The sequence below is a fragment of the Carboxylicivirga marina genome (assembly GCF_016612505.1).
Taxonomy (GTDB): Bacteria; Bacteroidota; Bacteroidia; order Bacteroidales; family Marinilabiliaceae; genus Carboxylicivirga; species Carboxylicivirga marina.
This window is the reverse complement of the sequence record NZ_JAENRR010000003.1, coordinates 115,344-173,014: the sequence shown is the minus strand read 5'-3', so window position 1 is coordinate 173,014 and position 57,671 is coordinate 115,344. Positions and strand designations below refer to the sequence as shown.

Sequence of the window (57,671 nt, the reverse complement as noted above, 5' to 3'; positions counted from 1 at the left end):
GGCATTGTTGCTCCAGCTACTTCGGCGAATGTTGACATTAAATCTTGTGAACTTCCAATGTGCTGCGACTGACTGGCAGCCTCAATCTGTCCCTTCCAAAAGGCAATCATTGGCACACGGATTCCACCTTCGTACATATCACGTTTAATGCCTTTCAATTGGCCATTGCTTTTAAAGAAATTCGGACTGTGTCCTTTACCTTCTTTATGCGCACCATTATCACTGGTAAACACAATTAAGGTATTATCCAGCTCACCCATCTCTTCCAGTTTGGCCAACATGCGCCCTATCTGCTTATCCAACAAAGTAATTTTTGAAGCGTGTAAGCGTTCTGCCTCCGGCCAGTTTTTGTCCTGATACAGTGTATTATTTCCAATTGTGTATTCGTGACCATGCGGTGCACGATACGACATAAATAAAAAGAAAGGCTTTTCAGTTTTGAGTTCGTCAAGCCAGTTAAACGCTAAGTTTGTCCTGAAATCGTCGAGACATTCCCATTCATTAACATCATAGAAGATTGAGTCCTGCATGCCATTAATTCTATGCATGCGCTCATCAAACTCAAGCCCTCCAAAGCGTGAACCCCATTGCTCCTGCACCGCATAATCAAAACCACGATTGTGAGCCCAGGTAGACACGTCATTAGGGTCGCCCAAATGCCATTTACCAACAAATCCTGTTTGATAACCTGCTTCACGAAGCATCTCTGCCACGGTTGTGTCGTCTTTTTTAAGTGCCACACGCATCCATCTATCATCACCAAAATATCCACTGTTACCCCGAATGGTATTGAATGATGATGATTTACCTGTCATCAATACGGCACGTGAAGGCGAACATACTGCATTACCGGCATAAAAGTCGGTAAAAAGCATGCCTTGCGTGGCCAAATCGTCAAGTACAGGGGTTTGAATCTTCTCCTGACCATAGCAGCCCAATTCGCCATAGCCCATATCATCAGCTAATAAAAGAAGAATATTAGGTTGTTTGGGTTTTGAATCGCTCGTTTCTTTCGTGTTACATGCCAGTAATAAGCATGTAATTATTATTAAATATATAAAATGCAGATTTTTCATTGATATGAGGTTTTAATATTGCTAATTGTCAAGAATGATATAAACTTAAAATGTATCATTCCCCCATCGCCTGACGGCATTTGTTAATAAGTGCTTATTTTTCAGATGGCATTAGCGAAACTTCGTTTTCCCAGGGGGAAGATTATTTACAATTATATTAGTGTTTGTAATTAACGTGTTACTTCGTTGTTTTGAATGCGTTCTATTTCTTTCTGCAGCTTCTTAACCAGCTTTTTATTCTTAGAAGCAATATTCTCCTGTTCACCAACATCATTTGACAAATCGAATAACTGTGCTTCAGTTGACACACCTGCTTCAATATTTTTCTCAAGCTTAATCCAGCTTGGATTTTTCTTGGTTGGATGGATGTATTTGTATTGACCATGGCGCAATGCAAGTGTCACTGATTCTTCCAGTAGATACTCACGTCCCTCAAATGACTCTCCTGCAAAGGTCGACCACATGGCTTCACTATCGGGAGCTTCGCTTGCTTCCAATTCATGCCCTACTAACTCAGCAAAGGATGCATATAAGTCCGTTTGGGTCACCAAAGCATCACTCTCTCTGGCTACGATAGTGCCAGGCCAGTATACAATTGTTGGCACACGTGTTCCGGCTTCGTAAGCACTGTATTTATTACCGCGGTAGGGTCCTGCAGGTTGATGTTTACCCAAGCGCTCCACCGATTCGTCAGTATAACCATCGTCTAATACAGGTCCATTATCACTTGAGAAAACAATGATGGTATTTTCACTCAAACCTCTCTTCTCCAGATGCTTTACCAACTCACCAGTGATGTAGTCCATTTGTACAATGGCATCACCTCGAACGCCCATATCTGTTGCTCCCTGAAAACGAGCATCTGGCAATCGTGGGACATGAATATCGTGGAAAGCAAAATATAAGAAGAATGGTTCTTCCTGATGCTCATCAATGAAAGTACGTGCTTTATGCAACATCTGGTATGGCACTGTCTCATCACGAAAGCGGGCCGAATTACCACCTGACATATAACCAATGCGACTTACACCATTGACAATGGTTTTTCCATGGAATTTATCTGAGGGATAACGTAATAATTCAGGATTTTCAATGCCAGTAGGGTCGGTCCCTACTTTCTTCTTGTAAGAGATTTCTATAGGATCTTCCTGATCGAGACCAACCACATGGTGATTCTCCAACATCACCGAAGGCACACGGTCGCCTGTTGATGGAATCAGGTAACTGTAGTCAAAACCAATTTCCAGTGGCCCGGGTGCTACTTTGCCGTTCCAATCCACGTCACCATTACCTAAACCCAAATGCCATTTTCCAATAACAGCGGTGTTATAACCATTCTGCTTTAGCATGCCGGGCAGCGTCGCTCTGTCGGTGCTAATCAGCAATGGAGCATCACCTGGTAGTACAGCTGCATCTTTACGAAAAGCATAGCGCCCGGTTAGTAAAGAATAACGTGAAGGTGTGCAGGTAGCTGCTGAGCAATGGCCATCGGTGAACTTGACCCCACCATTGGCTAATTTGTCCACATTGGGCGTATTTACCTCTGTGGCTCCATAGCTACTTAAATCGCCATACCCCAAATCATCAACATAAATGATGACGATGTTTGGTTTTTTGTTTTGAGCCGTGGCCATGATGCTTAACAGCATAATACTCAAAATACATATTGTTAGTTGTTTCATATCCGGTTCTAAAATTCGACATTATACCTAATTTTAAAACTACTTAGAATACAAGCAACAGATAGCCACAGATTCATCAATGGCTATCTTATATAAAGCAATGGTGGTTTTGTGTTATTTTTATGCGTGATTTGTGTACATTATTCGGAGCAAATTAGAGTCATTCATATGAATGATAATGGCAAAATATAATTGTACAAAATTATTAATGAGGAATGTTCATTAATCATGATGGGGTTTCAACCCCAAACCCCGACTTCTTACTGAAACAATTAATAATATTCAATTCTTAATTGTTCCGATGTTTTATTGCTAAGCAGCCAAGGCCGCTGCGAACTATTAAACTATCTGCAAAAATCACCCTACTTAACCACATTTAAAATCCAATATTCTAAGCATAGACTCTACAGCTTTATGATTCGTTTTGATTGTTGTTTGCCTTCGGCGATTATGTGTACAATATACATACCGCTTCGCTGCTTAGCTAGGTTCAACTCCAGTTTATCATTGGGTAATAATTTGTATGAATATGAGTTAAGCAGTTTTCCATTCAAAGAACATAATCGAATTTCTGCATTTCTTAGAGGCTCCTTTATATCGATATAAAAGCTGTCTCTTGTGATATTGGGATACGAGGTAAATAATTCATCTTGTGCAGGCGTATCCAGTATACCAACCCATTCATTGGTATTATCAGCTCCAATATTAGGCACTTCTGTATCAGATACCGGATTGCCAAAGAAATCTCGCCCTCCATTGTCAGGAATCACTCTTCCGGCTTTTATGGCAGGACTGCCTTCTGTTAATTGATAATCATCAACTGTATACCCTAGCATATTAACAAACATGGGATTGGCTTTAACTGCATTGATATCGGTAATCGGGCCGTTCTCATCCTCAACAGTTGGCGTATTGTAATACAAATTATTGTCGATGCTGGTGTTTTTGTTTTTACGCATGTCAATTTTAGCTCCAGGTAACTGTGAAGCAAAGATGTTGTTATAGATAGACGTTGACCAAGGCTCTCCCCAAATCTCCTTAATCATATGTGGCGAAGTACCATTCAGTTCGCTCATTTTATTGCCATAATAGAAGGTATTATTATAAATCATAGTTCCTTCCGGGTGACCATGAAAATAGATCAAAGGAAAATCGTGTGCATGATTCCCCCATGTGCGTCCGCCATCGTTGATGCTGATGTTGTAACGCACAATAGTACCAGTATTGGGACTTGATTCCCCATCGGGACTGCGGTCCTTACTGCCACAAATTAATAAAAATCCACCGGCGTTATCATGACTGTAGTTGTATTGAATGGTGGTATTCTCACACCAGAAATCGCTGTCAAAGCCTTGTCCGTCCAGATAAGCCTGATGGCCGCTCACCTCGTTAAACTGGATGATGGTGTTTTTAGAATTAAAGGGCCAGATACCAGCGGCGGCATTACTCTCTGGTAAAGTACGTGGAAAATCGCGCGCCACATTGTATTCGGCTATAGAATTCTCACAGGTATTCATAATGATGGCATCACCAGGCACCTGCTCAATCAGGTTCTGTCGTACTAATAAACGCAAATGATACACATTTCGATTGATGGCGCCTCCCATACCATTTCGTTCGCACCGATAGATATGATTACCTTGGATAAGAGCATCCACCAGACGTCCACTGGCACTGCCTTTATTGGACCAATAGATACCAAAGCCGGCGCCTGTTGTTTTAGATTGCAGATTTTTATCCACTTCGCCATTCACATCATGAATATCACAGTCTTTCACGACCAAACCTTGTATATCGCCATTCATAGCGGTGATATAAATCCCTAATCGACCCGCATGCGAGGTAGCACCGGTATTGGTAATATCAAAGCCTGAAAACTCGGTATAACTTGCATCAGCCAGTTTAATGGTATAAACCTCCTGCCCTTGCCCATTGATTTGGGGCTTGCCTCCTTCGCCATAGAAGGTGTATACAATTGGCTTGTTTTCGGTTCCCTTATCATCAATTAACAATTGACCATTCCATATTTCGCCTGATTTAAACAGAATACTATCGCCGGGGTTAAAGCTGGTATTGTTTACTTTTGATAATGATGACCAGGCCTTTTCTGGCGATAAGCCACTATTAAAGTCGTTCCCACTATTAGAATCTATGTAATAATTGCTCGCTATTCCATTAATAGTAATGAATTGTATATACAGGATACAAATAATTAATATGGTTCGGGACATATGAGTCGTATTTTATTTTTCAATAAAAATCGGATAAAATACAAGTGATATTAACACGAATTTTATCCGATTATAACTACTGGTTATCATATCTATGAGAAGGCAGTTAATCAACACTCCTCCATTCTAAACTACTCTTTACCTTTATAATTGTTAACACATAGATTTACATTCGTCGGTAGAGTAGAGTACAGCATTTTCATAATTGTGCAGAAAATGCCATAGCCCCCTCGTCAAACCGTACGTGCGGTTTTCCCGCATACGGCTTTCCTGATGATTTCATCGAAAAGCATTCACAGGTCGTAATCCAGAGGTCCGATAGGGCTTTATTAAACCATATTCTTCAACTAAAATATTGAAGGCACGTTTGCCATACATGCTGGATTTCCTCTGACTTTTACGATTATAAAATCGAGTCATGCGTTCTCGTAAGTATTCTTCCAAATTTCGAAAGGCTACTTGCGTATAACTCACTTTCTCTATTTTGTAATAATTCATCCATCCTCTGATTATAGGGTTCAGTTCTGCCACAACTTTTGGTGCTGCGTAATGCCCAATGCTCTTAAGTTTATAACTGATCTTTTGGCGGATCTTTTGTTGTGATTTTGGCTTTGGTTCAATATCCCAATAACGCCCATTGGGCTTAATAACACTACGTTTATAACGAAATCTGAATCCAAGAAAATCAAACGACTCTTCCTTTCCGTTCACCAGTTTACTCTTTTCTACATTTATCAACAACCCCATGCGACTTAAGTATTCATGTATCTTATTTAGAGAGCTTACCTGTATAGTTTTACTCATAAGAATAAAGTCATCAGCATATCTAATCATATGAATACCTTGCTTTTGAAAATATCCTTGCGGGTTATTCACTATTCTATCCAGTATGTTCATATAAACATTAGCCAATAAAGGTGATATGACACCTCCTTGTGGTGTTCCTGAAGTATTGCTTTTTCCTCTTGTGTACTTTCCATCTTCAACAATGGGAACTTTTAGCCATTGGCGTATTAGTTTTAACAAGCGGGAATCGGCAATACGTTCTTTGAGAACAATTTCAAGTTTATCATGTGGTATCTTATCAAAATACTTACTTAAATCTGCATCATAGACAGTACATTTCCCTTTTTTCAGGTTCTGACGTATGGCCCTGACTGCACCTGCCGCTGACCGTTTTGGTCTAAAGCCGTACGATGAATTATTAAAGTCTGCTTCAAATATTGGTTCCATGATAATTTTGCAGGCCTGTTGAGCTACTCGGTCTTTTATAGTTGGAATTCCAAGAGGGCGTTTCCCTCCATTTTCTTTATCTATAAGTACCCGCTTAACTGCTTGCGGTCTATAAGTACGTGTGCGCAACTCTTCTTTCAATTCTTGCAGAAATTTAACGACTCCATACTGCTCAATATCTTCGAACGTTCTTTTATCTACTCCTGGTGCTCCATTCTTTTTCTTGCAATGACGGTAAGCTGTCAATAGGACATGATCTAAAAATAGTTTATCATAGAGTACATAAAACTTATAACTCCTTTCCTGTTTGGCTTTTAAATATAGCTTTAGTTGTAAAAGTCGTACTCGCTCAGGTGGTGACATATCCCTTCGTTTATTACTCGAAAGCTTTGTTATCTCCTGTTGAACTCTCTCTTGAATACTCATTTCTTCAATTCTGTTATACTACTTCTATCTAAAACATTCTCACCAGTAGTGTCCCTTTCCTCCTTGTAGGTTATGTTGTCCTACATATCATCAGTACTATGGACACCTCCGCCACCCTCAGCAATAGTTGGCATATCCTGTTAGGGCTTCCCAAGTTCATGCGCTACCTTTACTATGCACGCCATCCCATACTACTCCGTGTAGCCACATTGTTGCTCTTTGTCGTTGCTTCACAATGTGTATCAGGTTTCACCCCTTGAGGTAGGTTGACCACTACAAATTCGCGTAACGAAGCCTAACTGGGTTCACTGTTATTACGGCTTACATAGTCGCTCTTCACGAACTTAGCACGGTTCGTTTCCTCCCCGCACCTCATGAATGCTTCAGTCTGAACGACAAATTGGACTGTGTAATCTTTTCATATTACTAGGTATTTAATCAAATATAAACGCACGCTTCTTGGCGTACCTCAAGCCGCAAGGCTCCCGTTTTGACACGGGACAAGTCTTTACTTTTCTCCTTGATGAGTAAAGTAAACAAAAGAATCAAGGCTACTTGTAAAATTGCTTTCTCATTTCGTTCATCCTTAAGTTCGGCCGGGTGATTTCCGAATCAAGTTCGGAACTTCCCGGTCTCTCTAATGTCTTCACTTCACCGAAAACAATTTTACAAGAGGCCAGAGAGTCGTGCATACTAAACCAGCACTTATTTCATTATTTAGCTCAAGTCTTTCTGCCTAAATCGAAACAAGGTTTCGAACGATTGAAAGGCAGTGATAAGAGTGGATATTGCGCAATGGCGTCTTTGACGAAGGAAAAGGAAAGCCTGAAGCAATAAATCCATCTCAGGTGCGAAGCCTGCCTACAGCAGGTAGGCAATCACCTCTTTCAATCAAATTTTGCATCCTTTTTAAAAAGGATGTGCCTGCCCGGCACCGAGGGTTAAAAATAACTATGTTAGTATTGTAATTAATAACAATAAAATGCAAAAAAAGTAACTTAAAAAAGGAGGAGAGCCCACAAGGATATATCTCTGCATCAATTACTGCTTCATACCTTCTAGCCTTTGCTTCATCTCCTCATCATCCATAAAAAAGGCTTCAATCATTTTCTCCTTCCAGTTTTCATCATAATCGCTCATATAATCCTTCGCCCATACAGGCATTTCATTACTATCTGCAAAGTCCATCATCTTAGAATCAAATTCGTTATCAATTCCAAAGGTTTGTTGGCTCTCTCCATAGAACATCTTGTAAGGTTCTGAAAAATCAAGTTTATTATTTGCCACTAATGTTTTATTAGCCCACGGACCTCCCCAGTTATCCATTTGAATAAATGTTCGATCAATATCGGCACTTTCCTTCTCTGGGAAAACAAACAGATTGTGGTGGATATAATTATTTTCAACCGGTCCGGAAATGTGCATACAAGGTGAGAACCAGCCACGACGTTCTGTTGGATAAGGACGTATGCCATCGTTAACACTCACATTATAACGCACAATGGTGTTTTTAGTCCCCACATTGGAGGGGGTATTAAGAGTGTTACCCTTATTACAGATTAACAAAAAACCACCGTAGTTATCGTGACTATAGTTGTACTGGATGGTGGTTCCAATGCAATTCCAATCAGAGTCAAATCCCTGTCCATCCCATTTAGCAGTATGGCCAGCGACTTCATTAAACTGAATAAGCGTATTATCGGCACTCCATGGCCAGATTCCGGCGGCGGCTTCGGCATGTGATAGGATATCAGGGCAGGCGCGCATGGTGTTGTATTCGATTAAAGCACCATCAGTACCGATTGGCACAATGCCATCTCCAGGGATGCCTTCTAATAAGTTGTTTCGAACAATCACATTGGTTGATGGATGCCAGTTATCACGACGCGTATAACCGCGTGCATTAATGCCGTTACGGGTACAATCTTTTAAATGGCAATTTTGGATAATGAGGCTATCAAATGTTGTGATGTACTTATCACCATGATTACGCCATAAAATTGCGGAACCACCACCTTTGCTCTTCACTAAACTACCATTCACATCATGGATAAATAGATTATCCAAAATAATGTGCTTAGTAACTCCGCAGTTTTCAGCTTCGACGATTACACCGCGACGCCCATTCTCGCGCTCTTCTCCTGTATTAGTAATTTCAAGGTCACGTACCTCTACATAAGCCATATTGTAGATATATACAGCAGCCGTATGCTGGCCTTCTGCATTTATAATTGGCTTTGTTTCGCCACCGTACTTTGAGATAATTATTGGATTTCCAGCTTCACCCAGTCCTTTAGGTTTTAATTGCCCATTGTAAGTTGTTCCACTTTTAAATAATACTTGTGTGCCGGCTGTTAATGTAAGTGAGTTGATTTTATCTAATGATGTGAATGCTTGATCGGGCGATGTGCCAGTGTTTGAATCGTTTCCGGTATTCGCATCAATATAGTAGGTTATTAATGCTTTCTCTTTTTGATGGCTAACATTACCCTTTGAGCAGCATCCTAGAAAAAACACTGTCACAATTGTCAGACTTGTGGATATAAAGTGAGTGATTCTCATATTACTTTTAATTAACAATGTGAGTAATAAAAAATGGCAGACCTCTCTGAGATCTGCCATTCAAACATTTCCTATTTATAGGTATTCAAGGACATTAATTAGTCAATTAATTCAATCTTAATGTTATCAATGGCATACGTACCATCTTTACTCCACATCTGTAATTGAATAATCGGTCTTTGCTGACCTTCTTGGATAGTTCCAAGAGTCCATCCCATAGTTCCGGCATCAGGATCATTATCCTGTGTTTCTGCTCCAGTTTGAGGGAACTCATATGAAACTGTTTTCCAACTACCAGTTCCTTCAATATTGACACCATAGGCATTACCATTCTTGGTATTCTCTTTTGTTGGCAATAAATAGTCATCAACATACTTACCCATAAATCCATCGCCTGTTTTATCAACCCCCATGTGAAGTGATATAGTTTGTGGAGCTTTCACATCAAATGAGATTCGATAACTTTCACCAACCAATAGTTCAACTTCAGGAAATACAAACTGTATACTTTGTTTACCTGCAGCGGTCTTTAAATCGATGTACTTCGTATTATCATCCTTTATTGTTGCTGATCCATTTGCATTTGGTCCATCTGTAAATTGAAAGCGAGGATTAAAGCCACCATATTGGTCTGCTGAAGTAAGCGCTCCTAATGTAAATCCTTCAAAATTCTCTTGAAATGGAAATCTAAACGCAATTAACGGATCACAATATCCTGTTGTGGTCACTTCTATCGACACACCGCAAACACTAACAGCAATCAAGCTGTATTCAGTTGCTTCAGTTGGTGCATTATCAGAATCAGAGAATGAAGTTCCAATCACTGCATCACTCAACACAACACCGTCTCTTTTAACTATATAATGCTGAGCAAAATCAACGGCATCCCATGTTAAGTCAACTTTTGCTTCATACGCTCCGTCAGTAGCAATAAAGTTAGTTGGTGTTGGTGGTGTTGCGGCCATACGACCAACTGTCATTACCGACGTTTCAGAACCACCATTGGCGTTTAATGAATAAACCATGTACTCGGTATCAACAGTCATTGCGTCTGTATCAACATAAAAGGTATCGGTTAATCCTGCGGCAAGTATCTCACCATTTTTGTACACATCATAAGCCGTTGTGCGAACTGTAGGCATCCAGTTAATTTCAACTTTGTCACAGAAGGCATCATAGGAAGCCACGATAGCAGACGGTGCCACGGGACCATCTGTACGAGCTTCTGGTGCAAGCGTTGCATCGGTTTCAAAATCTCCAATTGTATATTCTTCTTCACAACCTGCAAAACCAATGGTTATTGTCAGCAGGGCTAGAAATATATTTTTGCGTATCATATTCAAAAATTTTAAAAGTTCATATCCTACCAACCAGGGTTTTGTCCCAGGTTAGAATTAATAGTGGTCTCGTTATAAGGAATTGGATACAGATACATCTTCTCATCCCAAAGACGATCATCAACTAACTTTTTACTGTAGCTTAACGTTCCATCAGTATTGGTAATTTCAATACCATAGATATCTTCGGTTACAGCATTGGCATTACTTGTATCAAACAATCTCCAACGACGAACATCCCAAAAACGATGATCTTCGAAAGCCAATTCAACCTGACGCTCACGAATAATTGCAGCACGCAATTGTTCTTGTGATAAACCTGTTACAGCAGGTAAACCCACAGCTCCACGTTCACGTACCATGTTTAACGCCATGGTTGCGTCCATAGTAAAGCCAGCAGGGGCAGTAGTAGGACCGTAAGCCTCATTCAAAGCTTCGGCTAAATTCAAGTAAACTTCTGCTAAGCGAAAAATCACCCAGGCATGTTCCTTTGTATTTGAGTTACTACCTGCAATATTGATATCCTCACGTACATACTTCTTTAGGTAGTATCCTGTAGGTGTAGCATCTGCTAAGGGTAATCCATTTAATCCTCCGGTAAATGTTTCTACCGCTGTACTTTTCCATGTACTACCATTAACGATGATAGTTTGCATCAATCGTGGGTCACGATTATCGTAAGGATTAGCCGGATCAAATACCGAACTACCAGGTGCTGACCAAACGCCATTAGTTAAAACGACATCGAAACCATCCGTTGTTTGATAAGCATCTACCAGGTTCTGGCTTGGACAAGTGGCATTACCATTAGCACCTTCAAATCCCATTGGGAAATTAGCCTTTTCAAATAAGTTTGAATTCGTATTTCTCCTTTCGAAAATAAGCTCAGCACTCGCGCGGTTGTTAAATACACCTTGAGCCATGTCGCTACTATTATAGTATGCACCATCAAATGAATAGCCAAAACTAGCATTCGTTACAAAAGCGTTGGCAGCAGCCGCTGCAGCTTCCCATTTCGTAAGGTCATTCATGCTATTATGTAAGGGACTGGCAGCATATAATAAAGCTCTCGATTTTAAGGCATAAACAGCACCACGTGTTACTCGACCAGTTTCCTGAAAGAAATTGGCTCCAATCCATGTTACCGGAAGCTCATCACCAATGGCATCACATTCACTTACAATGTATGCAATTACATCTTCAAAACTTTCACGAGGTAGTGAATTAACCTCACTCACATCATTAATTACACCTTCCGGCATTGGAACGTTACCATAGCGCTTGGCTAATTCCATATAAAAGAAAGCTCTTAAGAATCGTGCTTCGTAAGGATACATTTCATAGCGCTCCATCTCGATGTCGAAATCCTCATTGTATTGATAATCCTCAAATGTGCGTCCTTCTATTTGATCAAGGAAAAAGTTAGCCGCACGAATACCACCATAGTATTTCGACCAATTGTTATCCAAAGCTTTAAAAGCTGTCCACTGACCATTGGTAAATTTCTGAACATCATGATTTTGTTTCACATATTCAGCTTCATCAGTAGCTGCTGAACGCATGGACTGATTTGGTTCATTATTACCAATACCATCATAGTCATAATCGGTTGGTAACTTGCTATAAATATCTCCTAAAAACTGTCGTGTACGGTTAAATGTACTAAAGATGGTTTCTGGATCATCGTAAAATGAATGTTCGGTGTAATCCAGAAAATCATCGCACCCTGACAAGAGTGTTACCAGAAAAATTGATAATATAAAATTTCTAATCATGTCTACCATTTTTAAAATTAAAATCCTACGCTTAAACCTACGTTATATGAGGTTAATGTTGGATAAACGGCTCCCACCTCTTCAGGATCCATAATCTCAATATTATCAACAGAGAATAAGTTCATGCCTCTGAAGAATACTTTTGCGCGCTTAAGTTTTACTTTTTCTACCAAGCTCTTTGGTAAATGATAATACACCTCTAGTGTACGTAACTTAAGGTAAGATGCGTCTCTCTGCCATACAGTACTGGCACGATAGTTATTGTCGTTTTTCTCAGGCGTTAAACGTGGCAATGTTGCAGTTGAGGCAGTTGCCGGTGTCCAGCGGTCATTTGAAAATTCAGAGATATTGTTGTTGTTAAACAATGGCCAGAAAATACTTGGCGTATTAAGCATCACAGACACATTGCTGGCACCCTGGAAAATGGCATTAAAACCTGCACCTTTATATTCAGCTCCAAGTGTTAATGCATAATTCACTTCAGGTAACCAGTTATTACCAATGGCAACCACATCAAAATCGTCAATTTTATTATCGCCATTTTGGTCAACGTATTTTACATCACCCGGACGTAATACTTGCGTAAAGGTATATTCAACACCATTATAGATATTATCAACGCCATTTACTTCTCCTTCATTAAAGAAACCTGCATCTTGCAGACCAAAAACCTGTCCAACCTGATGACCTGTGCGACGAAGGTAATCCCACTCACGGAATACTTCATTCTGCTCAATGATTTCGTTTTGCGCCATTGAGTACTGTGCACCAATGGTATAACTGAAATCACCAATATTATCATGCCATAAAGCACCTAATTCAAATCCTTTGTTTTCAACAATTCCGTCAGATACCATCGTTGCAGGTACACCAATCACATTGGATGTTGAATTTGCTTCTGATACTAAAATCTGGCTTCTCTCTTCATAGAATACATCTGCATTCAGGTGTAAGCCACCAAAGAAACGTCCGTCTAAACCAAAGTTAACCTGTGTACTCTTTTCTGGTAATACGTTTGGATTGGCACGACGGCTTTCTTTTAAACCACCTAACTGAGCGTTATTATCACCATACCAGTATTTACCACCACCTGCATATTTTTCGCGGTGTAAGTGTTGCTCATTTTGTTCAAGGCCAACTAAACCAGCCGATGCCCTTAACTTTAACAGATTAATAGCATCAACGCCACTCAAAAAGCTTTCCTCAGAAAGAACCCAACCTAAAGATAATGCAGGGTAGAACTGGAAACGATTTTCTTCTGACAAGATGTTATTACCGCTGTATGATGTCGTTAATCCGGCTAAATATTTTTTATTATAAGCATAATTAACCTGAGCAGCATAGTTTACGCGGTGGAAGGTTTTATTCTGACCAAAGGTTGTTTCGGTATCAACATGAAATAAACCTAAGGCATTTACTTTATGCTTACCCCATTGCTTGTCGTAGTTTAACTTAACGATACCGTTGGCATGACGAGCCTGACCTCCCACATCATCATTAAAAATTAAGGCTGTATTTTCACCACCACTTACCGAAGTAAAGTCATATAATTCATTATTTACCTCGTCAATTTTAGCTGTTTTGTATACATAGGCATAATTCTTGGTTTTTGAATCCCAATACGATACATTGTTATCAAAACCAACCGATGCCGAAAGCTTTAAACCTTCAGTTAAGGCACTTAAATCTTGCTCTACTGTTACATCACCATAAAAAGTACGTTCGTGTGAAATAGCATACCCTGTTCCATTCACATCAGCAATCATGTTATACGGGTATGTTGGTGAACCACCGTAAACACCATTACCGTACTGAACGGGATAAGCATTTGCAGGCGTACCATACAAGCGACCAAACAATTTTTCAGATGTGGCTTTACCCGGACGATTCGTTCCAGAAATACGACCTGCTAAGTTAATTTTTAACAAGGTACTTTTCGTCAACTCGATATCCAGGTTTGTTCGTAGGTTGGCACGACGGTAATTTAATTGTGTCGAATAGCTATTCTCATTTCTATCCTGCTCTAATATACCGTTACCATCCATGTAATTTAATGCCACAAAGTAACGTGTACGTCCTGAACCACCCTGGAATGTCGAATTGAAATCATGCACAAAACCAGTATTGGCCAGTACCTCGTCCATCCAGTTTACATTTGGATAATACTCAGGGTAAGTACCATTTTTGTATGCGTCCAATTGCTCCTGTGAGTATAAGTAATCACGACCATCCAAAGCCATCGCTTCATTCATTGCACTGGCATAGCCATAAGCATCGAGCATTTTAGGCATTCTAAAGGCTTTATTAGTGCTATACTCATACGAGAAATCCACCTTCATGCCTTCGTCAGTACCTCGTTTGGTTGTTACTAAAATGACACCATTGGCACCACGCTGACCATATATGGCTGTTGCGCCCGCATCTTTTAATACTGTTACACTCTCAATCTCGGCTACTGTAATGGTTGCCAGGTTACGTTCAAAACCATCAACCAACACTAGAGGTGCAGAGGTATTGTCTAAATTAGACTGACCACGAACAAACATACCAGCGCCCTGATTCCACCAATCGCCGCCATTTTGTTGGATGGTTAATCCTGGAATCTGGCCATATAAAGCATTGGTTGGGTTAATGGCGAAATATTTTGACAGATCTTCAGCTGTTGCCACACCGGTCGCAACAGTGGATTCATTTGCTGCCTGCGTCACACCATATCCTAAATTAACTAGTGTTGAATCCGACTTTTGTGCTGTTACTTGCCCAATAGTCAGTAAACTAGTGCAGGATACGAAAAGTGCTCTTATTATATTTTTTATATTCATATTCTAACTTTTTTCTATTTTACATTCATCCATTGGACTACCATCCAGGGTTTTGAATTAATCCATACCCTTTTTGTATTTCATTCAATGGGAAAGGCAATAAGTACCATTTTGCATCAAAGAAATTCCACCATAGGCGGCTGTTCACCTTAATTTCAGGATAAGTATAAGTAAAGGTACCGTCGGCATTCTTTTCAATCCATACATTATGCAAGTTTTGAGTAAAGGCACTCTCTAATTTATGACGGGTCATATCAAACCACCGTACTTGCTCATAACCAAACTCACAGGCACGTTCTGTCAAAATTTGCTGAACCAACTCATCTGGTCCCCATGCTTTTACATCTTCAATGTTTTTAAGACCAACACGGCTACGTACTTTATTGATATAGGTATAAGCTTCTCCCATATTACCTAATTTAGCCATGGCTTCGGCGTATGACAGATAAATCTCAGGTAAACGAATGTATGGAAAATGGTGATCTTTAACAGGGTAAGCACCAAATTCGAAACTTGGCATAAACTTACGAATCACCGTACTTCCTGAACCGTTTGAACGACGAGGACCTCTCACATGGTAAGCCCATCCGCCCTGGTTGTTTTTCCAGGTTTGCACCTGTGCACCAGCCCAGTCATCACCTAAACACTGCATGGTTTCATACAAGCGTGGGTCACGATTAAATTGACGTGCGGCTCCACTACCTTCACTTCCTAATGGGTCAACTGATTCATTCCAGCCTGACGCAGGGTCAGTAATTGGTGTACCATCGGCCATTGGGAACATACGCATGTACTCATCGGTACATGTAGCACCACCATAGTTTAAGTTAGAGTCATACATGCTACCACCCCAGCGTTTTGCACTTTCGTATCCATCTCTGATACTAATCAGTACTTCGGTGCTACGACGTGAAGGACTAATACTGAAATTGCCCTGGAAATAGTAGCCTCGACGGAATGCATCACGATAGCCCCATACATCATTTGTTTCAGGCATTTCCAGTGCATATCCTCCTTCAATCTCAATTTTATCAATCAATGCTTTAGCGGCATCGGCAGCTCTTTGCCAACGACTATCATCTTCATTTCCATACCACCACAATAACTCTTCTTCACGACTTGTACCTGCCATATACGGCTCCGGGCTATTAAATAACGGACTGGCCGCAAATAAAAGTAAACGTGTTTTTAAAGCCATCGCACCAGCTTGTGAAAAGCGACCTGATAAATTACTCATATCGGCTTCACTGAATTGCCATGGTAAGTTTGGAATGGCTTTATCCAGTATATCCACAATTGAATCAACGGTAGCTTCAACAGTCATACGCGGATTGGTAAAATCATCATCTGGTGAATAAACTTTACCAATCATAGGTACACCACCATAGTTACGGAATAACTCCGTCATATTGTAAGCAATGATAACTCGTGCTTCCGCCTTTAATTGCTCACGGTAACCTTCTGACATATCAGGTACCTTATGTACATGATCCAATAAGATATGACAGTTACGGATTGCTTTAAAGGTGGTAATTCCTTTATTTGGCACATCACCATATGGTAAAATACACATTGGTGCCAACCATGCATCAGGATGACTAGAGGTTACATGCGAGTTAGCAGAGTTTAATCCACCTGCATAATAAGTGGTCATGGCTGTACCCCATGATTTAAACGTATGTGACAAATCAGTAATGTCCTCTTGCAAATCCTGCCCGATAGCATGGCTTCGGCCATTCTTCAAAATACCTGATCGTAATGAACGATAAGAGCTAAATAACACACGCTCTGCGTATTCAGTTGACGAGAAAATCGTATCAATCGTCACATCCTGTCCATCTGGTTTTTCCAGTGCTCCCGGACCTATATCTTCACATGATGTTGCGAAGAATCCGATGACCATCGCCAACAAAGCGAATTTAAAATATTTTATATGTTTCATCGTCTCTGTTCTTTTAGAAGTTAAACTTAACACCCATGTTATACATCTTCACCATTGGGTAAAGTCCATTAGAACCTGGATTTGATTCAGGATCGTAAATATCAAAATCACTAAATGTTAACAAGTTAAACCCATTGGCATAAACTCGAACATTACGTAATCCTATACGCTCTAAAGCACTAGCTTTAATCGTGTAACCTAACTCTACACTCTTTAATCGAATAAAAGAGGCATCCTGGTAGTACAAGTCAGACACCTGATAGTTATTGTCCTTACTAGCCAATGATAAACGAGGATACTCGATGTGTGCTCCAGCATCTGCTTTTTCCTGTGTCCAGCGTCCGTCATACAAATGATCATATAAAGCACGGTTCTGGCCCGAGAATGGCTGACGTAACACATTAGGTAGTAAACGATAGGTATTAGCTACACCTGACCAGGTCATCGAGAAGTCAAAATTCTTCCAGTTGAAACCCGTATTTAAACCAAAATTATATTCTGGCACATTTGGTGAATAACCAATGGCCTTCTGATCCAGGTCATCAATTTTTCCATCATTATTTAAATCTTTGTACTTCACATCACCTGGAAAACGGTAACCTTGATTTGCATAATTTGGATCTAAATCGGTATTCACTTCGTCGGTAAAGAAGCCATCACTGATATAAGCAAAAGGTTGCCCCTCTGGCTTACCTGTTCTTTCTAGATAGGCATGTGGTTGTGGAACCTCATCCATATATACTATTTTATTACGAGCAAATGACAAGTTGGCGTTAATGTAATACTTAAAACCACCTGCATTGTCGTCCCAGCCTAACTCAACTTCGTAACCTTTGTTTTCACGTTCTTTAAGGTTAACTGCAGGTAGTACAGCTGCCACATAGTTTGGTACAGTTTGACGCGTCACTAACATATCCTCTCTGTACTCGTGGAATAAATCAACACTTGCACTCAAACGGGCATCCAAGAATTTAGCATCGATACCAATGTTCTTTTGAGTAATGGTTTCCCAGGTAACGTTCGGGTTACCAATACGTAGTTCCAGTGCTCCTTGTTGAATATTGTCTGATTCGTATCCGAAACTATAACCAGCAGCATCGTAATTCCATGCATCGGGTTGGTACAAGAAACGGCCACCACCAATTCGGTCGTTACCAACTAAACCGTAAGAACCTCTAAGCTTCAGGTAATCAATAAAACCAACGTTATCCATAAATGATTCTTCAGTAATGATGTAACCCAATGAAACGGCTGGGAAATAATCAAAACGCTTGCCTTCAGGGAAGTTTTCGGAACCATTATATCCCAGGTTGAAGTCAACCATGTATTTTGTCATATAGTTGTAAGTCATTCTCGCAACCATACCCAATGTTCTGTTAGGTATATCTGTAAATTGAGATGGATAGTACACCGTACGTTGGTTATAAAGTAATAAACCACTCACATCGTGATAACCAAACTTACGGTTGTAGTTTAAACCACCTTCAACATACCAGTTACGTGCTTTTGTTGGATCTGGCTCGTTATAACCCAAACTTCCTTCGTCATTAATCTTTCTGAATACGATATTGTCCGGATTCATTGGATCTTTGATGGCTTCGTAGCGATCAGGTGATGAACTACGTGTTTTAGCATGTGTATAGGTTGTATTATACGAACCTTTTAATCGCAACTTCAAACCACGCGTTACAAAATCTAGCTTTTGAATCAGATCCAAGTCCATATTCAATACAGCTCTGGTCACGTTTTGATTACCCCGACCATAAAATGCATTTAATGGATCCTTCATTTCAATGGATACGTTATCGGCCGAAGTAGTTACCCACTTTCCATCAACAATACCTGAACCTGACATTGGCTGTGCCCAACTGGCATCTTTCCAGATTCCGGTTTCAGCATCTTTAGCTCTTGGCTGATTACGTACTTCTGTACGACCACCCAGGCTTACCTTAAGCAAGGTTGATTTTGTTACATCAATATCAAGGTTAGTTCTGTAGTTATATCTATCGAAAGTAAAGTTTTCATCAAATCGTGGGTCAAGATTCTTTAACATACCATCTTGCGTTAAATATCCTAAAGCCACAAAGTAGCGGACTTTGTCTGTACCTCCGCGCATTGTGAAGTTTGTTTTACTCTGGAAAGCCTTGTCTCTAAACAGATAATCATTCCAATCCGTATCAGGATATAACAAGTTACCACCATTGGCAAATGCCTCAAGTGCTTCAGGGCCAAACGTAAAGTTTTCTTCAGGTGTTCCGTCATTAGCTGCACGCTCATTGTGTGCCATGGCGTAAGTATAAGAATTCGATTTTTCAGCCAACATAGTAGGCTGTTGAAATCCAATAGAAGATGAAACAGAAATCTTCGCACGACCTTTTTCTCCGCGCTTGGTAGTCACAATCAAAACACCGTTACCACCACGAATACCATAAACTGCAGTTGCAGAAGCATCCTTCAAAACCGAAATACTTTCAATTTCCTCAGGGTCAATTTGTGAGAATGGACGTTCAACACCATCCACAATAGTTAGGATATTTCTGTTACCACGAATAGCTAGAGCTGCCTCATCAGCTCCTGGCTGCCCTGTATTCTGTACGGCAGAAATACCTGAAATCTTACCTGCCAGCGCATTGGTTACGTTAGCAGTTGGCGACTTCAGCAACTCTTCACTATTAATAGTTGACACAGAACCGGTCACTGTTACTTTCTTTTTCTCACCAAAACCGATAACAACCACTTCGTCAAGTCCGATATCTTCACTGACTAATTGGATGTTAATTGTCGTTTCTTCGCCAACCTTAATGGTTTGTGAGGTAAAACCAATGAAACTGATACTTATTGTTCCGCCAGTTTCAACACTCAGATTGTACACACCATTAAAGTCGGTAATCGTACCTGTTGTGGTACCTTCGATTACAACCGTGGCCCCTACAATGGGATCACCCTTATCATCCGTCACAACACCTGTTCTATTTTGTTGTGCGGAGGCGCTTATAGCCACTGACAACAAGGTGCAGACAAAAATGAATGTTCTAAAGAATCTTTTCATACACTTTGAATTAATATTACTATTTACTCTCACTTCTTTATTTTAGTTATCTATATTTTCAAATAACAGCTCAAAACTACCTTTAGTATACTATATCTATTAACACATTTTTACATTTACATTGACAGTATTTTGGTGTTGCTCATTATTTGTTAATAATTGTCATTTTTGCGACAACAATGATACTTCAATGCTAATTTTCAAGCCCTTACAAAGGGCTGCAAATACTATTCACTGTCTGTTTTGTGCATAATTTATGCTTGTTTAATTCTACTGTAGCAATATTCAACATTGAAATATTAACAGTTCTTTACATTTCAAATGTAGATGCATTCCACCTTAAGAAATGACCACCTATTATCCAAAACTGACCAGATATTGATATTCTAGTAATAGCCCACATAAAACAATAAACATAAAGAGCTTTAACCCGGATTATGTATTAGAATGTCGTCATGAACATTGAAAGTGCAATAAAACAAGGTTTTATCGAAACGAGACATAGCACCGTTCTGATGAGTTGAGATGAAACAACGAAGTGACTTGTTTTGAAGCAATTTCAATGTGTAATAGATTTTCTAATGCATATTGCGGGTTTAACCCAGAATTTATTCAAATACACAAATCTGCATCATTACTGCGCTTCACTTATAATGTCTATTTGATAATGTAGTGGTACTAACTCCTGAAATAATCGGTATGGCTTATCCTATTTAATAGAATTACCATAAAGGCAACTTTTAAAACAGGATTGATACCGATTTAATATCGAAATGAGCCTTTGGTTGGCATACTCCCAAAGGCTTTATCGTTTATTATCGGCATCAACAATTGCAACTTTAAAGGCTCAATTAAGGTTCACTTTGAAGTGCAATTTGTATGATATACCTATTGGGAAAGGAATAATACCGATAACGAATCAAAACGATTGATAAAAAATCAATCTGTGATTCTGTTTCGGCATTAACCCATGTAATAAGCAAAATGCTTTATCAATCATTTTGTTATTCATTTGGTATAATTATAACGTGAATGGATATAGTAAATTGTATTAGTAATAAACCCCTATCGTATCATTAAAATCACCAAACTCTCAGATGTAAACATAATAAAGCCACTTAGGATTTATCACACTCAAAATCATACCACGTGTTACACTTCTGACTACTAGAATCAGAAAACAAACCAGTAAATCATTAAAATACTGAACAAAGCATAAAATAACGTTTGTGTGCTTTTAGCTACTAATCAAGGTAATAAGTCAATTTATCAATTAGTAATAACTGTTCATGTAATCCTTTATAGAACTGACATTTATCATTATCCATTACTATTACGCACTGTAATTTAGTTATCGTATTAATTAAAACTTAAAACTAGATTATGAACATTTTAAATTTATGGTTGTATGACAACCAACTAACCGAAGACCCTAACGACTTTTTTGGTATGGTAAAAAGCAATGGTAAAGTTGGAAACCGGGAAGTGGCGAAACTTATTGTTGATGATGGTTCTGAACACAAGGAAGAAACCATCTACAATCTACTGACCATTGGTGATAAAATGAAAGCCAAACTAATGGCTCAGGGCTATTCCATCAACACACCACTTTGTTATGGACGATTAGGTGTGAGTGGCGTATTTGAAGGGAGCTCGGCTAAGTTTGATACCACGAAGCATAAAGTAGCTGCCACGTTTACCCAGGGAAGCGAACTAAGAAATGCTTTAAACGAATTAAATGTTGATGTATTAGGCATAGCTCCTACTGGCCCTGTCATTGGTCAAGTCACCGATAGTTTAAGCGGTCATAAAGACTCCATCATCACAGCCAACAATGTCATTACTTTAAATGGTAACCGAATACGGGTAGAAGGTGATCATGAAGATATAGGCTTGTGGTTTGTGAATGTAACTGATAGCACCAGAACTAAAGTGACTCAACTGGTGAAGAATGATCCAAAACAAGTCATCGCAATGGTACCTGCCTTGACTGCAGGCGAATACGAACTGGAGATTATTACTCAGTTTGCCGGAGGTAGAAAGCTTTTAAAAGAACCCAGGCAATCAACTTTCGAACATGTATTGACAGTTGAATAAAATTTACCTCACGATATTACATCAATAGACCGCCCGGTACATCGATGATGTACCGGGCGGTATGTTATCAGTGTACCGAGGGGTAGAGTCTTACTATTCCTTTATCTCAATCGCCCCCATATCAGGTAAACCATTAATTTTATTGCCTAATATATCGCTCGTTACTTTTAAACCAATGTACAAACCCTTATCATCACCTGGAATATTGGGGATTGGAATACCCTTGTCTTTAATCAGACTGATATTCTGAGGTATATAGTCTTCTACAGTACTTCCGCCAACTTTCGCAAACTGAGCATCTCCTATGACTGGTGCCTCATCCTGAATCAGCACTTCTTTCGGCCAGTTATTGGCATTCAAAAAGAGGTTATTCTTAAACACTATGTTTTTAACAAGTGATTCACCGGCTACTTCGGGTTTATACTGATCGCCCAGCACAAGCTTGCTGCTTCCCTCAATGTAAAAGATATTATTAGCCAATAGTGCTCCCGCAGCTGCTCTATCCACAGCTATCTTTGCTTCAATATCACTTTTTACATAAATCGTATTGTTATAGAAATAACTATTGAAGGGTCCATTTCTTTTTCTTCCTTTTCCGTTAAACCCACTTAACCAAAAGATTTTACCTTCCTGAAAAGCACCATTGACTTTTTTAACCCGGTGACCATCGTTGATACTGATGTTATATCGATAAGCACAATTGTAGTTATTGCCAAGTATCTCACAAAATCCACCGGCATTGCCTTCACTCACATTATATTGCACAATCACATTATCACAATTGAAGTCAATATGACAACCAGCAGAATCGGCCGGTCCGTTGGCAAAACGAAATTCATTATGCTCAATCAATACCGTGGAACAGCCCCAGGTCCATAAGCCACTGCCACGTCCCCATTTTCGGGTATCGGTAGTACTGCCCGAATAGGTAACAGTATTTCCCTTTACATGTCCATTTAGTATACCACTCATTTGCATACCTGGTCCTCCAGTGTGCGTAACTGTATTGTCGTACAGCTTTAAATCCTGTATACTGTGTTTACTTCCGGTAGCTTTTATACCTGTATGGCCAACATTTTCCACATGGCAATTGCTTACCTTCATATTCTTCAGAACAGCTCCCTTGGTGCGATTAATCAAACGAATTCCCCACCCATAGGCTTGTGTTCCATTGGCCGAGTTAGTTTCTTTTTTACTGCGCACCACGTCTTTATCAGCATAGAATACATCTTTTATATGTAAGTCGGACAAACTAATATTTTCATAATCTGCTACTTTATCGCAGGTAATCAGTACACCGCAACGCATATCGTTCTTACTACCTGTCGCACCAGGCATACCACCTGCATCAGCCGTAATTTCCAAATGACTGACTTGAATATGACTGCAGTTCAGTAACAATATTCCATTACGATGCCCTTGTGCATTAATGGCTGGCAAGGTGTTCTTATCTGTTTTAATAAGGGAGAAATTCGAAATGATAATTGGTTTACGTTTAGTTCCAATGACATTCTTTAGTTCAAGCGTACCACTAAAAGATTGCCCATTAGCCAATAATATTTTATCACCCGATTGGAGCCTTAAAGTATTGGCATGTTTCAAGCTTTTAAAGGCTGCTTTTGCAGATAATCCAGTATTGGTATCATTGCCGTTAATGGCATCGATGTAATAGGTCGTTGCCCAAAGTGGCAGGCTTAGAAATAAAGCTGTTATGAGAATTGTTAGTTTTTTAGTCATTTGATATTTTTATAGTTTGAACTACTTTTAAAATCATTACCATTTCTTAAACACCTCATCCCGGCCTTTCCGCTTTGGCGGAATAAATCCTCCTCGAGGAGAAGGAGAACGCATCCACGGCGATACAAAGCCACTTTTTTAATGCTCCAACGTCCCATGTTGAGTACTTCCTCTCCTTACAGGAGAGGAGTGAGGTGAGGTATTATTTTACCAGTACACACATTATTTCTATACATACAATTTCCTATGAGTTTTTAATTCTTTAAAATAGTGTGTTTGAAAATTTTCTCCCCCTCTCCCTTCGGGTTTCTCCCCAGGGGGAGAATTATATACGGGTCAAATTCTTCCCTTGGGGGAAGTGCCGTCAGGCGATGGGGGAATTGCATAATGTTTGTAATAAACCTACACTACTTCCCAATCTATTTCTTTGATTTCCACTTTTCTTTATCCACACCATACACGCTCCAGGGAGAGATATACTCCTGGATGGTTTCAGTATCTTGCTTAGGTAGTCTGGCTGCCAGTTCCTCTTTTTTACTTTGATATTGGCTATCATTGGCCAGGTTATGCCACTCATTGGCATCTGACTGGTGGTTATATAACTCCTCGGTACCATCGAAGTATCGGATGTATCGCCATTCGCCTGTTCTTACCGCATAGTTACCTCTTCCCCATGAAGTAATTGTTGGTTTACTCAATTCCGTATCTGTATTTTCTAAAACAGGTACTAAACTTTCACCATCAACATATGCGGGAACTTCGATACCTGATAGGTCTGCAAGGGTGCGATAGATATTGATTAATGAAACAGCTGGTTTATAGATCTGAGCTCCCTGATGTGTTTTATTTCGGCCATCATAAATAATAAAAGGGACACGAGTGGCTTCTTCCCACAGGGTAAACTTCTTAAAGCTCATTTTCTCACCCAAATGAAAACCATGGTCGGACCACAGGACCACCACGGTGTTATCGGCATACGGACTTGCTTCCAAAGCATCCAGCACACGCCCAACATTGTAATCGGTCCAGGAAATACAGGCTAAGTAAGCACGTCGTACATCTTCCCAGGCTTTATCTTTTTTAAAACGTTTGTCGTCACCTGCTCGTCGGAAGCTATTGCCTTCGGTAGGTATATCCTTCAAATCATCAGCCAATATAGCTGGCGCCTCAATATCATCAGGCAAAGCATTAAAGAAGCGTTCGGGACAATCGAACGGCAGGTGTGGCTTTACCAAACCAACGGCCAGAAAGAATGGTTTCTTGTGTTCTTCTTTTAGTACTTCAATGCCATAGCTGGCCACCTGGTGATCCACATGTTCTTCATCGGCATTCACCGTAGGGCGAAATGAATTCTTTTTGCTATTACCAACCTGATAGCCGGCACCTTCCCTAAATTGTTTTCTGGAGTTCTGCAATTCAAAAAAATCGCTCCACTCACGCTCATCCCCCTTGTTTCCATGGTGTATTTTACCCGCTCCATACGTATTATAGCCATTCTCCTTTAACAAGCGAGGTAAGGTGGTGTAGCGCTCCATCAACTGCTCATGAATGGCATGTTCATAAAAAGGGTACAAGCCAGAATTAAATGGCTCAACACCATATAATAAAGCGTTACGACTAGGTGAACAACCTGGCGCAGAACAATGGGCATTGATAAAGTTCACGCCTTTAGCGGCCAGCTTATCCATATTAGGTGTCATGGCCTGTGGATGGCCTCCCAGAAAGCCGGTCCAGTCATTCATATCATCAATGGCGATGAATAGGATATTAGGAGTCTCTGCCTTGGCTTTTTCTTTATTTGATGCCGTCATACATGCTGATGAGCTTATTAGCAGTATGAGTGATATGGTTTTTAGTAGTTTCATATTATAATTGAATCATTGTTAAAGTTAACACCTCATCCCGACCTTCTCCTCAAGGAGAAGGAGAGCACATCTCGTATGTCGTAACTTTTTACCTTAGTATGGGAATTAAGCCTCCCTTTCAGGGGAGGTTTGGAGGGGTGTTAAAGATGATTATTCTTTAGGTGTAATTTTTATTTCAATATCGTTCCTTTCTCTAATAATGGTTCACCAAAGGCCTCCATTTGTTTGTATAATTCTTTCATCAGGCGTTCACCAATGGTTTTATATTCTGGATTGTTGTAATAGTTTACTATTTCATCCGGATCTTCTTTTAAATCAAATAACCAAGGTTTGTCTGATGGTGATAGCACCAATTTATATCGATTATCAACCGCGGCCACCCAACGGCTTGCAGCATTGGTGATGTAAACGATGCGATCATCTGCATACACTTTGTCTTTACCTGTAAAATCCTTTGATAAATCCTCGCCATGGAATGTCTGTTTGCTATGGTCAACATCCATCAATCCAAGAATAGTTGGCGTAAAATCGGCCATGGTGTAAGCTTTCTGAATGCGTTTACCGGCTTTTACCTTTCCAGGATACTTCAATAAGAAGGCCACTCTTGCCGACATTTCATAAGGCAAACCTTTGTTATGCTTCCCGTGCTCTCCCATCAGATCACCATGGTCGGATGTAAATACCACAATGGTATTCTCTTCCAGCCCTTCGTCTTTCAAAAACTGAAGGATACGCCCCACATTATCGTCTATGCATTTGGTCATGCCAAAGTAGTCGGCCATCTGTGTTTGTTTAAGAGTCAGCGCCCTGTTCTTTTTACCCTTAAGACTTAACCACTTAGGTGAAGTTTCAGGGTTTGGATGCATGGTTCTAGGATCTTCAAAGTTCATATGGTCAAACATGGTATCATAGGGTGCTCTCACATGATTTGGTCCGTGTGGGTCAGGAATAGAAAGCATCAATGCAAATGGCTGTTCTTTATCTCTTTTGATAATTTCCAGGGTACGGTCAACAATAAAATCAGTGGTAAAAGATTCGTCATCAACCTCATTGACATTAAACACCGCCATGCCATTTTTACCAATTTTCTGGTCAACTCTTAAACCTTTCTCGTCTTCGACTAATACTTTCCAGTGACCACGGTTAATCATGTAACGGTTATCACTAAAACCAAACTGCCTTTCAGGTGCAAAACCAGGTTTGGCATCACCATCCAGGTGCCACTTGCCAACATAAGATGTGGCATACCCATTGTCCTTGAGAACCTGTGCGAAAGTTACCAGCTCATCTTTCAGTGGTAAATCATTTTTGTGTGAACCGGTAGCTATTGGGTATAATCCGCTTATCATTGAAGCACGTGATGGCGTACAAACAGGTGATGAAGCGTACCAATTTTCACAAAGAACCCCTTCCTCAGCGATTTTATCTAAATGCGGTGTTTCTACAATGGTATTCTTGCCCCACATAAAGGCTTGCTCATCACTCATGGTCGCCCGATAACACCCTAAGGTACGTAGGTTATGCTCATCGGTATGGATAATGATAAGGTTGGGTTTTTGTTCTTTTTTTGCGTGTACCTGACATGCGCAAGCCATCATAAAGGCCGACAATATAAATAGTTTCTTCATACTCATATCTTAATGAAAGTTCGAAAATAAAGCTATCTAACTTAGCTTGTGAACACATATCTGACTTAAAATAACAGATTTTTATTCTTCTTAATAATTTTAGGATCTTGAAACGATGTTAAGACTAAACAAAAAAAAGGATGTCATCTTATTTTCTCAATGTAAATAAAGATGACATCCTAAAAATACTATTGTCAAGCAATATTGTCCGACATAAATTGACATTACTTGTAAAAAGTTACCTCATGCAAGTATTTTATTTGCTCTTTTATTGACTGCTTGATTGGCAGAACCCAATCGTCACGCCAGAATTCAGGCCTATAATTGACATGTTGAATCAGCAAGCGACGAGACTTTTTACTGTTCAGGCCAGCAGGTTTAAAATCAGCAGGCCGTTTTTCAAAGTACGATTGCATAAACAATTCACGTGAATATTGAATGATATCACTGTTCACATTGAGGGACACATTTTGCACAACAGCCCTTAGCTGAGATTGTCCGTTAATCATATGATAAAAGGCCTCATTGTGTTCTTTCATAACCGAGAAATCACTGATTTCTTTTCCTGGCATTAAATACATCTGAGGCATTTCGTAGATTTTACTCTGTTCACTTAGTTTCCATTTAACATGCATAAGAGCATAACTTGAAGCATCAATCAGCATTGTGCCTTCATGTAGTGCCTTGGTAACACCTAGCTTTGGAGAAAAGTTGATGCGAAAAACCTGTTTCCCAATATAATCAGAGATTCCTTCATTAACGAACTGGTAATACTTGCTGGCATCACTCCCCAGAAAAGATACATTCAAATGTAAAGGATCCATAACAGGCACCGGATCATCAATGATGGTTAATGGTTCATAAAGAACTTGCATCCTGTAATCTTCCGTTCGGTAGTCGCGTCCTTGCAAGGGCATGCTTCTATGAGCATCAACAGAGGTTCGGTAGGGCTCTCTTTTTTGAATAAAAGAGAAGTCTCGTAACTGGTATAAGTGATTGCTCTTTGCAATACTTTCGCGATAAACGCCTCGCGCAAAAATGGCCTTTTTTGATGAATTACTAATCAAGCGTCGTCGCATCTGCTTCAAAATCTTCTCAGCGTTCTCCTGATTGGCTTTTGGCGTTAAGTTAATTAACACGTATGCCTTTTCCTGATTAATTTCATCTGTCATCTGAACTTTACTAGCCAGGCCGGCAACATTCAGTTCAAGTGTATCGCCTGGCATTAACACATCCTTTTGAAATACAAATGAACCATCGGCGTTGGCAATGGTACTCCACTCTTTTCCTCTGATACATATAGTTGCATAGGAAGCTGGTTTGCCATTAGCAAATAAAGCTTGTTTCAGTTGCCATTCAGTGTTTAGGGATATCTCTGGTGATTCGGCATAATCCTGTTCAAATAACCTTTCTTTTTCGGGCGTTTCTTTAGATGATGGGATATCGGTATTTGCCGCCATCACCTTCATCGTTTGCCTATAAGTGCCCGGCAAGCCACTATCAGACATACCTTCAATATGAATTCGCATGTCTTGAGCCACATCTGAATTGTAAAATGATACCTTAGCCTTACCAAGGCTATCAGTTATGATGGATGGATTCCAATATAAAGTTGTTCGTTTATCCTCCAGTATATCCACATCGTTATCAACATCGTATTGAGGCGAATAAAACTCTCGCTTTCGCACATAGCCATACAACTGAAAATTAGCTATGCCTTTATTATTACCACGCGCATATATGCCTGAACCATCCTTGGTGTAAATGGATAATATGGCTTCTGAACCTGTCATTTCCTCCATAGCCATTACTTCGTCACCCATTAAATCGCGCATGGGTGAATCCTTTGGCGACAAAATAAGTTCGAGTGATTTGACCGACTTGGGATCCATATTGATGAAATCATCCACGGTATAGGGTTCGCGCATAAAGTACAATATGCCATAAGCATCCGATACGCCAACAAACTCTCCATCGACATACAGATACATTCGATGTGGCCCTCGGTCTTTCATTCGAAACTCAACCACCTTGCCAGATGTATTCATATCAAAGTCATCTTCCTCATCTATATCAACAGAGTCAGCATATAAGGTTGAATTAAATAAATCTATCTCTCTAAAGGCTGTAAAATTCTGACGGTCCATCACCTGCAGGCCTGGAATAGCATCGAACAATAAACTTGTGAGGCCATAATACCAGGGCGTATTCTTGATTAAATCTTCAATCTGACGCTGACCAACCACCTGATTGGCTGCACCATATTCCTCAGTCATCTCCTGCTGTGAAGTCTTTTTCACTTTTGCTTTCACATCGATATCACCCAGCATCACATCAGTGGTATCCCGAAAAAATCCTTCCTCCATAACACGCTTAATGCTTTCTTTCATGCCCCCTTTTGAAGCGTGAACGTCTCCCTCACTTAAGTCTGCACTCGTAAATTGAATGGCTGAAGCTATCTGTTGTGCCTGCATTCTTTCACGAGCACTAAAATCACTTGGTTCGAAGCGCAGGTTAGAGCTTAACTCAATATTAAAATCAGCCTTCTGATTAAGCCTGTTTTTGGTTTGAACCACTACTTTTGTTGTGTCATAGAAATCACGAATGGGAAAGGTAAAACGTCCCTCATCATCCGTTTCAGCCCAATAGGCATCATTATCATGACCAAACATGAGCATTGAAATATCGATACCTTTAGGTACCGTTTTATTACTTGATCGACGACGTACCACCCCATCAATAAAAATGCCCTGCTCCATTAAGTAAGCTGGTGTAGCCAATGAATCCAGAAGCATTTCCTCCCAGGTAAAACGGCGCCAGCCATTAATCATCATTAACATATCCAAACAGGCATGCGAATAAGCATTATTCATTAATAACATGTCGATATCATCGATTTTACCTTTTAGGTTTGATTGCAAATACAGGAAGTTCACAATATTGGCTGCACCGTAATGCTCTTCTGGCAACTGAGTTCCATCGGTAATGGCCATAGAGAAATGACCTTGCACAGGCTGACCCAGCTTATCCTTTACTTTCAACTTTAGCTTTACTTTTTCGCGCTTGCCAATCAGTGAATCTAAACCATTCACTTCAATGGATAGTTGATCATTCTGATTGATGTAAATTAAACGCTCACACTGTGGTACATAATCGGCATCAAATAAGGTGAATTGCACAATCCCGGTAGCAAACTGTTTTTTAGCAACCTTAAAAACAATAGCACCATCTCTGAACTGAGCATCGTAAACCCCTTTAATAATGCCATCCTGTTGTGAGAGCAAGCTGACCTGTGCATTAGCAGGAAGCGAGCTGTGTACATTCATAAAGACATAAAGTGAATCTCTTCCCCACTCATTGGCTATCCCTAATCGATAGCCCGTTTGTTTTACCTCTGGTAATGAGTAATCATATTGGGCTTCCTCAAATCCATCGATAATAGCTCTGTATTTTTTCCCGTATTCAGGCTTAATAAAGAAAAAACCTTGTCCTTTATATATGGGATTCAACGCAGCAACGGTATCATTATTATTATCCACCACAACACCATAGTATGACATACCTTCACCAGCCTGATTATGCCCTACATAGCCAACCTTAGTATAAAGCCCATCAACTAAATCACCGCCTTCAGGAAAGAAATTCAAGTTTAGTTGTTCTGTTTGCTTTGGGGAAATAATGGCTTTTGAATGTGAATCATTATTAAGTAGAGATTGACTATCTGTTGCTCGCTTTATATCATCATCAACAGGTAAACCCGATTCATCGGATGACACGATTTTTATTTCCTGACTAAAGTAAAAATTAGCCCCTTGATTCCGCATCCAGTTCGTATAAGCCACCACCAGGTAATGGCCTGTCTTTAAAGTGTTTTTCAGCTTCAAATAACCATCACTATGACCTTGGTTGAGTTTGAACATGCTCTTTGTTACAATGGCTCCTGATGGATTAATGAGTTCTACATAAAGTACACGTTCCATTGTTTCCGGCAGGTGATTCTGCGCTGTCATCAGATAGGATTGAAACCACATTTCATCACCGGCAAAGTATAAAGGGCGATCGAAATGTAAAAATAACTTCTCGGAATAGAGTAACTGGCTGTTTGCCCTAAACTTCTTTAGAACATTATCTGGAAATGAATACTTGGTTCCTGTAAAGGAATATAAACCCACAATAAGTAAAAGAGACCAATATATTTTTTTCATTTGATGCGCTGAATTAAATGCCTTTCTAACACAAGTATGCCACAATAATCACCTTGGGTATTAAAAACTTTGCAGTTTTAAAGTATACTTATCTCATTATTAAATCAGGGGTGAACTGTGAGCTCGTTGCTAAATGTAGTTAATCTTTTAGTGACCCTAGAAATTAGATTATAAAAAAAGGATGTCATCATTTACATCATGTAAAAAAAGATGACATCCTTATAAATTATTACAGCTTAACAATCTTACTTCAACTCTAACTTCTGCGTATTGGAATAGTTTTCACCGCGAATGGCTTTAAAAGCTTCCAACATTTCAGCTAGCTTCTCCGGATTACTATCAGCCATATTATTCTGCTGGCCAATATCCTCCTTCAAATTATATAACTGAAAAGCTTTATCGTTACCTAATTCAATGTTCACATGCTTATTCAATCGCGCTCCTTTGTATGGCGGAATCATCAACCAGTCACCTTTACGAAGAGCAGTACGGGTAGTCGCTTCGATAACTAATGACTCACGTCCTTCGGTAGTTTTACCCATCAATGCATCCATTAGCTCTTCACTATCAGTTGTTGCTTCTTGTGTACCCACTAACTTAGCCAATGAAGCCAATAAATCCATTTGACACACCAATGCATCAGAAACACCTGGTTGAATAGTACCTTTCCAGTATGTAATAAATGGAACACGTGTACCTGCTTCAAATAAGCTGTACTTACCACCGCGTAAAGGACCAGCAGGTGTATGCGTTCCTAATTTTTCAACGGCATCGTCGTAATATCCATCGTTTAACACAGGGCCGTTATCACTTGAGAACACGATTAAGGTATTTTCAAGAATACCTTCTTCTTCTAATGTTTTCATGAACTCACCAATACACCAGTCGGCTTCCAAAATCACATCACCACGTGGTCCCATGCCTGATTTTCCTTCAAATCGCGGGTGTGGTGTGCGTGGCACGTGTGGCTGTTGCATGGCATAATACAAGAAGAATGGTGCGTCCTTATGTGCTTTCACATAATCTTGCGCTTTAGCCAGGAAATGATCGGCCATATCAATATCGCTCCACTTGGCCGCTTCGCCACCTTTCATAAAACCAATACGTGGCACACCATTCACGATCGTTGAGTTGTGACCATGATGCCACATCATCTCACATAGTTCCGGATTATCTTTACCCGATGTTTGACCTTCGAAATTGTTTTTGTAATCGATTTCAATCGGGTCATTGGGATCCAAACCTTCCACCATGCCATTTTCAAGGTAAACAGTTGGCACTCGATCCTGCGTTGCCGCCATGTAGTAGGCATAATCAAAACCAACCTCATTTGGCCCTGGTGATACTGCTTCATTCCAGTTGACATGGCCAGAACCTAATCCAAGGTGCCATTTACCCACTAAAGCTGTTTGATAACCTTGTGAACGTAACATTTTTGGCAAAGTCACCTGCGCTGTATCGATAATCAAAGGCGCTGTTCCTGGTAGGATTTTAGCACTCTTATTTTTCCATGGATAAACACCAGTCAATAAAGCATAGCGACTAGGTGTACAAGTAGCTGACGAAGCATATCCATTGGTAAATTTCACACCGCCATTGGCCAAAGCATCCATATTAGGTGTTTGTAATTCAGTGGCTCCATAAGAACTTAAATCGCCATAACCCAAATCATCGAGGTAGATTACTACCACGTTCGGTTTTTGGCCTTCCTGTTTTGTTTCTTTTTTTGCTGTCTGGCAAGATGCTAGTAACATTGCACCGGCCATTAGCAAGCAAGTCATTTTTGTTTTAATCATTTCTGTCAAGTTATAATTATCTCATTAATTAACTCTATTTAAAGTATTGGCGCTTCGCCCAAACCCGACTTTCTTTTTTCCATGATGAAAAAAGAAAGCAAAAAAATCTTTGGCTGTGCCTGCTTTCTCTCATAAAAATACGCTTATTTGACTGGAATCATTTAAACTCGCTTTGCTCAAACAAAAATGATTCTTAACCGTCATTCTAAGCTAGTTTTATGGCTCACCAGCCAAGGCCCTTAGTTCCTATTAAACATGTAACATCAATTTATCAACAAAAACCATAACAAGCTATTTTTTCTTTTTATATGGGTTAGGACGTTTGGTCAGAGGAAATTCAGGATGTTCCGTTCTTGCTTCTTGTAATAAAGCAGTTAGCTGCTCACATTTTTCAGGATGCTGCTTTGCTATGTTATTGGACTCTGAAACATCTGAAGCAACATTATACAATTCAATACGATTTTTTGCTACGAATAGGTATAATTTCCAATCCCCCTGACGAAGCATCTGAACAGGTCCTTTAGTCTCATTAAATTCCCAATACAGATAGTCATGAGCTTGCTGTTGCTCTGCATCACCAAGCAGCGATGGTAAGAAAGAAATGCCATCAATACTTTTATCAGAAGCCTCAACACCAGCTATATCACACACGGTTGGTAAAAAATCCCAGAATGCACTAACATGTTCTGAGCTTGAACCAGGTATAATGTGATTAGGCCATTTGGCAGCAAAAGGCACCTTTATACCACCTTCGTATAAATCGCGCTTTCGACCTCTTCCATCGCCATTAGAATTAAAAAACTCATCATTAAGCTTATCATACTCATGACCATTATCACTAGTGAAGACTACGAGTGTATTATCTGCAATGTTTAATTCGTCCAATAAATCCAACACCTCACCTATTTGCCTGTCAACACCAGTCACCATAGCCGCATAGGTTACATGTCCATTTTTATCATTGAGGTAATGGCCTGCTTTCATCTCACGTAATGGCCAATCTTTATCTTCATAAATAGCCTTGCGCTCAGCAGGTATCGTTAGTTCATAATGAGGTGTGGTGTAGGCCAGGTGTAAATAAAAAGGACTTGAATGATTTGCTTCTCTGCGAATAAAATCTTTGGCTTCTTGTGTGAAAAGGTCCGTAATATATTGTCCTTTTTTCTCTGCAGTAATATTCCCTTCAATCGTTATCAATTCTTCATTACGATATACCTGCTCTGGGTAATAATGGTGAGCTGGTAGATGACGGTTGAAGCCATAAAAATAGTCGAAACCCTGCTCATTAGGGCGTCCCTGCGATAGGTTTTCGGCTAATCCCCATTTACCTACGATGCCAGTACGATAGCCTGCGCGTTTTAGTTCTTCTGCAATGGTCACATCCGATGAGTCAATATCCACAGGCGTGCCCGACAATGTCCAGCGAGGATTACCTCTGACGGTACAATGCCCAAGGTGCTTGCCAGTCATCAAAACGGCTCGCGATGGGCCACATACGGGTGCACCGGCGTAATGATTGGTGAAGATAATGCCTTCTTTCGCCAACTGGTCAATACGGGGCGTTTCTATTTTATCTTGTCCATTAAACCCAACATCACCATAGCCTAAATCATCAAGGATGATGTAAATGATATTTGGCTTTGATTTATGACTGTCTTTTTGTGTTTTAGTAGTTTGACAAGCTACTAAAACAAATAAGCCTGCAATTGCAAGTAATCTGAATAGCGTCATTCTGTCCTTTATTTAAAATTATACAAGTCGATAGTTGATAACTTACATATTAACAATTCTATTTTTCATAATCCTCTAGCCGGATAGGCTCCCGTTTTGACACGGGACAAGTCTTTACTTTTTCTATTGCATTATTGCTCCGCTCAACAAATCTCAAACGAGATTGGCTCTGTTTTCACTTATCGCAATAATTGTCATTGCCACAAAAAGTAAACAAAAAAGTCTAGTCAAAAAGAAGCTTCATCCCACATCCCCTCGCTGGCCCGCCTTTTTGACCGGCCTACACACTAAACTTTGCCATCATAAGCTATAAGCATATTTGTTTAATAACTTAACTCAGTAAAAAAATTACTGACGGTATGATGGATTATTAGGCATCAACCCTAAACTGCCAAGAAAATCAACGGCTGCAGCTTTAGGGTTATAATCTCTTCCTTCCAATTCGCGTGAGGCTTTAACTGTATCGACAAATGGCATCTTATTATCCACATACATTAAATAATGAATGGCCATTAAAGCCAGATTATTATCTGAGTGCATGCAGTAATCTTTTATCAGTGCTTCTGCATTTTCATCAGCAAACTGATTATAAGCAATTGCTGCTGTAGTGATTGCCACTGGTGCATAATCATCACTCATGGCTTGCTTAATTTCCTCTTCATACCTCTTTAAAACATCATCACTTTGTGAACAAAGGCCTACTGCCGCCCAATAACGAACAATCTGATTGGCGTGTGACAAATTATTAATCTGCTTAACAAGTGCATCATCAGTTCTATCACCAGCTAACCAGGCACTTTCCAGTATTTCATCAATGGCGTAATCTGCACCCAAACGGTATTCGTAAGGCGGTATACTGTCAGCCAGTAATTCTAATTCATACTCAGGCATCAATAATATATCACGTGACTCCAACATCTCTTTTTTGAGTAATTGCCTCATATCTGATAATAGTTCCTGATGAGCGGCATCATTTACCAGATTATTCAATTCCCACTCATCATCTTCAATGTTGTAAAGGTATTCATGAGCACGTGCTTCGAATAGCTTCTTTTGTACATCATTGAGCTTATTTTGTTCATAATCGCGGCGCATCTGCTGCTTTATATCACTTATTTCCATGTAACGAATGTATCGTACCTCAGGCAAATACGGCATAAAATTGCGTGAATAGACATACTTTCCGTTGGTGACTGTACGCACCATATCAATGCCATTATCAGCCCTGTCAGATGAAAGCACCAGGTGTTCTGCTTCTTTTGATGGTTTTCTGCCCATCATTGTGCGTCCTGTCATATGCTTAGGAATTTCTCTTCCTGCCAGGCTTATAACTGTTGGAGCTAAATCTTCGAAACTAACCAGCTCGTCAGTTACAACACCTCCTGTACCCCATGGCGAAAGGTGCTTAAACTTCTCAGGAAACCAGGCAATAAAAGGCACGCGGTAACCTAAATTAATGCCATTTGTTTTGCCCCTTGGAATACCTTCACCATGGTCGGCATAGAAAAAGATGATGGTGTTATCTTTTAAACCATCGGCTTCCAAACGTTGCAGCAATGCACCCACTTTATTATCTGTGAGTTTAAGGGAGTTGTATACACGGGCAAATTGCTTACGCATTTTTGGTGTATCATTATAAAAAGGAGGCATATCAAAGTCATTCTCTGCGATACGTTCCTCTTCTGGTAATTTAGTTAATACTTGTTTTTTATACCATGCATAAGTATGTGTCATGGTACGCGACTGGTGTGAATCCATGAAGTTAAAGACAGCAAAAAATGGTTGTCCTTCAGCCTTGTTCCACCAACCAGCTGTATCGGCACACTCATGCCATGCTTCAGCCGTGTAGGCTTTTTCGTCACCAACATTATAATCCGTCTTCTTATTATTTGAAGTGTAATAACCTTGCTGTTGCAAGTAGTAGGGATATCCCTTCATATACTCAGGCACAGCTATCGCACTGCGGTGATTACCGGTTCCGGTTTTGTAGGTTTTTACACCTGTGATAATGGCCGTACGACTCGGTGAACAAACCGTACCCGTTGAAAAGGCATTGGTAAACCTCACGCCTTCGCTGGCTAGTTGATCAATAACCGGCGTTTTGGCATCTTCATTTCCATAACAGCCAATAAAATGAGGCGAAGTATCTTCAATGGTAATCCAAAGAATATTCGGTTTTTCATTACTTGGGGCACATGAACTTACGAAGGCAACCAGTAATGAAAGTGCCCAGAATTTATGTAGTCTTAATTGCATGTTTCTTACGATTGATTAAAGCTTATCTGTAAAACATAGATAACCATGCTCCTTCGAACATGGTTACCTAATCAACAAATCTAACTTTTATGAAAAAAAATGAAAATCATTTAACTATTTTATCGGACTTATACGATAAGTATATTGGTAATCCACACTCTTTAAACGGTATTCCTTACGAGGAAAAGCATTATCCATCCAACTGGTTGTACCACCAATACCCATTTGCTGGTGATCTACATTTAAAAATATCTCAGCACTCTTTGTCATCTCAAAAGAATACTCAGAGCGATGCATATCATCTTTTGAGTAATGACTCGCTCCAAAACCAATTGGCGTATCTCCAGTAAACTTCAGACCTAAGCCACATTTGTTAGTTAAAGTAAACCAGCGCGTATTGGAACGGTAACCATTCTCCTGAGGATTAGAATACTCTATCCACATGTCATCAACTGTTGATGAATACAGACCAAGCAACTCATCGTTACGATCGTTATAAGTAGGACCTTCTGTTCCATACCACTGTACCTGGTCATACCCTGCTGCTATTACTAACTCCGTACCCTGACGAATCATCATTGGTAATTTTGCATCACCAGCCTGGTAATTACACATCACATCAACTTCTCCATTACCATACACCGTGTAGGTTTGTGAATAATCAGCTGAGATAACAGGTAAGTGCCCTTTCACATCAATTACAATTTCATTACCCTCTTCCGTTACGTTAAAATTCTTGATTAACCAGGCTCCTGCATTTTCCCATACATAAAGCTTTGGTACTTTTGGTGATGCCCCTTTTATACCACCTTTATCATTATCTGTTAAAGCTCTCCAGAAATCAGGCTTTGCACCCTCCTTAATGATTTGCTCAGTACCAATAAAATATTTTTCAAGTCGTCCGGTTAATTTGTCAAAAACAATTGAAAATTCTTCTCCCCAAACATATACCTTACGACCATCAACACGCATCTGCGGTTTCTCTGTTGATTGTACCTTAACTAATTTAGCAATCTGGCTTTGTGGTAAAGTAAATTGGTCCCAAGCCAATAGATGACCTGCCGGTGCATATGGACTGGCATTTTTCGCTATAAACTTAAAGCTTAACAAATACTCAGCCTCTGCTTTAGGAGTAAAGTTGATAAAATCAACACTTATTTCCTTACTAGATCGGGCAGGAATATTCAAATCATTCACTTGACCTGTTTTAATCACCTTTCCGTTCTCTAATAACTCCCAGGTTCCATTTACCATATCAGCAGCATTGCTATAGTCGAACCAGTTGGTGATTTTATAGGTGTTTGTTTCGGGATTAATTGCCTCTACATGAATGTTTCGGTAGTGATACTTAATGGCATTTAAGCCCGGGTGTGGTGTCCAGTCAGCAGCCAACAAACCATTCATACAGAAAGTCTCATCGTGATAAATACCACGTGCTGTTTCCCACCAACCGCCATAGGCGTAAAAGTGATCATTTTGTGCAGTTGCCCTGTAATTTTCAGGTACTGTTTGCTTTAAGCCCTGATCCATCCAGTCCCACACAAAAGCACCCTGGAAATTATTATCGGCATAAATCTGGTCCCAGTATTCCTTTAAGTTACCGTTACTATTACCCATGGCATGGGTATATTCACAAAGGATAAACGGCATGTCAGCATGTTTTTTAATCACTTGCTTGCATCGTTCAGGCGTTCCGTACATTAACGAAAAGATATCGGCCGTATTGTAGCCATGAGCAGACGTTCCTTCATAATGGAACGGACGTGACGGATCAATTTCCTGTACCCATTTATATACATGTTCAACATTTGGTCCATCTCCACTTTCGTTACCAAATGACCAAATAACCACTGATGGGTGGTTACGATCGCGATATACCATGCGCTTCACACGATCAAGGTGAGCTTCTCTCCATTCAGGATCGTTTGACAGGCGATTTTTCTTAGTATTAGTGAAACCATGCGTTTCAATGTTACCTTCGTCAATCACATAGATACCGTGTTTATCACACAGCTCATACCACTCAGGTACATTCGGATAATGGCTTGTACGTACTGCATTGATGTTGTTTTGTTTCATCAACACAATGTCGCGCATCATGTCTTCAGTGTTCACATAATGCCCCGTTACTGGCGAATGCTCATGACGGTTAACTCCTTTGAACAATACCTGTACGCCATTGACCAATAATTTACCATTTTGAATTTCTATTTTACGGAAACCAACCTTTTGAGGTATCACCTCCAACACTTCACCTTCGGCATCCTTCAGGCTAATAAGCAGGTTGCAAAGGTTAGGTGTTTCAGCATTCCATGGTAAAACCTCATTTATCGTTTGTACTTCCGTTTCGAAAGATACCAGACCTTTCGAAGTGGTTACGGCAACTGTTTTATTTAGTAATTCTTCGCCTTGCTCCGAAAACAAACGGTATTCAATTGAGACTGGTGCTGCAGCAGTAGAAAGTACTTCCCCTTCCAACTTAAACGTTCCATTAGAAAAAGCCTCGTCCAAAGAAGCAGTTACCTTAAAGTCGCGAATATGCGTTACCGGAGTAGACCATAAATACACATCGCGGAAGATGCCACTTAAGCGCCAGAAATCCTGATCTTCAAGATACGAACCATCACTCCAGCGATACACTTCAACAGCCAATTGGTTTTCTCCTGCTTTTAAATATTTCGAAATATTGAACTCTCCTGGTGTACGGCTTCCCTGGCTATATCCTACTTTTTTACCGTTGACCCACACATAAAATGCTGATTGAACACCGTCAAAATTGATGTAAACCTGACGCCCATCCCAGCTGGCTGGTAAATTGAATGTACGACGATACGAGCCCACCGGATTCCATTCCTTTGGCGTCTCCATATTTTCAATTTCAAATGGGTATTCGATATTGGTATAGATAGGTACACCATGTCCTTCTATCTCCCAATTGGATGGTACTGGAATAACTCCCCATGCCTCATCATTGAAGGATGTTTTATAAAAATCTGCCGGACGAGATGCCGGATTTTTAGACCATTTAAATTTCCATTGTCCATTCAAACACTGGTGGTAAGCCGATTGTTTTTTATCAAAACTTAAAGCAGCTTGTTCCGAACCATACACCATCATGGTGGCATGAGGCTGCTCACGGTTAATTTGTAATACTTTTACATTGTGCCAATCTGCTTTCTTTGCAGAAAAAGCACTTAATCCTAACATGAGGATTAAGTTTAGAACCAAAACTCTCTTCATCTTATATTATATTAGATTTCTTAAATACGTATTCATTTATTGACACTAAATAATAGCTGCAAATTGCATTATTTGCCTGAAAGAAATAGGCCTATATTATTCAAATAATAACACGTATTTGGTCACAACAATTAAATGGTGATGTCAGAAATAGGTGTAGACCTTCTCACAAGACAAACACACCGCATTGACAAACTGCTAGTTACACAATTGACAAACACTAGAGTTCATAGTCAACAATCTGCTCATCTTCCTGAACAGACTGAATAAAATCGACAACTTCATCGTGCTCAGGGTATTTAGTATAGGCCCAAAATGTATCTTTATTTTCAAAGATTGAGATTAGACTGACATCATAAAAAGAAGCTCCATAACTACCAATATTAATGGCTACTTCGTATTCTTTAATTTCTGAGATAACAGATGGCAAGGCATCTAAACGTTGTTTAACTTCTATGGCCAATTGGTCCTTATTTAAACCATCAGCTTCAGCTTTCAACTTCCATAAAACGATGTGCTTGTACATTATGTCTTTTTTATTTGTTAGAATTAACTATTTGCTTCACCTCAGCTCGTAATTCCATCAATTGAGATGAATACGCATTATCACTAGCCACGTTATTCCATTCATGCGGGTCATTTTGAAGATTATACAACTCCTCTGCCCCATTTGGATAAATAACATACCTGTAATTTTGAGTTCGGTAGGCAAAGGTTTGTGCTCCCAGGCTATAATCCACAACATCAGTGGCAATGGCTGTTAAAGTCCCTTTGGGTCCATCCCAATTTTCAGCATCAGTATTATGCAATAATGACTTAAAGCTAAAACCACCTAATGGTAAGCCATGGTCGTTCTTTTTATTATTTTCATTCAGGTTACAGATATCAACGAGGCTTGGGTAAATATCCACCAATGAAACCGGTTGTTCAACGACACTTCCAGGTTCAAGCCCTGGCACCTTCACTACCAGCGGAATTCGTGTACTGTTTTCCCAAGGTGAGTTCTTAAACAGGTATTGTTTTTGACCCATCTGCCAACCATGATCGCTGGTTAAAACCACAATTGTATTCTCGGCCAATTTACTTTCATTTAAAGCATCTAAAACGATGCCCACTTGCTCATCAACAAACGCTACGCAAGCCAGGTAAGCTTGCAGAAAATGTTTTAGACCTTCTTCTTCGTTACCATTATAGGATTCAGTCAGCATCTTTGAATACATCTGTCCCTTTGATGTATTGGTATACCACTTATCATCCTTTGTACGCTCAACCGGGTAATTATCTTTATAATAGGTATCATTGACATCACCTTCTTTAATGACTGGTAATTGAAGCTCTTCAATCGGGAACATATCAAAAAATCGTTTTGGTGCATACAAGGGCGTGTGAGGTCGAACAAAACCAATCCCCATAAAGAAAGGACGCTCAGCACCTTGGGCATTCACCTCCTTAATGCGCTTGGCAGCCCATTGTGCATGTAGTTCATCAGGCACTAAATCCCGATTTGTTTCATCAATGTAGTTAAATACTTTATCTAGTTTACCAGAATAGGCCCAACCAGCATTATCCCCTTTTATTTCCTCAGCCTTAAACCTTGGAATATCAGAAAGTGGAGCGTAAGAACCATCAATATCACCAATACTTCTGAATGGTTGTGGTACAGATGGGTGCCCAACCTGGTTTTCGCCATCATAAGCAAATGGACCATAGTTATTTATTTGCACACCCCATTCATCCCACAGGTTCTTTTGATTAGAGTGTAATAATTTACCACTACCCATTAGGTAATAACCCTTTTCAGAGAACTGCTCCATCATGGTTTTGTTGTTTCGAAAAAGCTTTTGGCTTGTCTTCTTATCCAGTCCGAAGTTTTTAGACTGATGCGGATATACGCCGGTAAATAAACTATTGCGCGAGGGATTGCACAAACCGATATTGGTTTGGGCATTCACAAATCGTACACCTGAAGCTGCTAGTTTGTCGATATTTGGTGTATGAGCCTGCGGATGACCACCAAATGCACCTTGGTAGTCGTTCAGGTCATCAATCATGATGAACAGTACATTGGGGTGTTCAGGTAAAGCTTTTGTTTTTGTTCGATTGCAGCCAAATACTAACATAGCCACTATTGTGATGATAAATAACCTTTGAATGCTAATCATATATGCTCGTAATTTTACAATATATCTGAAAAGTAAAAGTAGCTTGATGGTAGCAGTATTAAAATGCTAATATTATCTGATTATAGGCAATAATTATCAGTACAAGAACTAATAGTATTCAACACATGCGTTGACTAATTTTTTATCCCTGGAACTGCCATGCCAATACTCATACCGTTTGAGCTTATAATCACATGTGCTTTGAGCAGTATCACACATACTCTATATCCTTATGCTCACATGACATCTATCGGATCTCATCAAAATCTTGTGGGTTAAAACTCAATTTGAAATAAATTTATCATTTTTTGTGATGGGCATGAATGTTATTTCCTCTAGTTGTCTTACCAGACGGGTTTCCCTTTTTTCATTGCCAAAAAGGGAAGAAAAAGCTAGCCTCATTGATGCTTCCACCCGCTCTAATAAATAATAAGCATCACTATCAAAGTAGGATAAACCCCTTTGATGCTCTGCTAATTATTTACTATTCACCCCTTAACTTACCTCGCCAATGAGGCAGGCCTCCACACTGTCGAAACTCCATATATCTAAAGATTAAGAAGTTAATTTGAGCATGCAGTAATTCTGACATCAGCAACGTAGTCGGGGTACCCACACGGTGAAGCAAAGGAAAAGAAAAGTTTTTTTTATAAAATCATGAATACCTATTTAATAAACATAAATGAATAATTGGAGCCTATAATGTAAGTTTTTAAATCTTTCCCGAAGCAAGTCTGAAGTGGGTCGATGAGTGCTGCAGTCAGCGGGGTTTTTCGTTAGTTTTTGACCTGTAGTAAAAAGTAACTCGGGTTTGAGTGAAACACCAAAAGAACGATTACACAACATCATTAAAGCTTGTGAAGTTATTCTTAGTTTTATCCTTGAGAATATCTTTTGCTCCCATCTATCCTTATGCAGATAAAGCACCTGAGTAAAAAAAAAGGGAACCCATTACGGATTCCCCCATGAATAATAGGTGTAGTACAGTATTTATTTTATCAATATTTTGTTCGTACAAACTTCACCATCAGCAGCTTCCATTTTCACTACATAAAAGCCTTTTGACAGGCTACTAACATTGATTGCATCCGTTGTATTGCTTTTATATACCACTTTGCCGGTTAAGTCTAATAATTGTACTTCTGTAATTTCAGCTTCAACAGCCTCAATATTGATAACTTCAGTTGCCGGATTAGGGTATATTCTAACTTTACTTGATAAAGTCGATGAATGAATGGAGGTAGGCGTTGCATTGGAATTATCGGTAATGGCGATATTGTCAATAATAACATTTGCATCACCATTTACGCCACTTCCAGGTAATTCAATCCAAAATGCCGCTTTCTGACCATCAGCTAAAGTTATATCATTTCCCATATTCGCCAAACTGACATCAATTGAGTGCCAGGCTTTATCATCACTATTGGCAAATCCAATATTTTCAACCAGAATTGTATTGGCGTTCGACAAATCACTCATTGCTCCAAAATGCTTGACACTCAACTTTAAATTGTCAACATCAGCTCCCCACACATATGCATAATCGAAGTGTATTCCACCTAAGGTCACGCTCGCCCCACTGTTATTAGTAACTTGAAAATCAACTCGTCTTTTAGCATTATTGGTAGGTGACATTTTTACACAAGAATTGCTCACTGTTGGCAGAGGGTTAATAACAACACTTTGACCATAGGTATTGTCTCCACTATTACCTGTTCCTACACCATTTCCACCTCCTGTGGTTGAATAGGCAGGGTTGACTTCTCCTCCTAAAATACCAGAGAAGCCGGACTCAGCGTTATCGGGCACTTCATTTGCTATGGGAGCTGAAGTGGCTGTAAAGGTATGCCAACCCACTAAAACTTTTTGGGACTGCAAGCCAGAACACATAAGCGCAACAGAAATAACTAGTAAAAATTTCTTCATAATTAATGATTTAAGTTTAATATTTAGTTAACTATAATTCAAAACTATGTGATTCAATTTATTGAATCACACCATTAATTACCTTAAACTTTTCACATATTAACCCCTTATTCATTAAAGAATTCCAAAAACAAAAAGGCCAATAACATCCACAAGATTTTAATATTTCAAATAAAAAAAAGGGAACCCATTACGGATTCCCCCATGAATAATTGGTGTAGTACAGTATTTATTTAATGATGAATTTCTGTGGCTGATAACCTTCTAATAATAAAATATACACCCCAGAATTGACATTTTCAACATTGAGTACACTTGTTACATTTTGCTCCAATACTTTTTTCCCCATTAAATCATACACAAGGGCATTACTGTCCGATTGCAGATCATTTATAAAAATAAGACCATTAGTTGGGTTTGGTGAAAATTTCAATTTTGGGAAATGGGCATAATCACCAATACCTGAATCTGTTTCTTTGGTATTACACGCACCAATATTTGGTGTGCCCTTCGATAAGTCAACCGGGTTACCATAAAAATCAACTGTAGGATATTCTGGTACATCTTTAAAAATACCTTCTCCTGCACCAGGAATTGGCGGGCCAAGCTTTGCTATACCAGCGTCTATTACCGGGCTCTGGTCTTTTATCTGGTATTTATCGGCATTTTCTTCTTCAGTAGTCGTAAACAATGGATCTCCACTTACCGGATTTGCATCCAAGCTCTTGAAGCTTTGTGCGACTCCACCAAAAAACAAATTATTCTTCATGTATAATTCAGTCCCATTATTATTCATGACCATCTGTTTGGTACCCATACCCGAACCATTCGTTGAGTAGAATATATTATTAAAGATGTGTGTATTTTTGGCATTGACATCGATGGCTGTTGAGTATGGCTGGTCAATTACAACCGTGTTGTTATAGATATAGCTATAATCACAGTAATGCGTTCCTGATGGAGCATTTTGATTAATCCAGATGGTATGGTTACTATTTTTCCAATTCGGATTATCGCGCCATCCATCATTGACACTTACATTAAAACGATACACCGCATTGACATTGCCTCCTAAAATCTCCACAAAACCTCCTTCGCAGTCTTCCATGTAATTATACTGCACAAAGGTATTGTGATTTTCATGGTCGATATGAATACCATGCGAATCGAGATAACCTCGTGCACTAATGCAACGATTGCGTTGTATAACGGTATTGTAACAACGCCATGTCCACACCGAGCTGCCACGGTTTGGCATACGTGGATCTACATTAGAGCCCGGATGATTAAACAGGTTATCTTCAATCAAACAGTTGTAGGTTTTTGTGGGTAGAATGCAAGTACCTCCCAGATAATGGAATTCATTGTTGCGGAAAACCAGATTCACATTACGGTTAATCATCTCATCTCCAACACCTGCAGCACCGCCACCATGTTTCATATGAACGCCCAAACGCTGCAAATCGGTGAAATAACAGTCTTCCATTAACACATCTTGAATGTTTTTTTCCTGACCTGCTATGGTATTTTTCTCAACATAAAAGCGAACTGCTGCTACTTCTAAACCATTAAAAGAATCTTCTCCCTCATCTTGCAATATAGGCTTTGGAGCATATACATTTTGAAAGGTCATGTTACGAAAGACAAAATTCCGCATTATTTCTGATCCCGTGTTTAAAATATAGATACCAAAGGCATCCGTTTCATCAACACCTGTTCGATTTACAGTTCGTTCATTATTAATTTCCAAGCCATCAAAAATGATATTATCCTGATTCTCAACCAAAATGGCTTCCTGATAATCGCCACCTGCAGCTTCGCCAACCTCCCCGGTAATAATTGGTTTTGCACCTTCTCCATAGGCCTTAATAGTTATCGGATTTGCCAAGCTTCCAGACCCATTGACTACAAAATGCCCATCAAAACGATCGCCACATTTAAAATTGACTGTATTTCCTGGTTTTAAAGGTGCCTGACTTATCTTTTGCAATGTTTTAAAAGGAGCATCTATAGTGCCATCATTGGCGTCATCACCTTCTGAACTACTTATATAGTAATCTGATAACTCGGTAAAAGCCGCTTCTTCAACTTTGATATCATCCACGAGCAATGTACCAGACCAATTGTGATAAACGCCGACATATACCGAAGTCATTCCGGCATCTGCACTAAAAGTCAGCTCATGACTTATCCACTGTGTTTTTTCTTCTTCTGTAGGTGTAAAATCCTCACCTTTTTGCAAAATGCTTGTTCCGTCTGACTCATAAACACGCAAATGACGTTTGAAAGGGCTGGTTGTTTTTAAACTAAACTTGTAAAGCTTACCAGCCTTCACATCTACGGCTTTACTTAACTGCATTAAGGTTTGGCCATTTTCGCTGGCTACACATGCACCATATTGATTCCCGTTATCATTTTGAACAGTCGTGCTTATCGTACCAGGATAATCCGCTTTTTGACTAAACACATATCCGAGGGTTGTTAAATTGTCATCAATGGTATATGATTCAAAATCGTCGCTAAAAACAACTACCTGGCTATAGGCAACATATCCAAAAACCAATAAGCATAAAGTCAGCAATTGATATTTCATAATTATTCACTTTTCTAATTAACTACCTGAGTTGTCACAGCACAAAAATATGGCATGATTTAGTGACAGTTTAGGCACTTATTATCCTTTTATTATCAGGTATTAACTGATGATGTATTCAACTCACTTCTTTTTTGCTTTCTTTCCTTTTTTCTTCCATGCCTCAGTATGAATCAGGCCTAAGAAGGTCGGATCCATTAATTCTTTCGTCCACTTATTAAGAATTGTTTCCAGCTCCTTAACTTTTTCAGGCATTAGATGGGCCAGATTATTTTGCTCTCCCATATCTTTACTCAAATCATAGAGTTCCTTTGTTTGACCATTGTTATGCATAAGCAATTTAAAAACCCCATCGCGCACACAATAACGCTGTTGGTCATACTTTCTTAAGAAGATATTTTGATGTGGTGCTTTTTTATTCTTTCCTATTACATATGGTAAGAGGTTTACGCCATCCAAAGGTCGAGCATTATTAACAGGGGATTTTGCTAATTCAGAGATAGTAGCGAATATATCCAATGAAGAAACAGGATAGTCATACACTGAAGGCTTAATCTGTCCTTTCCAACGCATCGCAAATGGCACACGATAACCACCCTCATAATGAGAGCTTTTACCTTCGCGTAATGGTCCATTATGAGAGGCATTCTTAGTCTCAGGACCTCCATTATCCGATAAGAAAACGATGATAGTGTTATCATCAATTGACAGTTCTTCCAACTTATTCAATACCCGGCCAACACCATCATCCAGTGCACTGACCATGGCTGCATAAGTTTTTCGTTTTGTATCATTTATATCCGGAAAACGTTGAAGATATTCATCTGTTGCCTGCAACGGGCCGTGCGGTGCATTGTATGACAAAAACAGAAAGAAAGGTTCATCAGCATGTCGTTCCACAAAACTTACTGCCTCATCAGAAAATTCATCGGTCAAATATTTCTCTGTTTTTTCAGGTGTGTGGTTACGCAATATCCATGTACGATAACTGTCTTGCTCTCCTTTTATGGCATAACTATCTTTAATCGTTAGTTCTTCAGGGAAGTAGCGATGACCGCCTCCCAAATGACCATAGAATTCATTAAATCCTCTGTTTAAAGGATGGTGCGTTTCTTTATGAGCTCCCATGTGCCATTTACCAATAATTGAGGACTGATAACCTACTTCAGCTAATGATGCAGCGATGGTTGTTTCTTCTGAAGTTAAGCCCATATTGGGGTCATCAGGACGGTATTGCGGGTTGCGCTCAAAGCCAAAACGTTGTTGATAACGTCCTGTCAGGAAACCAGCCCGACTCGGACTGCACACTGAGTAGGATGTGTAACCATTCGTAAATTTCACACCTTCATTGGCAATCCGATCAATGTTCGGCGTGGGGATATCTTTACATCCATTAAACCCTACATCGGCATAGCCCAAATCATCAGCCATGATAACAATTAAGTTGGGTTGTTTCTTTTTAGTACGTGCAAGGGAATTTGATATCGATAAACTAAATATAGCCAGGGAAATAATTACATAAATATTCTTCATCTTTCCAATTCTAGAGTTTTACTCCAATTATATCACAAACTTCTTTGTAGAGACTTAACTTAACCATCTTATACTTTGGCTTATCTACTAAATTATCCCACTCATTAGCATCATTTTTATGGTGGTATAACTCTTCCTGACCATCGGCATAGCGGATGTAACGCCAATCTGCAGTACGGTATGAATAGTGCTGTTGTTCAACAGTGGTCTTTGTCCCTATATTACCAACAATACTTAATGCTCCATTAGGTCCCTGCCATTTTGTTTTTTTGTTCTTATCAAATAAGGGAACGAAACTAAATCCACCCAATTCGCCTGCCATCTCATTAAGCTTATTATCTCCTTCCAGCTGACAGTAATCAATAAGCGTTGGATAAATATCAACTAAGGAAACAGGCTGTTTCACTTTTGCTCCAATTTTAGCATCGGGTGCCATAATAAGCATTGGTACGCGTGCACTTTCGTCCCACGGCGAATTCTTAAATAAGTAATCCTTCTCACCCATTTGCCATCCATGGTCGGCTGTAAATATAACAATGGTGTTATGCTTAAATTGACTGTCGTCTAAGGCATCCAGAACCACACCAATTTGCTCATCTACAAATGCCACACATGCCAGGTAGGCCTGTAGAAAATGTTTTAGTGCAAGCTCTCGATCTCCCTTATATGACTCCAGTAACATACGGTAATACCTAAAGCCTTTGTTATTAGGATTAATATTATCTTTTAGGTAAGTATCTTCAGCATCATCTGTTAACCAAGGGGCGAGCTCCAATTCGTCTATAGGGAACATATCAAAAAAGCGATCGGGAGCATGCAGAGGCGTATGTGGATTCACAAAACCTACTCCCATAAAGAACGGCTGATTATTATCCTTAGTATCAAGCTCGTTCAATTTATTACTAGCCCATTGAGCATGCAATTCATCCTGCATCAAATCACGGTCGTCATCATTAACATATCGATAAGGCTTTTTATCCCAACCATAAGCCCAGGTATCGCAAGTTGATAAACGTCCATACGAACCATCAACCGGACCAATGGACTGATATGGTTGCGGCACCTTTGGGTGTGCTACTAATTTTTCACCATCAAAGGGAAATGGTCCATAGTTGTGTTTGGTATTCATGCCCCATTCATCCCAATATTCTGGTTCGTGGTTGCCATGCAATAGCTTACCAGTACCTAAGGTATAATAACCATTTTCTTTAAATAGCTGCATCAGTGTTTTATTGTGCTTTAATACTGGTTGTTTGGTTCTTTTTGTCCATCCGAAGTCTTTAGATTCATGTGGGTAAACACCAGTAAATAAGCTGTTGCGTGAGGGCTGACAAACTGGGGCGTTGGACTGTGCATTAAGGAACTGAACACCTTTTGCTGCCATGGCGTCGATATTTGGTGTCACTGCCTGAGGGTGTCCTCCAAAAACACCTTGATAGTCGTTAAGGTCATCACACATAATAAGGATGACGTTGGGTTTCTCATTCTGACTAATGCCTTCAATGAAAAAACTGAAGCTTATAAGTATAATTAATAGATATTTCATTGGTATAGAATATGATTTTATAAATTGCCAATTTCGGTCTGATTACGAAATTAGGTGTTCACATTTCAATTCAATGATGACATATATTCGACATTGACCTTAAAAATGGTGTCGAAGCCGCTTGATATTTTTTTATCTATGCCAAAAAATACGTCACTAAAAGATTAACGAGGTTTAAAATACATGATCTTTTCTATTCAACATTAACTATGAGCCCCGATTTGGTATGACAAAAAAATGGATGAAGAAAAGCCACTACATATCTTCGCGAGTGGCTTTAATGAACATTTTGTTTTAAGCTATCGAACCACTCGTCCTGAAGCACTCCCTCCCATTAAGGCTTCTACTTCAGCTCTTGTTGAGAAGTTAAAATCACCTTTGATGGAATGCTTTAAACACGATGCAGCAACAGCATATTTGATGGCTGTGTGTGGAGCTGACAATTCTTTTGTTGTCAAGGCAAAGATTAGGCCTCCTGCAAAAGAATCACCACCTCCTACTCGATCAACAATATTTTTAATTTCATACGATTGATAATTCCCTTCACTATCCAAAGGGGCAAAATTAGGTGTGTCTGATTTGGCATCATACAACATTGCCCCCCAGTTGTTATGTGAGGCCGATAAGCTCTCACGTAAAGTGATAGCTACTTTGCTCACATTCGGAAATTGCTCAACTACCTGACGGGCAACATCTGGATATCGAGATGTATCCAATGAACCGGAATGAACATCAGTATCACCCGCCTGAATACCTAATACATCATGGCAATCTTCTTCGTTGGCAATCACCACATCAACAAATGGTAAAATCTTGCGCATGGTTAACTGAGCCAATTCTCGTGCTGATTTTGATGTATCCCATTTCCATAATTTCCCACGGAAGTTTAAATCAATAGATACCCTAGCTCCTGCTGCTTTTGCTTTTTTGGCTGCTAGCAATGTTGCATCTGCTGCACTCATAGATAAGGCAGGCGTAATGCCACTCAGGTGTAACCATTGTGCATCTTTAAAAATTCCATCCCAATCATATTTTTCGGCCTCGGTAATGGCCACTGCTGAATCTTCGCGATCATAAATGACATTACTTGGACGTTGATTGGCACCTGTCTCCAAAAAATAAAGCCCTAAGCGGCCTTTATCAGTACGTAAAACATAATCAGTATCAATACCAACGGCACGAACTGAATCCATGGTAGCTTCAGCCAAAGCGTGCTTGGGTAATGCCGTTACATATCGGGCTTTACCACCAAAGTTACAGATTGAAGCTGCCACACTGGCTTCTGCTCCTGCATAAGTCACTTCAAATTCACGTGTTTGACGTAATCGCATATTAGCTGGTGAGGCCATACGCCCCATTATTTCTCCAAATGTTACTATTGTCTTCATAATTCTAGATATGAGTAGTGAGATATGAATAGTGAGAATAAAATGAATTAATGAGCGCTACAAAAGATTTCCAATTCTTGTCATTTCACTCATCGCTCACCTCTCATTCTCTTTATTCTTATTTATTATCTCTAATATGCTTTATCAATTGACTTATCTCCTCTGCATTGCGTGTTATAGTATCCCACTGCTCTCCTTGAATTAAATCCTGCTTGGCAATCCATGAGCCTCCAATAGCTGTAATCAAAGGCGATTTTAGATAATCAGCCGCATTATTAACATTCACCCCCCCAAGAGGTATAAACTTCAGATTCAGATAATTGTAGGGTGCCACCATATTACTTAAGTGCTTCATGCCACCAGATGTTTCGGCCGGAAAGTACTTTAGTATACGACACCCTTGCTCTAAGGCCATCTCAATATCACTAGGAGTAACAACACCAGGAGCAAATGACAAGCCATGCTCTTGTGCCGCAGCAATAACTCTTGGGTTACAACCTGGTGCCACGGCAAAATCAGCGCCTAATTTGGCGGCATTCCTGACCTGTTCAACCGTTAATACAGTTCCAAAGCCAAGGGTTATCTCAGGCACTGCATCCTTAATGGCCTTAGCCGCATCCCAAGCCACAGGCGTTCGAAGCGTTAGCTCAATGGCAGATACTCCACCGGCTAATAAAGCCTTTGCAACAGGAACAGCCTGTTTTACTTCCTCAATCACCAATACTGCAATAACGCCAGCATCGTTTACTTTCTTAATTATATCAGGCGCCATGGCCTTTTGTGCAATTGGTTGCATTTATCTTAATTCCTTTTTAAAACGTAATCGTATATTTTCCTTCATTCAGACTAACAATTTCTTTATCGTCTGAAAGCTCCTTTTTATTCACTAACACCTTACTTTTGGAATTGAAACTCTTCACATCCAGGTCAATTGAAACCCCATCAGGTATTTCCACCATTAATTCTTTTGCTTTACCAGTATTCCACTCAATATGTATTTGTTCTTTGCCTACCGGGATAATCGCTTTTAGATTACGGATACCAGACGGAACATATTTCAATGTCCATCTCTTTAACCCTGGCTCAACAGGTTTAAGGCCATACAAGTACTCGGCGAACAATGCCGGAGGGAATGCACTCTCGGTTTGTGCATCGCTACGAGTTTTATGCGGTACAAATTTACCTGTACGACCAGAACCATGTAACCACCATTCTTCCCAAAGGGTTTGATTTGTATTTTCATCCAGCATATGCCCGAAGCGTTCATTAAATAAGTTAAACGATTCATGAACAAAGCCATATTCACACAAACCTTTATGAAGGTAATACGACATGGCCGGTGTTACCATTGTCATACCGGATGCACGCATGGCAAAATCATTGTTGTCCTTTTCTAAAATCTTTTGAGCAATGACTTCCCCTTGCTCCTCTGTTGCAATGTTTAATGCCAAAGCCATAGCATTGGCATGTTCACTCACTCTATTGGATTGTTTTCCTGCGACAACAGCATCAACAAACAGCCCTAAATCATGATTCCAAAATTGCTTTTTAAGACTATTTCTTAAAGAACGAGCCTTTGTTTTGTATGCCTCTGAATCAGCCTTATTCAAGCAATCTAATAATTCAGAATAATTCTCCAGAGCCTCGAGGTAGTGAGCATTAAAAGTAAAATTAGCTCCACTACGATCATTTAAGGCATGGTCGAGCCAATAAGAATAAGGCGGGCTATCAATTAAACCATTTTCATTGGTAAAGCCATCTAATAGATTTATCAATCGCTCAGCAGTGGGCAATAATTGCCTGACCATTTCAACATCTCCACTGTACAAGTAGTAATTATACAAGCTTTTTATCCAAAAGCAATTAGAGTCTAATATCACCATGTAGTCTTTTGTGGCTAATGGCGCATAAGCTGGCATGATACCATCGGCCATTTGCTCCTGTGCCACCTGAACGAGGTAACGGCGTTGCAATGCCATATCTCCAAAGGTGTAGTAGTTACCCAAGGCACCATAATATCCTGTTTGCGCATACTGTCGACGCTCACGGTAATTATCAGTTATGGCATCCGTTGTACAAACATCAATGGTTTTGGCAGTTGCCATAAAGTAATCATTCACCCAAGGTGCATCCTTTGATGCCATATGTCCTAGCATTTTAAAAGGATAAGAGATGCGTCGTAAAGCAATATTGTTGATTGTTACAGGGGCTCCACTATTTTCAACAAATATGGCCATGTAACGACAAGGTTTAAAGTAGGAAGCTTCCCACCTATCCTTCTTTCCCGATAAAACAATATTATCTTCATATTGAGCATCCACCAAACTGGCACAAAACTGATTCTCCAATATGTAAGGGGCACAGAGTATTTTAAGCTGTGTTCCAACCATACCCTGCACTTCCAATATTGGAAAACCATTCATCATTTCACCAAAATCAAATACTAACAAGCGGCCTTTTTCATGCTCTTCAAATGTTATTTCAAATGCTTCGTGCTTACTTATGCTTTTTCTGAGTTTTTTATCAACGCTTCCATCCAGAGTAATTTTATCTGAAACGATTGATTTTGGCCCTTTTACATAGCTTTTCACAAGAATCAATTCATCAGCTTTTACAAATGATTCATTTAGCATCGGAATATCACGCTTCACTAATTTTATCCATGGATTTATCAAGGTAGAGGGTTCAACTCCTTTTTGATGAGAAGGCCATCCCTCATTTCGAATAAGTTCTTTTGCCATTTTCCATCTTGAATCATCATATTCAGGTTTAAACCAATTGTGTTCATAACTGCGCATATCAACCACATCTACAACATCACGCTGAAAACGGCTAATAGCATTTGAATTTTTATCCCAACTAACATCCTCAGTCAATCGCCATGAGTTATCAGAAACAAGCTCTAGTTCATCTAACTCCAACTGCACCAACAGGCCAGCCCGTGCTTCAAACTGATAAGAATGTGCTCCTGGTTCAAAAACAGCCCTGACTGCAACAAGGTTGTTTCCTTTTTTCAAATATGGTTGAATATCGATGTAATCGTATGATTGATGATGAGCAGCGCTTCGTGCTGGTCCACGATTAATGTATGAACCATTAATGTATAGTTGGTAAAAATCAGATGCGCTTATCTTTATAATCGCCTTATCGGGTATTGTATTTAGTTCGATGTCCTTTCTGGCCAAAACAGCCTCAGCTTTCAGTTCTTCATTCGCCCATATCCATTTGGCAGACCATTGTTTTTCTGATGCTGACATCAGTATTATATTGAATAATAGCACAAACGATAGTAAGATATGCTTTATCATCTCATTTTCTTTAAATAGACAATGCTGCACTATAGCATGAGCTATTGGCAGCATTAAGTCATTAATAATTTAATTATTGAGCCTTTGAATGGGCATAATTCATCATATTATACAAGAGCTTCTCTGCTACCGGATCTTTATCCAGGAAGTCAATAATTCGTAAGGTTGACATGAGCATTTGACCTTCACCAATATTAGCCTCCAACACATCAGCTGCCCACCATACTTCTCCGGGGCCATTGTAATGTCGCCTCATATCATCATGGTTTGGGAAATGATCATAACCAATCATTCCGGCAATGTAAGTCCCTTCTTGTTTACACATAGCCTCAACAGGATGAATATTTTCATAAACGCCATGCATAATCATATTTGTAGGCAAACCTTCAAAAACAGGATGTTCGGTAACTATATGTGTTTTGGCTGCCCATCCACCTCGGGTCGCCCACTTAGCAAACATCTCGGCTTTTAATGGCAAAGACTCAACACTTACTTCTTCTAATACGCGGTTAAATCCTGGTACTCTGTTACCCGTTGTTTCCAAAAAGACGGCGTAACCACCTTTTTTCACAAAGGCTTTTACATCTTCAGCTTTCTTTGTATAAATCTTATTCTTCTTATTGGCTTTTCCGACTATTACAGGTATATCAACACTAAGTGATTGACTAAAATCTACATATCTAATTCCCATAGCGTCCAGGAAGGCTTTTAAACTTCCTTCTGTATCAACGACTGCTACTTTGTATTCAGGCTTCTTCAGTTCTTCTGCAGAAAATACATCGAAAGGCTGTTTATTAGAGGTGATCAGCTTTCCATTTATATCGCTGATGCTAACATGCACAGTATAGGATCCAGAAAAACCTTTAGTATCTAATTTTAGATCGATAAAGCTTGAGATGCCAGTTGCAAACTTGGTATTAAATGATTCAGTCCACACCACCTTTTTGGAAGCATCCAGTATCTGTACTTCTACAGAAGCCATTTCATCACTTAATTCACTTACACCAAACACTTGTAACTGAGCACCTTTTTCAGCATATACATTGCGTGGTAATATGCGGATTGGTGCTATTTGAGGTTGATTAGCGGCTTTGGTTAAATCATATACCAATGTTTTTGGATTGCGCCACAGGTCTAATAACCCGGCACCAATTACCCAGTCGCCGCCAACCAATGCATGTACACAGTAGCCCTTTACCGTAGAATTTAAGCGTGTGGCCTCCAACATGCGTTTATTGGCCATACCGTGCATTTTCTGTTCTTCCATATATAGGTCACGTACATTAGGATATATCTTGTCAAATCCGGCTTTCTTTAATGCATTAATATAGCCTTCATTCAATTCTCTATGGTAGACCGTCGGCGCGACGATTGGATTACCTTCCTTCTCAAACGCTTTATTGTTCGCAATTAAATCAGGCGTACTTCCATACCCCACTTCCGATAGGTAGGTCATCATACCAGGTACCACATGCTTTCCATAGCTTTTGGTACCTGCTAAGCCTAATGCCTTTTTCTCTTCCTTTGTTTTAGCTGTTGCCAGGTAACCATCAAACTCTTCCTCACAAACTTGTGAACCACTGTAATGATGAATATCATTGAACTTTTTGGGCGTACGCTCATAAGGCAGATATATATTGGCTCCTTCACCCCAACCTCCTGATTCGTCAAGAATCATGCGTGTTGGATCTAACTCCCTTGCTAATACAGACATCGAATTTAACATCTGTGCTAAAATGGGGCGATTAATTTCATTGAATAACTCCCATTGCACAATACACGTACGGTTACGGTTATTAAGTATTGTTTCTCTCACCTCATTTTCAACAACATGAGATAATCGAGGAGTAGAAATTGGCCGTAACATACACTCCGTTACTAAACTCCCAACCGTTAGCACTCCTAATGAGTCACATAAGTCTAACCACATTGGAGGAGCCGGTTTACGCCATGGGCGGATCATATTGAAGCCAGCTTCTTTGGCCAAGCTAATTTCTTTGATGGCCATCTCCCGGCTATCAGGATAAGCCAATTTAACAGGGTATAAACCTTCAAAAAAAGCTGCCTTAAGATATAAAGGCTTGCCATTTAAGATGAATACATCATTTTCAACTGAAAATTCGCGCATCCCAAACTGGTGTGACCATTGATCCTCAACAACCTGCTTATCCATCACTTCCACAAGGACTTTGTACAGGTAAGGATTATCCATTGACCAATGATTAACATCTTCAATTTTTAGTGACCATGTTAATTCATTTTTACCCGGATAAGCTTCTATACTTTCCTGATTACTTGCGACCACTTTTCCTTTAGCGTCAACTATATTAACCAATAACTCCTTAGTACTTTTAGTGGCATCAGTATTATTAAGAATCATATTCAACACTGCTTCATCAGATGCAATATGTGGCTCAATAAATACATCGGCCAGGTGCGTATGGCCTTTGGCACTTAGCTGAACCCCTTGCCATATACCACCAGTGATGGCCCCTCGCCACATGGGCACTTCCTGACGGCCCATA

At 39.7% G+C, this 57,671-nt stretch carries 29 protein-coding genes (2 of these 29 cut by a window edge); 1 reads left to right on the top strand and 28 read right to left on the bottom strand.

Features of this window, described 5'->3' with window-relative positions:
* The 10 genes from JIV24_RS02385 to JIV24_RS02340 all read right to left on the bottom strand — a co-directional run.
* Positions 1 to 1,076: the 5' portion of a sulfatase-like hydrolase/transferase gene (locus JIV24_RS02385; protein WP_200463402.1), read on the bottom strand. The gene continues 364 nt to the left of window position 1, outside the view; the window shows 1,076 of its 1,440 coding nt (coding positions 1-1,076); the start codon lies at positions 1,074 to 1,076; its stop codon lies beyond the left edge, outside the window.
* 170 nt (positions 1,077 to 1,246) lie between these two features.
* Positions 1,247 to 2,758: a sulfatase family protein gene (locus JIV24_RS02380; RefSeq protein WP_200463401.1), complete on the bottom strand. Its 1,512-nt coding sequence runs from the start codon at positions 2,756 to 2,758 to the stop codon at positions 1,247 to 1,249.
* Between the two features lie 404 nt (positions 2,759 to 3,162).
* The gene (locus JIV24_RS02375) at positions 3,163 to 4,989 is read right to left on the bottom strand and encodes a T9SS type A sorting domain-containing protein (protein ID WP_200463400.1); all 1,827 of its coding nucleotides are present in this window, start codon (positions 4,987 to 4,989) and stop codon (positions 3,163 to 3,165) included.
* A 279-nt stretch (positions 4,990 to 5,268) separates the two neighbouring features.
* Positions 5,269 to 6,648: a group II intron reverse transcriptase/maturase gene (gene ltrA / locus JIV24_RS02370; RefSeq protein WP_200463399.1), complete on the bottom strand. Its 1,380-nt coding sequence runs from the start codon at positions 6,646 to 6,648 to the stop codon at positions 5,269 to 5,271.
* Positions 6,649 to 7,689: 1,041 nt separating this feature from the next.
* On the bottom strand, positions 7,690 to 9,210 hold the full coding sequence (locus tag JIV24_RS02365) for a right-handed parallel beta-helix repeat-containing protein (protein WP_200463398.1): 1,521 nt from the start codon (positions 9,208 to 9,210) through the stop codon (positions 7,690 to 7,692).
* A 98-nt stretch (positions 9,211 to 9,308) separates the two neighbouring features.
* Positions 9,309 to 10,547 (bottom strand): fibronectin type III domain-containing protein, encoded by a 1,239-nt coding sequence (locus tag JIV24_RS02360; RefSeq protein WP_200463397.1) that lies wholly within the window; start codon positions 10,545 to 10,547, stop codon positions 9,309 to 9,311.
* A gap of 26 nt (positions 10,548 to 10,573) precedes the next feature.
* On the bottom strand, positions 10,574 to 12,322 hold the full coding sequence (locus JIV24_RS02355) for a RagB/SusD family nutrient uptake outer membrane protein (protein WP_200463396.1): 1,749 nt from the start codon (positions 12,320 to 12,322) through the stop codon (positions 10,574 to 10,576).
* Between the two features lie 17 nt (positions 12,323 to 12,339).
* Positions 12,340 to 15,144, bottom strand: coding sequence for a SusC/RagA family TonB-linked outer membrane protein (locus tag JIV24_RS02350; RefSeq protein WP_200463395.1), 2,805 nt, complete (start codon positions 15,142 to 15,144; stop codon positions 12,340 to 12,342).
* 37 nt (positions 15,145 to 15,181) lie between these two features.
* Positions 15,182 to 17,086: a RagB/SusD family nutrient uptake outer membrane protein gene (locus tag JIV24_RS02345; protein ID WP_200463394.1), complete on the bottom strand. Its 1,905-nt coding sequence runs from the start codon at positions 17,084 to 17,086 to the stop codon at positions 15,182 to 15,184.
* A 13-nt stretch (positions 17,087 to 17,099) separates the two neighbouring features.
* Positions 17,100 to 20,135 (bottom strand): SusC/RagA family TonB-linked outer membrane protein, encoded by a 3,036-nt coding sequence (locus JIV24_RS02340; RefSeq protein ID WP_200463393.1) that lies wholly within the window; start codon positions 20,133 to 20,135, stop codon positions 17,100 to 17,102.
* Between the two features lie 1,383 nt (positions 20,136 to 21,518).
* Here JIV24_RS02340 and JIV24_RS02335 point away from each other — a divergent pair.
* Positions 21,519 to 22,232, top strand: a complete 714-nt coding sequence (locus JIV24_RS02335) for a DNA-binding domain-containing protein (RefSeq protein ID WP_200463392.1) — start codon at positions 21,519 to 21,521, stop codon at positions 22,230 to 22,232.
* A gap of 93 nt (positions 22,233 to 22,325) precedes the next feature.
* On the opposite strand, the gene JIV24_RS02330 is transcribed toward JIV24_RS02335, so the two are convergent.
* The 18 genes from JIV24_RS02330 to JIV24_RS02245 all read right to left on the bottom strand — a co-directional run.
* Positions 22,326 to 23,969: a right-handed parallel beta-helix repeat-containing protein gene (locus tag JIV24_RS02330; protein WP_200463391.1), complete on the bottom strand. Its 1,644-nt coding sequence runs from the start codon at positions 23,967 to 23,969 to the stop codon at positions 22,326 to 22,328.
* A 419-nt stretch (positions 23,970 to 24,388) separates the two neighbouring features.
* The gene (locus JIV24_RS02325) at positions 24,389 to 25,834 is read right to left on the bottom strand and encodes a sulfatase (protein WP_200463390.1); all 1,446 of its coding nucleotides are present in this window, start codon (positions 25,832 to 25,834) and stop codon (positions 24,389 to 24,391) included.
* A 170-nt stretch (positions 25,835 to 26,004) separates the two neighbouring features.
* Positions 26,005 to 27,462, bottom strand: coding sequence for a sulfatase family protein (locus tag JIV24_RS02320; RefSeq protein ID WP_200463389.1), 1,458 nt, complete (start codon positions 27,460 to 27,462; stop codon positions 26,005 to 26,007).
* A gap of 224 nt (positions 27,463 to 27,686) precedes the next feature.
* A complete protein-coding gene (locus JIV24_RS02315) occupies positions 27,687 to 31,667 on the bottom strand; it encodes a hypothetical protein (RefSeq protein ID WP_200463388.1) in 3,981 nt (1,326 codons plus the stop codon).
* 245 nt (positions 31,668 to 31,912) lie between these two features.
* Positions 31,913 to 33,463, bottom strand: coding sequence for a sulfatase family protein (locus JIV24_RS02310; RefSeq protein WP_200463387.1), 1,551 nt, complete (start codon positions 33,461 to 33,463; stop codon positions 31,913 to 31,915).
* Between the two features lie 291 nt (positions 33,464 to 33,754).
* The gene (locus JIV24_RS02305) at positions 33,755 to 35,194 is read right to left on the bottom strand and encodes an arylsulfatase (RefSeq protein WP_200463386.1); all 1,440 of its coding nucleotides are present in this window, start codon (positions 35,192 to 35,194) and stop codon (positions 33,755 to 33,757) included.
* 348 nt (positions 35,195 to 35,542) lie between these two features.
* Positions 35,543 to 37,450 (bottom strand): sulfatase family protein, encoded by a 1,908-nt coding sequence (locus JIV24_RS02300; protein ID WP_200463385.1) that lies wholly within the window; start codon positions 37,448 to 37,450, stop codon positions 35,543 to 35,545.
* Between the two features lie 114 nt (positions 37,451 to 37,564).
* The gene (locus tag JIV24_RS02295; RefSeq protein WP_200463384.1) at positions 37,565 to 40,657 is read right to left on the bottom strand and encodes a glycoside hydrolase family 2 TIM barrel-domain containing protein; all 3,093 of its coding nucleotides are present in this window, start codon (positions 40,655 to 40,657) and stop codon (positions 37,565 to 37,567) included.
* 253 nt (positions 40,658 to 40,910) lie between these two features.
* Positions 40,911 to 41,216, bottom strand: a complete 306-nt coding sequence (locus tag JIV24_RS02290; protein WP_200463383.1) for a Dabb family protein — start codon at positions 41,214 to 41,216, stop codon at positions 40,911 to 40,913.
* A 10-nt stretch (positions 41,217 to 41,226) separates the two neighbouring features.
* The gene (locus tag JIV24_RS02285) at positions 41,227 to 42,852 is read right to left on the bottom strand and encodes a sulfatase (RefSeq protein ID WP_200463382.1); all 1,626 of its coding nucleotides are present in this window, start codon (positions 42,850 to 42,852) and stop codon (positions 41,227 to 41,229) included.
* A gap of 990 nt (positions 42,853 to 43,842) precedes the next feature.
* Positions 43,843 to 44,778: a T9SS type A sorting domain-containing protein gene (locus JIV24_RS02280; RefSeq protein ID WP_200463381.1), complete on the bottom strand. Its 936-nt coding sequence runs from the start codon at positions 44,776 to 44,778 to the stop codon at positions 43,843 to 43,845.
* A gap of 229 nt (positions 44,779 to 45,007) precedes the next feature.
* The gene (locus JIV24_RS02275; protein ID WP_200463380.1) at positions 45,008 to 47,371 is read right to left on the bottom strand and encodes a T9SS type A sorting domain-containing protein; all 2,364 of its coding nucleotides are present in this window, start codon (positions 47,369 to 47,371) and stop codon (positions 45,008 to 45,010) included.
* Positions 47,372 to 47,494: 123 nt separating this feature from the next.
* Positions 47,495 to 48,904 (bottom strand): sulfatase-like hydrolase/transferase, encoded by a 1,410-nt coding sequence (locus tag JIV24_RS02270; protein ID WP_200463379.1) that lies wholly within the window; start codon positions 48,902 to 48,904, stop codon positions 47,495 to 47,497.
* A gap of 10 nt (positions 48,905 to 48,914) precedes the next feature.
* Positions 48,915 to 50,450, bottom strand: coding sequence for a sulfatase (locus JIV24_RS02265; protein WP_200463378.1), 1,536 nt, complete (start codon positions 50,448 to 50,450; stop codon positions 48,915 to 48,917).
* A gap of 299 nt (positions 50,451 to 50,749) precedes the next feature.
* Positions 50,750 to 51,838, bottom strand: coding sequence for a sugar kinase (locus JIV24_RS02260; RefSeq protein ID WP_200463377.1), 1,089 nt, complete (start codon positions 51,836 to 51,838; stop codon positions 50,750 to 50,752).
* Between the two features lie 118 nt (positions 51,839 to 51,956).
* Positions 51,957 to 52,634, bottom strand: coding sequence for a bifunctional 4-hydroxy-2-oxoglutarate aldolase/2-dehydro-3-deoxy-phosphogluconate aldolase (locus JIV24_RS02255; RefSeq protein WP_200463376.1), 678 nt, complete (start codon positions 52,632 to 52,634; stop codon positions 51,957 to 51,959).
* Between the two features lie 16 nt (positions 52,635 to 52,650).
* Positions 52,651 to 55,095: a family 78 glycoside hydrolase catalytic domain gene (locus JIV24_RS02250; protein ID WP_200463375.1), complete on the bottom strand. Its 2,445-nt coding sequence runs from the start codon at positions 55,093 to 55,095 to the stop codon at positions 52,651 to 52,653.
* A 124-nt stretch (positions 55,096 to 55,219) separates the two neighbouring features.
* A protein-coding gene (locus JIV24_RS02245) for a glycoside hydrolase family 2 protein (RefSeq protein ID WP_200463374.1) crosses the window boundary here: on the bottom strand, positions 55,220 to 57,671 show its 3' portion. 479 nt of this gene lie beyond the right edge of the window; only the last 2,452 of its 2,931 coding nucleotides appear in the window; the start codon falls outside the window, past its right edge — the gene reads right to left on this strand; the stop codon is at positions 55,220 to 55,222.

Coding starts and splice junctions, on each gene's coding strand:
- JIV24_RS02320 (WP_200463389.1), bottom strand. CDS start 27,462: ATGAAGAAACTATTTATATTGTCGGCCTTTATGATGGCTTGCGCATGT.
- JIV24_RS02280 (WP_200463381.1), bottom strand. CDS start 44,778: ATGAAGAAATTTTTACTAGTTATTTCTGTTGCGCTTATGTGTTCTGGC.
- JIV24_RS02330 (WP_200463391.1), bottom strand. CDS start 23,969: ATGACTAAAAAACTAACAATTCTCATAACAGCTTTATTTCTAAGCCTG.
- JIV24_RS02270 (WP_200463379.1), bottom strand. CDS start 48,904: ATGAAGAATATTTATGTAATTATTTCCCTGGCTATATTTAGTTTATCG.
- JIV24_RS02255 (WP_200463376.1), bottom strand. CDS start 52,634: ATGCAACCAATTGCACAAAAGGCCATGGCGCCTGATATAATTAAGAAA.
- JIV24_RS02290 (WP_200463383.1), bottom strand. CDS start 41,216: ATGTACAAGCACATCGTTTTATGGAAGTTGAAAGCTGAAGCTGATGGT.
- JIV24_RS02380 (WP_200463401.1), bottom strand. CDS start 2,758: ATGAAACAACTAACAATATGTATTTTGAGTATTATGCTGTTAAGCATC.
- JIV24_RS02250 (WP_200463375.1), bottom strand. CDS start 55,095: ATGTCAGCATCAGAAAAACAATGGTCTGCCAAATGGATATGGGCGAAT.
- JIV24_RS02310 (WP_200463387.1), bottom strand. CDS start 33,463: ATGATTAAAACAAAAATGACTTGCTTGCTAATGGCCGGTGCAATGTTA.
- JIV24_RS02335 (WP_200463392.1), top strand. CDS start 21,519: ATGAACATTTTAAATTTATGGTTGTATGACAACCAACTAACCGAAGAC.
- JIV24_RS02350 (WP_200463395.1), bottom strand. CDS start 15,144: ATGAATATAAAAAATATAATAAGAGCACTTTTCGTATCCTGCACTAGT.
- JIV24_RS02355 (WP_200463396.1), bottom strand. CDS start 12,322: ATGATTAGAAATTTTATATTATCAATTTTTCTGGTAACACTCTTGTCA.
- JIV24_RS02275 (WP_200463380.1), bottom strand. CDS start 47,371: ATGAAATATCAATTGCTGACTTTATGCTTATTGGTTTTTGGATATGTT.
- JIV24_RS02260 (WP_200463377.1), bottom strand. CDS start 51,838: ATGAAGACAATAGTAACATTTGGAGAAATAATGGGGCGTATGGCCTCA.
- JIV24_RS02315 (WP_200463388.1), bottom strand. CDS start 31,667: ATGAAAAAAATATATTGGTCTCTTTTACTTATTGTGGGTTTATATTCC.
- JIV24_RS02265 (WP_200463378.1), bottom strand. CDS start 50,450: ATGAAATATCTATTAATTATACTTATAAGCTTCAGTTTTTTCATTGAA.
- JIV24_RS02305 (WP_200463386.1), bottom strand. CDS start 35,194: ATGACGCTATTCAGATTACTTGCAATTGCAGGCTTATTTGTTTTAGTA.
- JIV24_RS02325 (WP_200463390.1), bottom strand. CDS start 25,834: ATGAAACTACTAAAAACCATATCACTCATACTGCTAATAAGCTCATCA.
- ltrA (WP_200463399.1), bottom strand. CDS start 6,648: ATGAGTATTCAAGAGAGAGTTCAACAGGAGATAACAAAGCTTTCGAGT.
- JIV24_RS02295 (WP_200463384.1), bottom strand. CDS start 40,657: ATGTTAGGATTAAGTGCTTTTTCTGCAAAGAAAGCAGATTGGCACAAT.
- JIV24_RS02300 (WP_200463385.1), bottom strand. CDS start 37,450: ATGCAATTAAGACTACATAAATTCTGGGCACTTTCATTACTGGTTGCC.
- JIV24_RS02285 (WP_200463382.1), bottom strand. CDS start 42,852: ATGATTAGCATTCAAAGGTTATTTATCATCACAATAGTGGCTATGTTA.
- JIV24_RS02375 (WP_200463400.1), bottom strand. CDS start 4,989: ATGTCCCGAACCATATTAATTATTTGTATCCTGTATATACAATTCATT.
- JIV24_RS02360 (WP_200463397.1), bottom strand. CDS start 10,547: ATGATACGCAAAAATATATTTCTAGCCCTGCTGACAATAACCATTGGT.
- JIV24_RS02340 (WP_200463393.1), bottom strand. CDS start 20,135: ATGAAAAGATTCTTTAGAACATTCATTTTTGTCTGCACCTTGTTGTCA.
- JIV24_RS02365 (WP_200463398.1), bottom strand. CDS start 9,210: ATGAGAATCACTCACTTTATATCCACAAGTCTGACAATTGTGACAGTG.
- JIV24_RS02345 (WP_200463394.1), bottom strand. CDS start 17,086: ATGAAACATATAAAATATTTTAAATTCGCTTTGTTGGCGATGGTCATC.